General features: G+C 59.0%; 48 protein-coding genes and 2 tRNA genes (1 of these 50 running past the window's edge). 21 read left to right on the top strand and 29 right to left on the bottom strand.

Annotated features, from left to right (window positions below; genetic code table 11):
- From U5O12_RS14045 to U5O12_RS14020, 6 genes are all read right to left on the bottom strand, one after another.
- A protein-coding gene (locus U5O12_RS14045) for a 3-hydroxyacyl-CoA dehydrogenase NAD-binding domain-containing protein (RefSeq protein ID WP_322579242.1) crosses the window boundary here: on the bottom strand, positions 1 to 1869 show its 5' portion. It extends 231 nt beyond the left edge of the window; 1869 of the gene's 2100 nt are visible here — the first part of the coding sequence; its start codon is at positions 1867 to 1869; its stop codon lies off the left edge, out of view.
- Between the two features lie 126 nt (positions 1870 to 1995).
- A complete protein-coding gene (locus tag U5O12_RS14040) occupies positions 1996 to 2691 on the bottom strand; it encodes an ABC transporter ATP-binding protein (RefSeq protein ID WP_322579284.1) in 696 nt (231 codons plus the stop codon).
- A gap of 13 nt (positions 2692 to 2704) precedes the next feature.
- A complete protein-coding gene (locus U5O12_RS14035; protein ID WP_322579241.1) occupies positions 2705 to 3493 on the bottom strand; it encodes an ABC transporter ATP-binding protein in 789 nt (262 codons plus the stop codon).
- Positions 3490 to 4788, bottom strand: coding sequence for a branched-chain amino acid ABC transporter permease (locus tag U5O12_RS14030; RefSeq protein WP_322579240.1), 1299 nt, complete (start codon positions 4786 to 4788; stop codon positions 3490 to 3492). Before U5O12_RS14030 ends, U5O12_RS14035 begins: the two co-directional genes overlap by 4 nt.
- Before the next feature lie 5 nt (positions 4789 to 4793).
- Positions 4794 to 5828 carry a branched-chain amino acid ABC transporter permease gene (locus U5O12_RS14025; protein WP_322579239.1) on the bottom strand — a complete coding sequence of 345 codons (1035 nt, stop codon included), beginning with the start codon at positions 5826 to 5828 and terminating at the stop codon, positions 4794 to 4796.
- Positions 5829 to 5907: 79 nt separating this feature from the next.
- Positions 5908 to 7536: a 3-(methylthio)propionyl-CoA ligase gene (locus tag U5O12_RS14020; protein WP_322579238.1), complete on the bottom strand. Its 1629-nt coding sequence runs from the start codon at positions 7534 to 7536 to the stop codon at positions 5908 to 5910.
- Positions 7537 to 7666: 130 nt separating this feature from the next.
- On the opposite strand from U5O12_RS14020, the gene U5O12_RS14015 reads away from it, so the two are divergent.
- The 6 genes from U5O12_RS14015 to U5O12_RS13990 all read left to right on the top strand — a co-directional run bounded on the left by U5O12_RS14015 (position 7667) and on the right by U5O12_RS13990 (position 12056).
- On the top strand, positions 7667 to 9151 hold the full coding sequence (locus U5O12_RS14015) for a protein adenylyltransferase SelO (protein ID WP_322579237.1): 1485 nt from the start codon (positions 7667 to 7669) through the stop codon (positions 9149 to 9151).
- Between the two features lie 8 nt (positions 9152 to 9159).
- The gene (msrB, locus tag U5O12_RS14010; RefSeq protein WP_322579236.1) at positions 9160 to 9567 is read left to right on the top strand and encodes a peptide-methionine (R)-S-oxide reductase MsrB; all 408 of its coding nucleotides are present in this window, start codon (positions 9160 to 9162) and stop codon (positions 9565 to 9567) included.
- Entirely contained in the window at positions 9564 to 10118 is a 555-nt protein-coding gene (locus U5O12_RS14005; RefSeq protein ID WP_322579235.1) for a septation protein A, read from the top strand. Before msrB ends, U5O12_RS14005 begins: the two co-directional genes overlap by 4 nt.
- Positions 10115 to 10411, top strand: coding sequence for a BolA family protein (locus U5O12_RS14000; RefSeq protein WP_322579234.1), 297 nt, complete (start codon positions 10115 to 10117; stop codon positions 10409 to 10411). The genes U5O12_RS14005 and U5O12_RS14000 overlap by 4 nt, the downstream gene beginning before the upstream one ends.
- 25 nt (positions 10412 to 10436) lie before the next feature.
- Positions 10437 to 11219: a peptidylprolyl isomerase gene (locus U5O12_RS13995; protein ID WP_322579233.1), complete on the top strand. Its 783-nt coding sequence runs from the start codon at positions 10437 to 10439 to the stop codon at positions 11217 to 11219.
- Positions 11220 to 11294: 75 nt separating this feature from the next.
- Positions 11295 to 12056, top strand: a complete 762-nt coding sequence (locus tag U5O12_RS13990) for a FliA/WhiG family RNA polymerase sigma factor (protein ID WP_322579232.1) — start codon at positions 11295 to 11297, stop codon at positions 12054 to 12056.
- Here the strand turns inward: U5O12_RS13990 and U5O12_RS13985 are convergent.
- The gene (locus tag U5O12_RS13985; RefSeq protein WP_322579231.1) at positions 12053 to 12778 is read right to left on the bottom strand and encodes a heparan-alpha-glucosaminide N-acetyltransferase; all 726 of its coding nucleotides are present in this window, start codon (positions 12776 to 12778) and stop codon (positions 12053 to 12055) included. The genes U5O12_RS13990 and U5O12_RS13985 overlap by 4 nt on opposite strands.
- Positions 12775 to 13992, bottom strand: a complete 1218-nt coding sequence (locus tag U5O12_RS13980; protein ID WP_322579230.1) for an MFS transporter — start codon at positions 13990 to 13992, stop codon at positions 12775 to 12777. Before U5O12_RS13980 ends, U5O12_RS13985 begins: the two co-directional genes overlap by 4 nt.
- Before the next feature lie 52 nt (positions 13993 to 14044).
- On the opposite strand from U5O12_RS13980, the gene U5O12_RS13975 reads away from it, so the two are divergent.
- Positions 14045 to 16066, top strand: a complete 2022-nt coding sequence (locus tag U5O12_RS13975; RefSeq protein ID WP_322579229.1) for a U32 family peptidase — start codon at positions 14045 to 14047, stop codon at positions 16064 to 16066.
- Between the two features lie 448 nt (positions 16067 to 16514).
- On the opposite strand, the gene U5O12_RS13970 is transcribed toward U5O12_RS13975, so the two are convergent.
- The 4 genes from U5O12_RS13970 to purL all read right to left on the bottom strand — a co-directional run bounded on the left by U5O12_RS13970 (position 16515) and on the right by purL (position 21921).
- Positions 16515 to 16721, bottom strand: a complete 207-nt coding sequence (locus tag U5O12_RS13970; protein WP_322579228.1) for a hypothetical protein — start codon at positions 16719 to 16721, stop codon at positions 16515 to 16517.
- On the bottom strand, positions 16718 to 17356 hold the full coding sequence (locus tag U5O12_RS13965) for an NAD(P)H-dependent oxidoreductase (RefSeq protein WP_322579227.1): 639 nt from the start codon (positions 17354 to 17356) through the stop codon (positions 16718 to 16720). The genes U5O12_RS13970 and U5O12_RS13965 overlap by 4 nt, the downstream gene beginning before the upstream one ends.
- A gap of 133 nt (positions 17357 to 17489) precedes the next feature.
- Positions 17490 to 17861, bottom strand: coding sequence for a hypothetical protein (locus tag U5O12_RS13960; protein WP_322579226.1), 372 nt, complete (start codon positions 17859 to 17861; stop codon positions 17490 to 17492).
- Between the two features lie 13 nt (positions 17862 to 17874).
- Positions 17875 to 21921, bottom strand: coding sequence for a phosphoribosylformylglycinamidine synthase (purL, locus tag U5O12_RS13955; RefSeq protein WP_322579225.1), 4047 nt, complete (start codon positions 21919 to 21921; stop codon positions 17875 to 17877).
- A 160-nt stretch (positions 21922 to 22081) separates the two neighbouring features.
- Here purL and U5O12_RS13950 point away from each other — a divergent pair, with 160 nt between their 5' ends.
- From U5O12_RS13950 to U5O12_RS13940, 3 genes are read left to right on the top strand one after another with little or no spacing between them, the layout of a single operon-like run.
- Positions 22082 to 22630, top strand: a complete 549-nt coding sequence (locus U5O12_RS13950) for a response regulator (RefSeq protein ID WP_322579224.1) — start codon at positions 22082 to 22084, stop codon at positions 22628 to 22630.
- A 44-nt stretch (positions 22631 to 22674) separates the two neighbouring features.
- On the top strand, positions 22675 to 23484 hold the full coding sequence (gene map / locus U5O12_RS13945) for a type I methionyl aminopeptidase (RefSeq protein WP_322579223.1): 810 nt from the start codon (positions 22675 to 22677) through the stop codon (positions 23482 to 23484).
- Positions 23485 to 23497: 13 nt separating this feature from the next.
- On the top strand, positions 23498 to 26095 hold the full coding sequence (locus U5O12_RS13940; protein ID WP_322579222.1) for a [protein-PII] uridylyltransferase: 2598 nt from the start codon (positions 23498 to 23500) through the stop codon (positions 26093 to 26095).
- On the opposite strand, the gene U5O12_RS13935 is transcribed toward U5O12_RS13940, so the two are convergent.
- The 6 genes from U5O12_RS13935 to smc form a co-directional block, all read right to left on the bottom strand.
- Positions 26085 to 27710 (bottom strand): diguanylate cyclase domain-containing protein, encoded by a 1626-nt coding sequence (locus tag U5O12_RS13935; protein ID WP_322579221.1) that lies wholly within the window; start codon positions 27708 to 27710, stop codon positions 26085 to 26087. The two genes, U5O12_RS13940 and U5O12_RS13935, sit on opposite strands and share 11 nt — an antisense overlap.
- A 150-nt stretch (positions 27711 to 27860) precedes the next feature.
- Entirely contained in the window at positions 27861 to 28400 is a 540-nt protein-coding gene (def, locus tag U5O12_RS13930) for a peptide deformylase (RefSeq protein ID WP_322579220.1), read from the bottom strand.
- Between the two features lie 31 nt (positions 28401 to 28431).
- Positions 28432 to 29484: an amidohydrolase family protein gene (locus U5O12_RS13925; RefSeq protein WP_322579219.1), complete on the bottom strand. Its 1053-nt coding sequence runs from the start codon at positions 29482 to 29484 to the stop codon at positions 28432 to 28434.
- Positions 29481 to 31583: an NAD-dependent DNA ligase LigA gene (gene ligA / locus U5O12_RS13920; RefSeq protein WP_416221492.1), complete on the bottom strand. Its 2103-nt coding sequence runs from the start codon at positions 31581 to 31583 to the stop codon at positions 29481 to 29483. Before ligA ends, U5O12_RS13925 begins: the two co-directional genes overlap by 4 nt.
- 15 nt (positions 31584 to 31598) lie before the next feature.
- The gene (locus U5O12_RS13915) at positions 31599 to 32639 is read right to left on the bottom strand and encodes a cell division protein ZipA C-terminal FtsZ-binding domain-containing protein (protein WP_322579218.1); all 1041 of its coding nucleotides are present in this window, start codon (positions 32637 to 32639) and stop codon (positions 31599 to 31601) included.
- A gap of 42 nt (positions 32640 to 32681) precedes the next feature.
- On the bottom strand, positions 32682 to 36197 hold the full coding sequence (smc, locus tag U5O12_RS13910; protein ID WP_322579217.1) for a chromosome segregation protein SMC: 3516 nt from the start codon (positions 36195 to 36197) through the stop codon (positions 32682 to 32684).
- A 218-nt stretch (positions 36198 to 36415) separates the two neighbouring features.
- On the opposite strand from smc, the gene dapC reads away from it, so the two are divergent.
- The 6 genes from dapC to U5O12_RS13880 all read left to right on the top strand — a co-directional run bounded on the left by dapC (position 36416) and on the right by U5O12_RS13880 (position 44197).
- Complete coding sequence (gene dapC, locus U5O12_RS13905; protein WP_322579216.1) at positions 36416 to 37660, top strand: succinyldiaminopimelate transaminase; 1245 nt, start codon at positions 36416 to 36418, stop codon at positions 37658 to 37660.
- Between the two features lie 35 nt (positions 37661 to 37695).
- Positions 37696 to 38520, top strand: coding sequence for a 2,3,4,5-tetrahydropyridine-2,6-dicarboxylate N-succinyltransferase (gene dapD / locus U5O12_RS13900; RefSeq protein WP_322579215.1), 825 nt, complete (start codon positions 37696 to 37698; stop codon positions 38518 to 38520).
- 30 nt (positions 38521 to 38550) lie between these two features.
- Positions 38551 to 39717 carry a PilT/PilU family type 4a pilus ATPase gene (locus tag U5O12_RS13895; RefSeq protein ID WP_322579214.1) on the top strand — a complete coding sequence of 389 codons (1167 nt, stop codon included), beginning with the start codon at positions 38551 to 38553 and terminating at the stop codon, positions 39715 to 39717.
- Between the two features lie 85 nt (positions 39718 to 39802).
- Complete coding sequence (dapE, locus tag U5O12_RS13890; RefSeq protein ID WP_322579213.1) at positions 39803 to 40993, top strand: succinyl-diaminopimelate desuccinylase; 1191 nt, start codon at positions 39803 to 39805, stop codon at positions 40991 to 40993.
- Entirely contained in the window at positions 40990 to 41880 is an 891-nt protein-coding gene (prmB, locus tag U5O12_RS13885; protein WP_322579212.1) for a 50S ribosomal protein L3 N(5)-glutamine methyltransferase, read from the top strand. The genes dapE and prmB overlap by 4 nt, the downstream gene beginning before the upstream one ends.
- A 373-nt stretch (positions 41881 to 42253) precedes the next feature.
- A complete protein-coding gene (locus U5O12_RS13880) occupies positions 42254 to 44197 on the top strand; it encodes an ABC-F family ATP-binding cassette domain-containing protein (RefSeq protein ID WP_322579211.1) in 1944 nt (647 codons plus the stop codon).
- Between the two features lie 84 nt (positions 44198 to 44281).
- Here U5O12_RS13880 and U5O12_RS13875 read toward each other — a convergent pair.
- From U5O12_RS13875 to U5O12_RS13845, 7 genes are all read right to left on the bottom strand, one after another.
- A tRNA-Lys gene (locus U5O12_RS13875) sits at positions 44282 to 44357 on the bottom strand.
- Positions 44358 to 44375: 18 nt separating this feature from the next.
- Positions 44376 to 44451 (bottom strand) — tRNA-Lys (locus U5O12_RS13870).
- Between the two features lie 45 nt (positions 44452 to 44496).
- Positions 44497 to 45291, bottom strand: coding sequence for a tRNA threonylcarbamoyladenosine dehydratase (locus tag U5O12_RS13865; protein ID WP_322579210.1), 795 nt, complete (start codon positions 45289 to 45291; stop codon positions 44497 to 44499).
- 26 nt (positions 45292 to 45317) lie between these two features.
- Positions 45318 to 46112 carry a tol-pal system protein YbgF gene (ybgF, locus tag U5O12_RS13860; protein WP_322579209.1) on the bottom strand — a complete coding sequence of 265 codons (795 nt, stop codon included), beginning with the start codon at positions 46110 to 46112 and terminating at the stop codon, positions 45318 to 45320.
- Positions 46113 to 46115: 3 nt separating this feature from the next.
- Entirely contained in the window at positions 46116 to 46655 is a 540-nt protein-coding gene (pal, locus tag U5O12_RS13855) for a peptidoglycan-associated lipoprotein Pal (protein WP_322579208.1), read from the bottom strand.
- Between the two features lie 25 nt (positions 46656 to 46680).
- On the bottom strand, positions 46681 to 47946 hold the full coding sequence (tolB, locus tag U5O12_RS13850) for a Tol-Pal system beta propeller repeat protein TolB (protein ID WP_322579207.1): 1266 nt from the start codon (positions 47944 to 47946) through the stop codon (positions 46681 to 46683).
- A 7-nt stretch (positions 47947 to 47953) separates the two neighbouring features.
- Complete coding sequence (locus tag U5O12_RS13845; protein ID WP_322579206.1) at positions 47954 to 48832, bottom strand: glycosyltransferase family 2 protein; 879 nt, start codon at positions 48830 to 48832, stop codon at positions 47954 to 47956.
- Between the two features lie 84 nt (positions 48833 to 48916).
- On the opposite strand from U5O12_RS13845, the gene U5O12_RS13840 reads away from it, so the two are divergent.
- Entirely contained in the window at positions 48917 to 49708 is a 792-nt protein-coding gene (locus tag U5O12_RS13840; RefSeq protein ID WP_322579205.1) for a glycosyltransferase family 2 protein, read from the top strand.
- On the top strand, positions 49695 to 51428 hold the full coding sequence (gene msbA, locus U5O12_RS13835; protein WP_322579204.1) for a lipid A export permease/ATP-binding protein MsbA: 1734 nt from the start codon (positions 49695 to 49697) through the stop codon (positions 51426 to 51428). Before U5O12_RS13840 ends, msbA begins: the two co-directional genes overlap by 14 nt.
- Before the next feature lie 28 nt (positions 51429 to 51456).
- On the opposite strand, the gene U5O12_RS13830 is transcribed toward msbA, so the two are convergent.
- The 4 genes from U5O12_RS13830 to U5O12_RS13815 all read right to left on the bottom strand — a co-directional run bounded on the left by U5O12_RS13830 (position 51457) and on the right by U5O12_RS13815 (position 55193).
- Positions 51457 to 52620, bottom strand: a complete 1164-nt coding sequence (locus U5O12_RS13830) for a glycosyltransferase family 4 protein (RefSeq protein WP_322579203.1) — start codon at positions 52618 to 52620, stop codon at positions 51457 to 51459.
- A complete protein-coding gene (locus U5O12_RS13825; protein ID WP_322579202.1) occupies positions 52617 to 53387 on the bottom strand; it encodes a polysaccharide deacetylase family protein in 771 nt (256 codons plus the stop codon). Before U5O12_RS13825 ends, U5O12_RS13830 begins: the two co-directional genes overlap by 4 nt.
- 80 nt (positions 53388 to 53467) lie before the next feature.
- Positions 53468 to 54109 (bottom strand): CatB-related O-acetyltransferase, encoded by a 642-nt coding sequence (locus U5O12_RS13820; protein ID WP_322579201.1) that lies wholly within the window; start codon positions 54107 to 54109, stop codon positions 53468 to 53470.
- Entirely contained in the window at positions 54096 to 55193 is a 1098-nt protein-coding gene (locus tag U5O12_RS13815; protein ID WP_322579282.1) for an O-antigen ligase family protein, read from the bottom strand. Before U5O12_RS13815 ends, U5O12_RS13820 begins: the two co-directional genes overlap by 14 nt.
- A 355-nt stretch (positions 55194 to 55548) precedes the next feature.
- On the opposite strand from U5O12_RS13815, the gene U5O12_RS13810 reads away from it, so the two are divergent.
- The 3 genes from U5O12_RS13810 to U5O12_RS13800 are packed head-to-tail and all read left to right on the top strand — an operon-like array spanning position 55549 to position 57604.
- Positions 55549 to 56118, top strand: coding sequence for a glycosyltransferase family 4 protein (locus U5O12_RS13810; protein WP_322579200.1), 570 nt, complete (start codon positions 55549 to 55551; stop codon positions 56116 to 56118).
- Positions 56109 to 56615: a glycosyltransferase gene (locus U5O12_RS13805; protein ID WP_322579199.1), complete on the top strand. Its 507-nt coding sequence runs from the start codon at positions 56109 to 56111 to the stop codon at positions 56613 to 56615. Before U5O12_RS13810 ends, U5O12_RS13805 begins: the two co-directional genes overlap by 10 nt.
- A 29-nt stretch (positions 56616 to 56644) precedes the next feature.
- Positions 56645 to 57604, top strand: coding sequence for a glycosyltransferase (locus U5O12_RS13800; RefSeq protein WP_322579198.1), 960 nt, complete (start codon positions 56645 to 56647; stop codon positions 57602 to 57604).
- The last annotated feature ends 67 nt before the right edge of the window (positions 57605 to 57671 follow it).

Genomic DNA, 57671 nt, shown 5'->3' with positions numbered 1-57671 from the left:
AATATGCGCGGCTTCGTTCACCAGGCTGAACACCAGACGCTGCACGATTTCTTCGTCCGAAATCTTGCGTGGCGTGATGCCCAGGCTCTTGCGGTGTTCTTCAATCATGGCCACCACCTCGGCATTGGGAATGGCATCGCGTTTGCCGGGCACGTAGTCGTACCAGCCAGCACCGGTTTTCTGGCCGAAGCGGCCTTTTTCGCACAGCAAATCGGCGGTCTTGCTGTATTTCATGTTGGGTTGTTCGGTGTAGCGGCGCTTGCGGATAGCCCAGCCAATGTCGTTGCCGGCCAAGTCGCCCATGCGGAATGGGCCCATAGCCATGCCGAATTTCTCCATGGCCTTGTCCACCTGCTCAGGCGTGCAGCCTTCGTCCAGCAAGAAGCCGCCTTGGCGACCGTATTGCTCAATCATGCGGTTGCCGATGAAGCCGTCGCACACGCCCGAGACCACCGCAGTCTTTTTGATCTTCTTAGCCACAGACATCACGGTGGCCATCACGTCCTTGGCGGTCTTGGCGCCACGTACCACTTCCAGCAACTTCATCACGTTGGCCGGGCTGAAGAAGTGCAGGCCCACCACGTCTTCAGGACGCTGGGTGAATGCGGCAATCTTGTTCACGTCGAGCGTGGAGGTGTTGGAGGCCAAAATGGCTCCGGGCTTCATGACGCGATCCAGTTCCTTGAATACGGCTTCCTTAACGCCAATTTCTTCAAATACGGCTTCGATCACCATGTCCGCGCCGCCCAGCTCGTCGTAGCTCAACGTGGTGGACAGGAGGCTCATGCGTTGCTCGTACTTGTCTTGCTTGAGCTTCTTCTTGGCCACCTGGGCTTCGTAGTTCTTGCGGATAGTGGCGATGCCGCGGTCCAGCGCTTCTTGTTTCATTTCCAGCATCTTGACGGGTATGCCAGCGTTCAGGAAGTTCATGGCGATGCCGCCACCCATGGTGCCAGCGCCAATGACCGCTACCGAATTGATAGCGCGTTGCGCAGTATCGGCGGGCACGTCTGCTATTTTTGATGCTGCACGCTCGGCAAGGAACAGGTGGCGCAGGGATTTGCTCTCGGCAGTGAACATGAGGTTGATAAACGCCTCGCGCTCAACTTTCATACCTTCGTCAAACTTCTTTTTGGTGGCGGCTTCCACCACGTCCACACACTTGGCAGGTGCAGGGAAGTTTTTGCTCATGCCCTTGACCATGTTGCGCGCGAACTGGAAATAGGCGTCGCCCAGCGGGTGTTTGCATTTCAGGTCGCGCACCAGAGGCAAGGGGCGCACGTCGGCTTTTTCACGCGCAAAGGCCATGGCCTCTTCCAGCACGCTCTCTGCCGATGCTGACAGCTTGTCGAACAGCTTTTGGCCAGGGGCCATGGCCAGCAAGTCACTTTTGACGGTTTCTCCGCTCACAATCATGTTCAGTGCGGGCTCCACACCCAGCACGCGCGGCAGGCGCTGCGTGCCACCGGCGCCGGGCAGCAGGCCCAGCTTCACTTCAGGCAGCGCCACGCTAGTACCGGGGGCGGCAACGCGATAGTGGCAGCCCAGAGCCAACTCAAGCCCACCACCCATTGCCACCGTGTGGATGGCAGCCACTACCGGCTTGTTGGACGCCTCCAGCACACCAATCACGCTGATCAAATTGGGCTCTTGCAATGCGGTTGGTTTGCCGAACTCTTTGATATCAGCCCCGCCCGAGAAGGCATTGCCAGCACCTGTGATCACGATCGCTTTGACCGCTGCGTCGGCATTGGCTTGGGCCATGCCGTCGGCGATGCCTTGGCGGGTGGACAAACCCAAACCGTTGACGGGTGGGTTGTTCAGCGTGATGACGGCGATATCGCCGTGGACTTGGTACTGGGCAGTCATGCTTTCATTCCTTGAAAAGGTGGAGCCAGAGAAAATAGAACGATCGTTCTTTTTTTCGGATTGTAGGTGCTTTGGATTCCATTCCAAATGCCTTTGTCCCTCGTGGGACAAACCAAGGGTTATCCCTTAGATTTCCAACCATTCCTTGCGGGTGTCTGCGTCTTCGCGCAAGGCCTGGGGTGTTCCATCAAACACGATGCTGCCGTGCCCCATCACCAAGCATCGGTCGGAAATGGACATCGCAATGGTGAGCTTTTGTTCAATCAACAGCACGGAGATGCCCCGGTTGCGCAACAATTGCAGGTACTCGGCCACCAGCTCCACGATCTTGGGCGCCAGGCCCTCGGTCGGCTCGTCGATGATGATGAGGTCAGGGTCGCCCATGAGCGTGCGGCACAGCGTCAGCATTTGCTGCTCACCACCCGAGAGCACTCCGGCCTCGGTGTGTTCACGTTCCTTGAGGCGCGGGAACATGCGGTACATGTCGTCAAAACTCCAGCGCGCCTGCTTGTTGTTGCGCTTTTGGCCCAACAGCAGGTTCTGATGCACCGTGAGTTTGGGAAAAACATCGCGATTCTCAGGCACATACCCAAGCCCCAAGTGGGCAACTTCAAACGCTTCCTTGCCGCGGGTTTCCTGCCCGCGCCACCGCACCGAACCCTCACACGCCACCAGGCCCATGATGGCCTTAGCCGTGGTGGAGCGACCCGAGCCGTTGCGGCCCAGCAAAGCCACAATTTCCCCCTCACCTATCGCCATGTTCACCCCATGCAGCACATGGCTCTTGCCGTAATAGGCATGCAGGTCCGTGATCTTCAGCATCTCGGAACCCATCTCAGTGTCCTCCCACCTGTGCGTCGGCCACGGCAGACCCCAGGTAGGCCTCCTGTACGCGTGGATTGGCACGTACGGCCGAAGGCGTGTCAAACGCAATCACCTCGCCATACACCACCACGGCAATTTTGTCAGCCAGGCCAAACACCACCCCCATGTCATGCTCAACGGTCAGCAGGGTCTTGCCCACGGTCACCTCTTTGATCAGATCGACGAAACGCCCCGTCTCGCTCTTGCTCATGCCAGCGGTTGGCTCGTCCAGCAGGATCACATTGGCACCGCCGCCGATGGTCACGCCTATTTCGAGCGCGCGCTGCTCGGCGTAGGTCAAGTTCATGGCGAGCACATCGCGTTTCCTGTCCAACTTGATCATGGCCATCAGCTCTTCAGCACGCTGGTTGGCGTCGTGCAGGTTCACCAAAAATTTGAGGAACGTGTACTTGTAGCCCAAGCTCCAAAGTACGCCACAGCGCAGGTTCTCAAACACGCTGAGCTTGGGGAAGATGTTGGTGATTTGGAAGCTGCGTGACAGGCCCAGGCGGTTGATCTCGAAGGGCTTTTTGTCGTTGATGCGCTGGCCAAACAACAGCACGTCACCGCTACTGGCCCCAAAACGCCCACTGATCAAGTTAAACAATGTGGATTTGCCAGCACCATTCGGTCCAATGATGGCAACGCGCTCGCCAGCCTGCACGGTCAGGTTGACTCCTCGGATGATTTCCGATTTGCCGAAACTCTTGCGCAGGTCGCGCAGCTCCAGCGCCGGGGTTGGCTGGGGGGTTGCGTTCACGCTGCGTCCCTCCGCTGAATCTCGTGTTCGATCTCATCCTGGATCTGGCTCCAGTCACGGCCGAACTGGCGACGCACCAACTCGAACAAGGTTGAGCCGGTCAGCAAAAGCAGGAGCGAACCGCCCCAGCTGTTGATACTGGTTGCGTTGAGTGCGACGCCCAAAAAGCGCAGTTCCGAACCCAAGGCCGCATTGAGCTGCTGGTGGTAAACCATCTCGACCATGGCGCCAGCACCGGCCAGTGCCAGCAGCGCGGTACCCGCCAGGCCCAGGTAACCGACCCACAGCCGCCCCAGCTTTCCGAACGTGGCCACCCGCAGGTTCATCATGATCAGGCTGGCAAGTCCGCCAGGGGCGTACATCACCATGAACAAAAAGATCAGCCCCAGATACAACAACCAGGCCTTGGTGAACTCACTCAGCAACACAAAAGCCAACACCATGAGCACGGCACCCAAAATGGGCCCAAAAAAGAAGGTGGCGCCGCCCAGAAAGGTAAACAGCAAATAGGCACCAGAACGCGCAGCCCCCACCACCTCAGCCGTGACGATTTCAAAGTTCAGCGCCGCCAGGCCGCCCGATAATCCGGCAAAAAAGCCGGCAATGATGAAGGCCGTGTAGCGGATGCGCTGCGGGTTGTAGCCAATGAACTCCACCCGCTCGGGGTTGTCACGCACGGCGTTGAGCATGCGGCCCAGCGGCGTGCCGGTGAAGGCAAACATGGCAGCTACCGCCACAAAGGTGTAGGCGGCAATCAGGTAGTAGACCTGTACCGCGGGCGCAAAGCTAATGCCGAAGAAGGGCTGCCCCACCACGCGGTTGGCCGAAATCCCCGCCTCACCGCCAAAGAACTCGGAAAACATCAGCGACATGGCAAAAACAAGTTCTGCCATGCCCAGGGTAATCATGGCAAAGGTGGTGCCCGATTTGCGGGTGGTGACATAACCCAGCAGTGCGGCAAAGCCCATGCCGGCCAAGCCGCCCACAAGAGGTATCACGCTCACCGGAATGGGCCAAGTGCCTGCACCTACCGCATTGAGGGCGTGGATGGCCATGTACGAGCCCAGGCCGGTATAGACCGCATGCCCGAAGCTGAGCATGCCCCCCTGCCCCAGCAATATGTTGTACGACAGACAGGCAATGATGGCGATGCCCATTTGCGATAGCATGGTGATGGACAGGCCGCTGGTGAACACCCGGGGTGACACCAGCAGCAGCAGGGCAAAAAGTCCCCAGACCGCGATGCGGCCCAGCGGGAGAGAACGGAGTGCGCGATGGCGTGTGTCGGCTTGCATGTGATTCAGCCCTCCCGCGTGCCAAGCAATCCCTTGGGCCTGAATATCAGGATCAAGACCAAAAACAGGTAGGGCAAGATAGGCGCAACCTGGGCAATGGTGAGTTTGGCGACCGAGTTGTTGCGCAGCGCGTCACCCACCTGAACGCCCAGATGCGGCAACACATCGAGCAGCGCGTAGTCAAACGCCACCGCAAAGGTTTGGATCACGCCGATGAGCAGCGAAGCCAGAAAGGCACCAGAGAGTGACCCCATGCCGCCCACCACCACCACCACAAAAATAACCGACCCCACCGTGGCGGCCATGGCGGGCTCGGTCACGAAGGTGCTGCCACCAATGACCCCCGCCAGGCCCGCCAGGCCGGTGCCCACGCCAAACACCAGCATGAACACCCGGGGCACGTTGTGACCCAAGGACTCCACCATCTCGGGATGGGTCAACGCGGCCTGGATGACCAGGCCGATGCGGGTCCGCGTGAGCATGAGCCATAGCGCCAGCAGCATCAGCAGCGCAATGACCATCATGAAGCCACGCGTCATAGGGAACGGCGAGCAAACCACACGCACGGCTGCATCCACAACGTTGCACATCCCGGCCGGCGCGGCGCCCCATACCAGTTGCAAACCATCCACCGCATGGTTGACCAATGTGAAAGCAGGGCCCTGCAATGAGGCCGGTGGCTTGAACTCCAGAGCCGTGCGACCCCAGATGAGCTGCACCAGTTCCAGCAGGATGTAGGAGAGGCCAAAGGTAACCAGCAGCTCTGGCACATGGCCAAACTTGTGGACCTTGCGCAGCGCCAGACGCTCAAAAGCGGCGCCCAGGATACCGACGCCCAGGGGGGCAAGCACCAGCGCAGGCCAGAAGCCAACCCAATTAGAGACGGTGTAGCCCAGGTACGCGCCCACCATGTAAAAACTGGCATGCGCAAAGTTGAGCACACCCATCATGCTGAGGATCAGCGTCAAACCGGCACTGAGCATGAAGAGCAAGAGCCCGTAGCTCAAGCCGTTCAGCATGGAAATGATGAAAAACTCCATCCGGCAAACACCCTTTCATCGCCTTCCCCGGATCTGGGGAACGCGATGATCGCATGACTACCGCCCGGCCCCGCCGGGGTCAGAGCGTAGGCAAGCGGTAGTCCTTGAGAAGTTCTCGCAGCTTGCTCTTCTGCATCTTGCCCGTGCCGCCCAGCGGAATGGCATCTACAAACACCACATCATCTGGCACCTGCCACTTGGCGGTTTTGCCTTCGTAAAAGGCCAGCAGCTCCTCACGCGAGACCTCACTGCCTGGTTTCTTGACCACCGCAATGATGGGGCGTTCATCCCATTTGGGATGCTTCATGCCGATGCAAGCCGCCATCGCCACGGCCGGGTGGGCCATGGCGATGTTTTCCACATCAATCGAGCTGATCCACTCGCCACCAGACTTGATCACGTCCTTGCTGCGGTCCGTGATTTGCATATAGCCGTCGGGGTCAATCGTGGCCACGTCGCCTGTGGGAAACCAGCCGTCCACCAACGGCGAGCGCCCCTCTCCTTTGAAGTAGTCGCTGATGATCCACGGACCTTTGACCAGCAGGTCGCCATAGGCCTTGCCGTCCCAGGGCAATTCCTTGCCCGCGTCGTCAACGATCTTCATGTCCACACCATAGATACCGCGGCCCTGCTTGAGGCGCACCTTCATCTTGTCTTCGGGCGACAGGGGCAGGTGCTTGTTTTTGAGCGTGCATACCGTACCCAGAGGCGACATTTCGGTCATGCCCCATGCGTGCAGCACTTCCACACCGTAGACGTCGTTGAACGCCGCAATCATGGCTGGCGGGCAGGCCGAACCACCAATCACCGTACGCTTGAGGGTAGAGAACTTGAGGTTGGCGGCCTGCATGTGGCCCAGCATCATTTGCCACACCGTGGGCACGCCGGCCGCAAAGCTGACCTTCTCAGACTCGATCAGCTCGAAAATGGACTTGCCATCCATCGCTGGACCGGGGAACACCAGCTTGGCGCCCGTCATGGCGGCAGAGTAAGGCAGCCCCCAGGCATTGACGTGGAACATGGGCACCACGGGCAGCACGCTGTCGCGCGCGCTCATGTTCAGTGCATCGGGCAGCGCCCCCGAGAACGCATGCAGGATGGTGGAGCGGTGGCTGTAGAGCGCCGCCTTGGGGTTGCCAGTGGTGCCACTGGTGTAGCACATGCTCGATGCCGAATTCTCGTCAAACTCGGGCCAGGTGTATTGCTCGGGTTGGCTGCCCATCCAGGCTTCGTAGCTCTGCAAACCGGGGATGCCGGTGTCGGCAGGCAGCTTGTCGGCATCGCACAAGGCAATCCAGTGCTTCACCGTGGTGCAGCGGCTGTGCACGGCCTTGATGATGGGCAGAAAGGTCATGTCAAAACACAGCACCTGGTCTTCTGCGTGGTTGGCAATCCAGGCAATCTGGTCTGGGTGCAGGCGCGGGTTCAGGGTATGCAGCACGCGGCCCGACCCGCTTACGCCAAAGTACAGCTCCAGGTGGCGATAGCCGTTCCAGGCCAGCGTGGCCACGCGATCGCTGAAAGCCAAGTCCATCTGGTCCAATGCATTAGCCACTTTGCGTGCACGTGCTGCCACTTCCTTGTACGTGGTGCGGTGAATATCCCCCTCCACGCGTCGCGATACCACTTCGCCTTCGCCATGGTGGCGCTCCGCAAAATCGATGAGGGTAGAAATCAGCAATTGCTGGCTTTGCATCAAACCTAACATGGGGTCACCTCTGGAATTATTCGAATGTTCGCCACGCGCCACGACGGCTGTCGCCAACGCGTCGCCGCATGGTAATCCCAGCAAGCCCCTGAAAAAGGCCTGCATTAGTCATATGCGGGACAATTCAGCCATGCCTATTCCGTCACATCAGGGTGACCCGCTGGATGTGGGACTGCCTTGGGTCAATCGCTTTGCCACGCTGGGCGATGACTTTTATACTGCCCTCTCCCCCACCCCTTTGCCCGCCCCCTACTGGGTGGGCCGCAGCGCGGGTGCCGCACAGGCTTGGGGGCTGGATCCGCAATGGCTGCAATCGGACGATGCCCTACAAGCCTTCACCGGTAACCGCACGCTGGCAGGCGGTCTTTCCTTGGCCAGTGTCTACAGCGGCCACCAGTTCGGCCAATGGGCAGGTCAACTGGGCGATGGCCGTGCGATTCTGTTGGGCGAGACACCGGGTTGGGAAGTCCAGCTCAAGGGCGCGGGACTGACACCGTTTTCCCGCATGGGCGACGGGCGCGCGGTTCTGCGCAGCAGCATCCGCGAATTTTTGGGCAGCGAGGCGATGCACGGCCTGGGCATCCCGACCTCTCGGGCACTCTGCGTCACGGGTTCTGACGTGCCGGTGCGCCGCGAAGAAATCGAGACTGCCGCTGTGGTAACGCGGCTGGCGCCCAGCTTCATCCGCTTTGGCCACTTCGAACACTTCTGCCACCACGGGCACCACGACCAGCTCAAGGTGCTGGTCGACTTTGTCATTGACCACCACTATCCTGCCTGCCGCACCGATGCGCGCTGGGGTGGCAACCCTTACGTGTCGCTGCTGGCCGCAGTGACCGAGCGCACCGCGCAGATGGTGGCGCAGTGGCAGGCCGTGGGCTTTTGCCACGGCGTGATGAACACGGACAACATGAGCATCCTGGGGCTGACCATCGACTACGGCCCCTTCCAGTTCATGGACGCCTACGACCCCGGCCACATCTGCAACCACTCGGACCACCAGGGCCGCTACGCCTTTTACAAACAGCCCAATGTGGCGTACTGGAACCTGTTTTGCCTGGGCCAGGCCCTTATACCGCTGATTGCCGAACAAGAGCAGGCGATTGCGGCGCTGGAGACCTTCAAGGCCATCTACCCGCTGGCATTTGCCCGGCGCATGGCGGCCAAGCTCGGTTTTGCCGATCTGCAGGAGGCGCACCGCCCCCTGACCGAAGATATTCTGAAGCTGCTGGCGGCCGACAAGGTGGTCTTCACCATCTTCTGGCGCCGCCTGAGCCACTGGGCGCGTGCGCAGCGTGCGGACGACGATTCGGTACGCGATCTGTTCCTCGATCGGGCCGGGTTCGATGCCTGGTTGCTATCATATTCGGAGCTTCTTGCGCAGACAGAACAAGGGCTGGCGGCCGATTTGATGCTTAAAACCAACCCCAGGTACGTACTGCGGAACCACTTGGGCGAAGAAGCCATCCAAGCCGCCAAGCGCAAAGATTTCACCGTGGTGGCCAACCTGTTGCAAGTTTTGGAGCGCCCGTTCGACGAACACCCTGAGCATGCCGCCTGGGCGGATTTTCCGCCGGATTGGGCATCTCACATCGCCATCAGCTGTAGTTCATAAGGATGCATATGACCTTTCCTATTCAGAAAACCGATGCCGAATGGCAAGCCGTGCTGGCCGAGAAAGGCGCCGAGCCCGTGGCCTTTCAGGTCACCCGCCACGCCGCGACCGAGCGCCCCTTCACCGGCAAGTACGAGCGCCAGTGGGCCGACGGCAGCTACCACTGCATCTGCTGCGGTAATACGCTGTTCAGCTCCGACACCAAGTTCGACGCCCACTGCGGCTGGCCCAGCTTCTCGCTGGCGGTGCCCGGTGCCATCACCGAAATCACTGACCGCAGCCACGGCATGGTGCGCGTGGAAACGGTGTGCAGCCAGTGCGGCGCGCACCTGGGCCATGTGTTCGAAGACGGCCCCACAGACACCGGCTTGCGCTACTGCATGAACTCTGCCTCGCTACACTTCACGCCTGCATGAAAACCTTTCTCGATTTTTTCCCCATCCTGCTGTTCGTCGGCGCGTACAAGTTTTATGACATCTATGTCGCCACAGCGGTGCTGATGGGCGCCACCGTACTGCAAATGGCGGTGATTTATGCCATGGACCGCAAGCTCCAAGTCATGCACAAAATCACGCTGGTGCTGATTTTGGGCTTTGGTGCCATGACCCTCGCCTTGCATGACGACCGCTTTATCAAGTGGAAACCTACAGTGCTTTACACAGTGATGGGCATTGCTCTTGCCGTAGCGGTATGGGGCATGAAAAAAAACTTCCTCAAGCTGCTGCTGGGTAGCCAGCTGGAACTTCCCGATCCCATCTGGCACAAGCTGAATGTGGCGTGGATTATTTACACCCTGTTCATGGCAGCGATAAATGCCTATGTCGTGATGTACTTCAGCACTGAAACGTGGGTGAACTTCAAGCTTTGGGGCTATGTGTTCCCGCTGGTGTTCATCGTTGGCCAAGGCTTTTACATATCACCCTATCTCAAGGGTGACGAAGCGTCCCAGGACAAACCCGCACCATGACCGCCACGCCCACCGCAGCCCACCTGCAGGCGCGCCTGCAAGACAAGCTGGCCCCCACCCGCTTGGAAGTGCTGGACGAGAGCTACCAACACGCAGGCCATGCTGGCGCCAACGACACGGGCGTCGGCACCCATTTTCGGGTGCGCATCGCTTCACATTTGTTTACAGGTAAGAGCCGCGTAGCGCGCCATCGCCTTGTGTATGATGCGCTGCAAGATTTCATTGATCAGGGCCTGCACGCCCTGGCCATTGAGGCCGAAGACTCGCCCTCTGGCAGCACCACTTCCAATTGATACAAGCATCCCTGAAGGAACCGGTATGAAGAAGCACATTTTGTCCGCCCTGGCCGCTGCCGCGCTGTTGAGCGCCGCCTCGGTCTCCATGGCGCAGAACATCGCCATCGTGAACGGCAAGGCCGTTCCCAAAGCCCGCGTGGATGCCTTGGCCGAACAAGTGAAGCGCTCTGGCCGTCCCGTGACGCCCGAGATGCAGGGCCAGCTGAAGGAAGAAATCATCGCGCGCGAAATTTTTGTGCAGGAAGCCCAGGCTCGCGGTCTGGACGCTACCGACGACTACAAAAACCAGCTCGATCTGACCCGCCAATCCATCCTGATCCGCGAGTTGTTCTCTGACTTCCAGAAGAAGAACCCCGTGACAGACGAAGAAATCAAGGCTGAATACGATAAGTTTGCTGCTGCCAACGCTGGCAAGGAATACCGTGCCCGTCACATCTTGGTGGAAAAGGAAGACCAGGCCAAGGCCATCATTGCCCGCTTGAAGAAAGGCGCCAAGTTTGAAGACATCGCCAAAAAAGAATCCAAAGACCCAGGCTCCGGTGCCAATGGTGGTGACCTGGATTGGGCCAACCCCAGCAACTACGTGAAAGAGTTTTCCGACGCACTGGTGGCACTTGCCAAGGGCAAAACCACCGAAACGCCGGTGAAGTCGCAGTTTGGTTACCACATCATTCGCCTGGAAGACATCCGCGAAAGCCAGCTGCCCAAGCTGGACGAAGTGAAGCCACAGATTGCACAACAGCTGCAACAGCAAAAGATGAGCAAGTTCCAGGAAGACCTGCGCGCCAAAGCCAAGGTGGAATAACTAAGCTTTCAATACTTAGTGCTTGAAGGTAAAAGCGCGGCTTAGGCCGCGCTTTTTCGTTGCACCGCAGTTTTCATGAGCCGTAAACCCGATCTCAGCCACCCGGATAACCAGCAATTGGTGCGCCAGCACAGCCCATTGGTTGGCAAAATTGCGCGTTCCTTGGCCCACGGCATGCCGCCCAATGTCATGAATGAAGATTTGGTGCAGGACGGCATGCTGGGCTTGATCGACGCCATCATCCGCACCACCCGGGAGACATCGGGCGCCGAATTTGAGCACTATCTGGCCCAACGCGCCCGCGGTGCCATGCTCGACGGCCTACGGGCCCTGGATCCCGCCACACGCCAAGTACGCCGCAGCATGCGCAAGGTGGAGCACACCCTGCAGCAGTTGGGCCACCAACTGGGTCGCGCCCCGGCCGAGGGTGAAGTTGCCAAGGCCATGGACATGGCTCTTGAAGATTACCGGCAATTGCTGCAACAGGCGCACGGCTACTTGCTAGTTTCCTTGGATGATTTGACTGAACACGCCGACATGCGCGGCTACCTGGAGCAATGTGCCGGAAGCGACACGGACCCGCTGGTGCTCCTGGAGCGCGCTGTGTTTCGCAGAGCCTTGGCAACCAGCCTGCGCGCACTCAGTGCCCAAATGCAGGAATTGCTCAACCTGTATTACGTGGAAGAACAAAAGATGCACGAAATTGGCACGCGCATGGGACTGAGCGAATCACGCGTCTCCCAGCTCCACGCCAGTGCCATCGCTGGTTTGCGGGCCCGGCTGCTGGATGCAGAACAAAGCCAGCAGCTGCTGCAGCCGCGGCGCGTACCGCGTTAGGCCAACAGCCAGATCAGCGCTAGCAGCACTGGCTGGTGCAGCATGTAGTAACTCAAGCTCCAAGTTCCCAGCCATGCCAAAGGGCGCAAGGCGGGGAAAGGCATCCAGCGTGGGGCTGTAGCCTGTTGGCGCAACCACCATTGGGTGGCGGCCACGCCCCACCACATGACGCCCAGCCAAGGCACCAGCGGAACGTAGTCTTCAGTAATAGGCTTGGCGCTGATGAAGCCCAGCCAGTTGAGGGCTCTTTCATTGAAGAAAGTGGCTATCCAGCCAGCATCCATTGCGCGAGCAGCTATGTATTTCATAGCAACCATCAACCCGCCAAGCCACCAGAGCCAATGTCCCCAATGCGCCGTGAGGCGCACCACAATCAACATCACCGCCATGCCGTGCAGCACCCCAAAGTAAATGTAGCTGTTGGGAAACATCAGGGCAGAACCCGCGGTGACCAGCAACGCACACCCGGCAATCTGGGCCCACCGCCGCCAGAAGTGCGACCAGCTTTGCCCGTGTTGCAAGGCAAAGGCCTGTCCGGCCCCGGCACAAAACAGAAACATGCCCAGGATCAGTGTGCGTTGCCACGTCCAGAGAGGGTCCCCATAAAAATCCTGCCGGATCAGGCCTGCGTTGTTCAAATCAAAGCAGAGGTGGTAAGCCGTCATCCACACCATGGCCAACCCGCGCAGCACATCCACCGCCGGGTAGCGTTGCGACGTCATGGATGCGCCCTGCGGTAATGGGCCGCCCCCCAAAGGCTCAACACCACCCCAAAGACGGCACACACCAATACGCCCAAGGCCAGGCCGAGTCCTCCCATGCTGCTGATAGACAGCGCAAAACAAGGCGGGCCCAAGGTCGATCCGAGGTTTCCCATTTGTGCTACGGCGCCGTTGGCGCGGGCCTGCTGGGCTGGCTCCTTGTTCAAGAACGGGATCAACGCAAACGAACTCCCCCCAGAGAGCCCAGCTGCAAACATGAGAACCAGGGCCACCGGAGCCACCCACCAGCCTGCCCACAGCCCCAGCCCCCAAACCATGCCGCTCAGGCCCACCGAAACGAAAGCCCAGCGCGCCAAACGCAAAGGCGAGATCCAGTACTGCGCAATCCATCCGGAGCAAAACGTACCCGCAACCCCCATCAACGGTAAGCTGGCGGCGAGCCAGGCACGATCCGCCCCACCCTGCTGGGGCAAAAAGGTCAGCAGCGCAACGGCCATGCCGGTGTACCCAAGAAAACACAGGCCCGGTAGCGCAGTGGTCCAGCAGGTGTAGATATGCACGTGTTGGCGAAGCAAGGCCTTCAGGTGCATGGGAAGCTGGTGCCAGCCGATTGCATCTGAGGTGCGTTTTCTTGGTGCATCAGGCGCCAGCAGGAGAGCCACCGCCAGCGCAGCTATGGCCAAACCCAGCGCATGGACATGAAACAAAGCCGCAAGCCCAAAGTTGTCAATAAAAGGCAGCCCCGCAGCGCCAGTGATGGCAAATGCCACCCCGACAAAGGTGCTCCACAGTCCCATGGCAATGGCCCGGTGTTGAGGTGCCGCACTGGCCGCCATAAGCGTAGGGGCAGCTACCACCACAGCGAGGTGGGAGGCCCCCTCCAGCGCCCGGCTAACCCAAAACCAGGGCAAGGGCAAAAGAAACGACTGGGAAAATGCCAGAACTGCACCCAAGCCCAAGCCACCCACCAGCAAGCGCCGGTAACCCACCCGCGGTGCGAGCAAGCCCATGGTGACCCCGAGCAGCAAACCCACCATGCCCACAGTAGACAACACCCACCCCATACTGGCTGCACTGGCCGCGTAGTGGTTTTGCAATTCAACAAAAGCTACCGCAATCTTGGCAAACTGCATGGCTGCCAAAATGCCGCTGAACCATAGCACCGCAACACGAGGCCAATGGGTGGAAGGAGGTGTAGTCGAGACTGGGGCCATGGGAAGCGCCGCAGTGTACCGCTTGGGGTGAGACGCTGGGATAATCGCAGCCATGTCTTTGCAAGATTTCCAACTCGAACTGCTGGCGCCTGCCCGCACGGCTGACATCGGTATCGAAGCCGTGAACCACGGTGCCGATGCGGTCTACATCGGCGGCCCCGGCTTTGGCGCCCGGTCGAGTGCCGACAACAGCCTCGCCGACATCGCACGCTTGGTGCAGCATGCGCACCGCTTCAACAGCCGCATCTTCGTCACCATGAACACCATCCTGCGGGATGACGAGCTGGAGCCTGCACGCACGCAGGCTTGGCAGCTGTATGAAGCCGGTGTGGATGCGCTGATCGTGCAAGACATGGGGCTGCTTGCCATCGACATGCCGCCTTTGCAGCTCCATGCCAGTACGCAAACAGACATCCGCACGCCTGAGAAAGCACGCTTCTTGCAGGACGTAGGGCTCTCACAAATCGTCCTGGCGCGTGAGCTCACCACCAAGCAGATCGCCGCTATTCGCGCTGCCACCGATCCGGAAAAGTGCACCCTGGAATTCTTCATCCACGGGGCACTCTGCGTAGCCTACAGCGGCCAGTGCTATATCAGCGCCGCCCACACCGGGCGCAGTGCCAACCGGGGGGAATGCAGCCAAGCCTGTCGCCTGCCCTACCAGGTGGTGGATGACAAGGGCCGTTTTGTGGCGCATGACAAGCATGTGCTGTCCATGAAGGACAACAACCAGAGCGAGAACCTGGCCGCCTTGGTGGACGCGGGTATTCGCAGCTTCAAGATCGAAGGGCGCTACAAGGACATGGGCTATGTGAAAAACATCACCGCCCACTACCGCAAGCTGCTGGACCAGCTGATCGAAGACCGCCAGTTCTCGGACCAACCCTTGGCCCGAAGCAGCAGCGGCACCACCACCTTCACCTTCGAGCCCGACCCCAACCAGAACTTCAACCGCGAGTTCACCGACTACTTTGTGCAGGGCCGCCGAATCGACATCGGGGCTTTCGACACCCCAAAAAACCCTGGCCAGCCCATTGGCTACGTCACCAAGGTCAATGCCGACAGCGTGGAGTTGGAGCTGACGGACCGCAGCAAGGCCCTCAGCAATGGCGACGGCCTGTGCTACTACGACCTGCAAAAAGAACTGGAGGGCTTGGCCATCAACCGCGCCGAACCCATCAACGCGCCCAAGGGCCTGTGGCGCGTGTTCCCCAAGGACCCCCTGCCCGGCTTCAAAGACCTGCGCAAAGGCGTGGAGGTAAACCGCAACCGCGATGTGAACTGGACCCGCACGCTCGACAAGAAAAGCAGCGACCGCCGCATTGGCATCTGGGCCGTGTTGGCTGAAACACCGGACGGCATTGCGCTCACCCTGACCGACGAAGACGGCTTCACCGCCACCGCCCGCACCACCTTGCCCTTGGAGCGGGCCAAGGATGCGGCCACAGTGATGGATACGCTCAAGGACAGTGTCAGCAAAATGGGCACTACCATTTTTGCGGCGCTGGATGTGCAAGTGCAGTTCACCCAGCCCTGGTTTGTGCCGGCCTCAGTACTCAACCCGCTACGCCGCGAGGCCGTGGAGGCGCTGGAGCGCGCCCGTGCTGCCGGCTTCCAGCGCCTGCTGCCCGCCACGCCGGTGGAGCCCCCCGTGGCCTACCCGGAAGACACGCTGAGCTACCTGGCCAACGTCTTCAACCAGGCCGCGCATGGTTTTTATGCCAAGCACGGCGTCAAAGTCATTGCCCCGGCTTACGAGGCAGTGGAAGAGTTGGGCGAGGTGAGCCTGATGATCACCAAACATTGCGTGCGCTTCAGCTTGAGCCTCTGCCCCAAGCAGGCCAAGGGCGTGACCGGCGTGCAGGGTCAGGTGAAAGCCGAGCCGCTACAGCTCATCAACGGCAAAGAAAAACTCACCCTGCGTTTTGACTGCAAACCCTGCGAGATGCATGTGGTTGGCAAGATGAAGACCAGTGTGGCCAACCAGAGCCGCAAGGAACTGCTGGAGGCTGCGCAAGGGGTGCCCATGACGTTTCACAAGACCCGGCCAGCTCGGCAGGAGTTTGGGCACTGATTTTTTTGGGCTGTGTTGTGGTTTTTCGTTCGTTGCACCGCTTTTTTTGACACCCACTCCCCCAGCCCCTCGCCCCGTCGGCGAGGGGAGCCCTAACAGCCATATTTTTTGAGGGCGCTCCGGCTACCGGGGCGCAGAAGTAGCGCTGCCAATGAGTGGGTGCGCTACGGCCCTGGCCAACGGTTGTAGTCAATGCCAACAAGGTGGCGCGGAGCCACTGGCGGACACAGCCGCCAGCCGTGCCGCACAAACATCTCCGAGGTATTCACAACCGCAGGCGTGGGCCGTGGCGCGAGCTGACAGTGGCAACCTCCCGCTTGTAGCCCGCATCCGGCGTACAAAAGCAAGATATGGCTGTTAAAAGCTCCCCTCGCCGACGGGGCGAGGGGCTGGGGGAGTGGGTGTTTAAAAAAGCGGTCTAACCCCAGCAAACACCGAGCAAAAGAACTCAGGGCTCAGTAGACAACAAGCGCCAAGCCAACCGCAACCCCAACCAGGCATTCCCAATGGCAAACACCCCGATAACCAAGCTGGCCAGCGGGGTGAGTGGGTAGGTTTGCACGATCCACATCAACGCTGTGGACAGTGCATTGAGCACCACCATGAGCCAGAACGCAGGCTTGCGTGGCTGGAACAGGCGGCGCCAGCGGATCACGCGACTTCCGTGATGAACTGATCGCGGGGGCGGCGCACCTTCTTCAGGTTTTGGAGCCAGTCGCCTTCGTCGGCGCGGTAGCCCAGAGGCAGAATCGCCACGCTGCGCAGGCCACGGGCTTGCAATCCCAAGATCTCGTCTAGCGCCTTAGGGTCAAAGCCTTCCATGGGCGTCGCATCCACCTGTTCTTCGGCTGCTGCAATCAGGGCGGTACCTAGGCCAATGTAGGCTTGGCGTGCGGCGTGCTGGTAATTCACCTCGGCATCGCGCTGGGGATACATGCCCAGCAGCATCTGGCGGTAGTTTTCCCAGCCTTCGTTCTTGAAACCACGCTCGGTGTTCACCAAGTCAAACATGGTGTTGATACGCTCGACGGTGTAGTTGTCCCAGGCGGCAAACACCAACAGGTGCGAGGCGTCAGTAATCTGTTCCTGGTTCCATGCGATGGGCTTGATTTGTTCACGCACCGCTTTGTTGGTCACCACAAACACCTCAAAAGGCTGCAAGCCGCTGGAGGTGGCAGTCAGGCGAATGGCTTCCAGAATGCGCTCCACCTTGTCTTGCGGCACCACTTTGCTGGGGTTGAACTTCTTGGTGGCGTAGCGCCATTGCAGTTTGCTGATCAGATCGGACATAGTGCGTCACACGGTTTGGTTACTAAGGGCATAGAGTTTGGGGGGCTTTGCCCAATTGCAAGACCGGACACCGCAATTCACGGAGTCCACCACCCCGCATTCCCGAGCGCCGCACCCCAGCGCCCGAAAAGTGCTAACAATCTGCTTTGCTGAGAATCAGCCCGCCATACACCATGCTGCCCACCGCCAAGGCAGGCAGGTTGTACAGCCAACGCTCGCGGCGCGCAGCCCCAGAGGCAAGTGCCAGAAATTCTGCCACACCCAAGCCCAAACGCTGCGCCAAAAGGTAAGACACCAACAAGCCCGCCACACCGGCCGCGATGAACCAACCACCCACGCCTGCTTGCAGCAAGTGCGCGTCGCCCCAGAGCCAGTCCCAGGCAAACATCACACCGCCCAACACCATGGCAAGCGCCCACCAGGAGATAGTGGTGTAAGCCCCCAAACCCGCTACCGCTGCGGCCGGAACCAGGTAGGAAAAGCGTCGGATGGCGGCCAGTTCCACGCGTGGCCTGTGGTCAACCTACCCAACGGCGCGCGTTGTGCCAGAGCTGCATCCACGGGCTGAATTCGCTCTTGTCCAAGCTGGTCCAGCTCATCTGCACGTTGCGGAACACGCGCTCCGGGTGCGGCATCATGGCCGTGAAGCGGCCGTCGGCCGTGGTCACCGCCGTCAAGCCGCCGGGGCTGCCGTTGGGGTTGTACGGATAGGCTTCTGTGGCCGCGCCGTTGTTGTCCACATAGCGCATGGCGGCGATGGCCTTGTCGGCGTTGCCGCGGTACTTGAAGTTGGCATAGCCTTCGCCGTGGGCCACCGCGATGGGCAGACGCATGCCAGCCAAGTCCTTGAAGAACAGGCTGGGCGACTCCAGCACTTCCACCAACGACAGACGAGCCTCGAAACGCTCGCTCTGGTTGGTGGTGAAACGCGGCCAGTCTTGCGCGCCGGGAATGATGTCGGCCAGTTCGGCAAACATCTGGCAACCGTTGCAAACGCCCAGGCCGAAGGTGTCCTGGCGGGCAAAGAAGGCCTTGAACTGGTCGGACAGGCCGTCGTTGAAGGTGATGCTGCGGGCCCAGCCAATGCCGGCCCCCAGGGTGTCGCCGTAGCTAAAGCCACCGCACGCCACCACGCCCTGAAAGTCGGCCAGCTTGGCGCGGCCGGTCTGCAGGTCAGTCATGTGCACATCAAAAGCCTCAAAGCCCGCTTCGGTGAAGGCGTAGGCCATTTCCACATGCGAGTTGACACCCTGCTCGCGCAGCACCGCCACCTTGGGTCGGTTTTTCAACACCGCAGGCGCTACGTTTTTAGTAGCTGCTCGCGCAGATTCCACGAGGGCTAGCGCGCTCTTTGGCAGGTAAACGTGCAGGCCGGGGTCGTTCTCGGCACCGGCGGCGGCGTGCTCTGCGTCGGCACACACGGGGTTGTCGCGCTGCTGGGCGATCTTCCAGCTCACGGCGTCCCAGACCTGGTGCAGGTCGGAGAGCTTGGCGGTGAAGATGCTCTTGGCATCGCGCCAGATTTGCAACTCGCCCTTGCCGGCGTTGGACACGGAAGCCCCCGCGGTAGCGGCATCCGTAGCGGGCCGTGTCTTGCCGATGAAGTGGCTGAACTTGGAGAGGCCATGCTCGCGCAGGGTGGCCATGACGTCCGAGCGCTCAGCGGTGCGCACCTGCAAGACCACGCCCAGTTCTTCGCTGAACAAGGCCTTGAGTGTGGCTTCTTCGCGGCGGGCACCCACCTGCCCTGCCCAGTTTTTGCTGTCGCCCACGTCCATGCGGCTGTCAGAAATGCCGTCACCCTCGGTGACCAGCATGTCCACATTGAGTGCAACACCCACGCGGCCGGCAAAAGCCATCTCAGACACGGTGGCCAACAAGCCGCCATCGCCACGGTCGTGGTATGCCAGCACCTGGCCTTTGGCACGCAATGCGTTCACGGCGTTCACCAGATTCACCAGGTCCTTGGCGTCATCGAGATCGGGCACGGTGTCGCCGACTTGGTCCAGGGTTTGCGCAAGGATGCTGGCGGCCATGCGGTGTTGGCCTTTGCCAAGGTCCACCAGCACCAGCGTGGTGTCCTCAGTGGCATTCAGCTGAGGCGTCAGCGTGCCGCGAACGTCTTGCAGCGTGGCGAATCCGCTCACGATCAGGGACACGGGGGACGTGACCTTTTTGTCGGCTCCAGCATCCTTCCACTGCGTGCGCATGGACAGGCTGTCCTTGCCCACAGGGATGGAAATGCCCAGCGCCGGGCACAGTTCCATGCCCACGGCCTTGACCGTCGCATACAGCGCAGCGTCTTCGCCCGCTTCGCCACAGGCTGCCATCCAGTTAGCAGACAGCTTGACGCGTGGCAGCTCGATGGGGGCGGCCAACAGGTTGGTAATCGCTTCTGCAACGGCCATACGGCCCGATGCGGGCGCGTTCAGCGCCGCCAGCGGTGTGCGTTCGCCCATGGACATGGCTTCACCGGCAAAGCCCTTGAAGTCGGCCAGGGTCACAGCGCAATCGGCTACGGGCACTTGCCAGGGGCCGACCATCTGGTCCCGGTGTGTCAGGCCACCCACGGTGCGGTCGCCAATGGTGATCAGGAAGCGCTTGGAGGCCACCGTGGGATGGGCCAGCACGTCGATCACCGCTTTTTGCAGGTCCACGCCGGTCAGGTCCAGCGGCTTGAACTGGCGAGCTACCGTCTTGACATCGCGGTGCATCTTGGGCGGCTTTCCCAAGAGCACGTTCATGGGCATGTCCACCGGAGACTCGGCACCCTCGTCCACCAGCTGCAGCTGGCGCTCTTCCGTTGCCACGCCAATGACGGCAAACGGGCAACGCTCACGCTCGCACAGCGCCTGGAACTGCTCCAGCGACTCGGGGGCGATGGCCAGCACATAGCGCTCCTGGCTCTCGTTGCACCAGATTTCCTTGGGTGCCATGCCAGACTCTTCGAGCTTCACGGCGCGCAAATCGAACCGCGCGCCACGGCCGGCGTCGTTGGTCAGCTCGGGGAATGCGTTGGACAAACCGCCTGCGCCCACATCGTGGATCGCGAGGATGGGGTTGTGCTCACCCTGCATCCAGCACTGGTTAATCACCTCTTGCGCGCGCCGCTCGATTTCGGGGTTGCCGCGCTGCACCGAGTCAAAGTCCAGCTCGGCGGCGTTGGCGCCGGTGGCCATGGAGCTGGCCGCGCTGCCGCCCATGCCGATGCGCATGCCCGGGCCACCCAGCTGGATCAGCAGGCTGCCAGCGGGGAACTCAATCTTCTGGGTCTGGCCCGCATCGATGACACCCAGACCGCCCGCGATCATGATGGGCTTGTGGTAACCGCGTGCCACGGTGTCCACATCGCTGACCACGGTCTGCTCGTATTCGCGGAAGTAACCCAGCAAGTTCGGCCGGCCGAATTCGTTGTTGAAGGCTGCGCCGCCCAGCGGGCCCTCAACCATGATCTGCAAAGGGCTGGCAATGTGCTCCGGCTTGCCAAATTCACCGCCCCAGAGTTTGGACACGGTAAATCCGGTCAGGCCGGCCTTGGGCTTGGAGCCGCGGCCTGTAGCGCCCTCGTCCCGGATTTCACCGCCTGCGCCGGTGGAGGCGCCGGGGAACGGGGAGATGGCGGTCGGGTGGTTGTGCGTCTCCACCTTCATCAGGATGTGATTCGTCTCGCTACGCTTTTCATAGCTGGCCGCGCTGATTGCACGGGGGCTAGATGCCGATTTGGCTACAAAGCGCTCTACCTGCACACCTTCCATCACGGAGGCGTTGTCCGAGTAGGCCACCAGCATGTACTGCGGGTTCAATTGGTGCGTGTTGCGGATCATGCCGAACATGCTCTTGTCCTGCGCCACGCCGTCGATAGTGAACTGGGCGTTGAAGATCTTGTGGCGGCAGTGCTCGCTGTTGGCCTGCGCAAACATCATCAGCTCCACATCGGTGGGGTTGCGGCCCAGCGTAGTGAATGCGTTGACCAGATAATCGATTTCATCAGCCGCCAGGGCCAAGCCGAACTGCGTGTTGGCCTTGACCAAAGCGTCTTTGCCGCCACCCAGCACGTCCACGTGGTCCATGGGCGCGGGCTGCAGCGCGTTGAACAGCTCTTGTGCCTGGGCCCGGTCCAGCATGGCGCTCTCGGTCATGCGGTCATGCAGCAGCGCGGCAATATTTTGCAGCTCGTCAGCACTCAGCGCGGTCTTGGACAACAGGCCGCTCTTGAGAGTGAGGCGGTATTCCACCAAGCGCTCTACCCGCTTCACGGCCAAGCCGCAGTTGTGGGCAATGTCAGTCGCTTTGGAGGCCCAGGGGCTCACGGTGCCAAAACGGGGACTCACCACAATCGTGGGGCCCTCCGAAGGACCGGTGTACGGATCACCGTGGGTCAACAATGCGGCCAGCTTGTCGGCCAAGGCCTTTTCCAGACCGGTCTCAGTGGCCACCAAATGGACAAAACGGGCAGAAATGCCCGAAATTTTGTCGTGGATGCCCTGCAGTTGCGGCAAAAGCTGTTGGACGCGGAAGTTGCTCAGGGCGTTGCCGCCTTCGAAAGAGGTCAGGTGCAGGGTCACAGTGGTGGCCTAGGAAAGATGAAGCGTCGCCCGGAGGGGCTGGATGGGTGAGCGGCGATTTTAACTGGCTGTGCGGCAGGCCACTGCGCACCAAAAAGCCTTGGCTGCGCGCACAATTTACGCGGGGCGCAAGCCCGCATCGCCAACCGGAGAAAAGTCAGTGGCGCTTCTAAACAAATTTCGCAGTCTTTTTCAGGCACCTACGGCTCCCGCCGCACCTCTGCCCATCGTCGACCCCACCGGTCAGCTGCCAGAGCGGCGCGTGCGCCCGCGGCTTAACGCCCGGCCCGACCTGCGCATTGTGGTGATTGACGACTCTGCCACCGTCTGCGCGGCCTTGCGCAAGATTCTCCAAAGCATCGGGCTGAACGTGCGTATTGCCGGGGATGCTGAAAACGGCCTGGCCATGGTGATGTCCGATCCGCCAGACCTGATTTTTCTGGACATCGTGCTGCCGCAGATGAATGGCTTTTCTGCCCTGCGGGTGCTGCGCCGCAACGCGCTGACACGCGCCATCCCGGTCATCATGATCAGTGGCAATGAGCAGGCCACGGAGCAGTTTTTTGGCAGCGCCATTGGCGCAGACGACTTCATGAAGAAGCCGTTCTCGCGGCTGGAAGTGTTTGAGCGCATCGAACGCCTGCTGGACGAACAGCATGTGCCACGGCGAAAAACCCCCATGACCATGCCTGCGCCGCTGGCGACGTAGGCCGCAGCCGGACACAGGCGGGCGGTCTGGGATAATCTGTCCCCATGACTATCACCTACAAAGACGCCGACGGCATTGCCGGCATGCGCGTGGCGGGCAAGCTGGCCTCCGAAGTGCTCGATTACCTGACGCCATTTGTCAAACCCGGCATCACCACCAATGAGCTGGACAAACTGGCCCACGACTTCATCACCCAGGTGCAAGGCGCCATTCCCGCCCCGCTCAATTACACCGGCGGCGGCAATGTGCCCTACCCCAAGTCCATCTGCACCTCGGTCAACCACCAGGTCTGCCACGGCATCCCCAACGACAAGCAGCTCAAAAAGGGCGACATCGTCAACATCGACGTGACCGTCATCAAGGATGGCTGGCACGGTGACACCAGCCGCATGTTCATGGTGGGCGAAGTCTCCATTGCGGCCAAGCGCCTGTGCGCCATCACTTACGACGCCATGTGGCACGGCATCAAAATGGTCAAACCCGGCATCCACCTGGGTGACATTGGCCACGCGATCCAGAAATTTGCCGAGGGCCAAGGTTTCAGCGTGGTGCGCGAGTTCTGCGGCCATGGCATTGGCCGCATCTTCCACGAAGAGCCGCAGGTGCTGCACTACGGCCGCCCCGGCACGCTGGAAAAACTGGTGGAAGGCATGACCTTCACCATCGAGCCCATGATCAATGCTGGTGGCAAGGACATCAAGGATGGCCCCGAGAAAGACGGGTGGAGCATCGTCACCAAGGACCGTTCGCTCTCCGCCCAGTGGGAGCACACCGTGCTGGTGACGCCCACTGGCTACGAGGTGCTGACGCTCTCCAGTGGCAGCCCGGCCACTCCGGCTTTTGTGACTGCCTGAGTTTCCAACATCCATGACCGAGCTGCAGGCCTTGCGCGCCGAGTACCGCGCGCACAAAGCGCAGTTGCTGCAGACCATTGCAGCCCCCCAATCGACTGGCCGCGCGGTGCGCAAGGTGCTGCAAAGCATGTCCCAGCTCACCGACCGCGTGCTGGAGCGCCTGTGGCAGCACGCGGGGCTTGACAATCCCTTTGCCCTGCTGGCCGTGGGCGGTTTTGGCCGCGGTGAGTTGTTCCCGCATTCCGATGTGGATGTGCTGGTGTTGCTTCCCGATGGCCAGTCGCCTGAGTTCGACCCTGCGCTGCAGAAGAAGATCGAAGCCTTCATTGGCAGTTGTTGGGACGTTGGGCTGGAAATTGGCTCCAGCGTGCGCACCCTGTCTGACTGTCTGGCAGAGGCCAACAAAGACGTGACAGTGCAAACTGCACTTCTGGAATGCCGTTTGATTGCTGGCAACGAAGCTCTGGTGGCCCAGTTTCAGCAAGCTTTTTTTGCCGCCATGGATCCCAAGGCCTTTTATGTGGCCAAAACCTTGGAGCTGCGCCAACGCCACACCAAGTTTGAAGATACGCCCTACTCCCTGGAGCCCAACTGCAAGGAGTCGCCCGGCGGCCTGCGCGACCTGCAAGTGATTTTGTGGGTCGCCAAAGCAGCGGGGTATGGCAATGACTGGGCGGCATTGGCTGCCAGTGGCTTGGCTACCGATTTCGAAATCAAACAAATTCAGCGCAATGAGACCCTGCTGCTACTGATCCGCGCACGCCTGCACCTGATCGCCAACCGCCGTGAAGACCGTCTGATTTTTGACATGCAAACCGCGGTGGCAGAGTCGTTTGGTTATGTCACCTTGGCGCCCGAGGTCGGCAAACGCAATATGGTGCGTGCCAGTGAAGCGCTGATGAAGCGTTACTACTGGGCTGCCAAGGCGGTGACCCAACTCAACCAGATCTTGTTGATGAACATTGAGGAGCGGCTCAACCCCTCCACCCACGCGCCACGCCGCATCAATGACCATTTCAACGACAAGGCTGGCATGATCGAGGTGGCCAGTGACGACTTGTACCGCCGCCATCCACACGCCATTCTGGAAACCTTCCTCATCTACCAGACCACGGTCGGGGTCAAAGGCTTGTCGGCCCGCACCTTGCGCGCACTCTACAACGCACGTGACCTGATGGACGCCAAGTTCCGCAGCGACCCTGTGAACCGCGCCACCTTCTTGCAGATCCTGCAATCCCCGGAGGGCATTACCCATGCCATGCGGCTGATGAACCAGACCTCGGTGCTGGGGCGCTACCTCTGGGTGTTCCGCAAGATCGTGGGCCAGATGCAGCATGACCTGTTTCACGTCTATACCGTGGACCAGCACATCCTGATGGTGCTGCGCAACGCGCGGCGCTTTTTCATGGTGGAGCATGCGCACGAATACCCGTTCTGCTCGCAGCTGGCTTCGGGCTGGGACAAGCCCTGGATTTTGTACGTGGCCGCGCTCTTCCACGACATTGCCAAAGGCCGCGGGGGCGACCATTCGGAGCTGGGCATTTTGGAAGCCCGGCGCTTCTGCAAGCAGCACGGTATCGCCGCTGAGGATGCCCAACTCATCGAGTTTTTGGTGGGCGAACATCTGACCATGAGCCGGATCGCGCAGAAGTCTGATTTGTCCGACCCGGAGGTCATTTCAGGCTTCGCCAAGCGCGTGGGCAACGAGCGTTACCTGACGGCTCTCTACCTGCTGACGGTGGCCGATATCCGCGGCACCAGCCCCAAAGTGTGGAACGCTTGGAAGGGCAAGCTGCTGGAAGACCTCTACAAATACACCGCGCGGGCGCTGGGTGGGCGCGCCCCGGATGCCGACGCCGAAGTGGAGCTGCGCAAGCGCGAAGCGCTGGTGATGGTGGCCCTGTACGCCATGCCGTTTGAGGCACACAAGCCACTGTGGGACACACTGGACGTGAGCTACTTCATGCGCCATGACGCAGCAGACATCGCCTGGCACACCAAGCAATTGTCCCGCCACGTCGGCACCGATCAGCCCGTCGTCCGAGCCCGTCGCTCCCCCGTGGGTGAAGGCCTGCAGGTGCTGGTGTACACGCAAGACCAACCCGACTTGTTCGCCCGCATCTGCGGCTACTTTGACCAAGGCGGCTTCAGTATTCTGGATGCGCGCATCCACACCACCCAACAAGGCTACGCGCTGGACACATTTCAGATCGTCACCTCAGCGGACATGGACGAGCACTACCGGGAAACCACCAGCCTGCTCGAAACCGGCCTGGCCCAGGCCATTGCCGAAGCCGGCCCCCTCCCCGCACCCAGCCGCGGCAGGGTGTCCCGTCGCGTTAAAAGCTTTCCGATTGCGCCTCGCGTGTCGCTCAAACCTGATGAAAAAGCCCAGCGTTGGCTGCTGAATATCTCTGCCAGCGACCGCCTGGGCCTGCTCTACAGCGTAGCCCGCGTGCTCGCTCGTCACAACATTGTGGTGCAGCTCGCCAAGGTGGCGACGCTGGGTGAGCGGGTGGAAGATACCTTCCTGATCCACGGCTCGCAGCTTCAGCACAACCGCGCCCAGATCGATATCGAAACCGAGTTGCTGGACGTTCTCAAAGCCTAGGTACTTCGGGCGTGCCGTATACGCAGGCGCGCATCCGACCATTGTTTTTTGCAGCGTACAGCGCCTTGTCCGCTTGGGCAAACAGTGCGGCTACGCCCTCTGCATGCAACTCAGACCAGCTGGCAATACCAATGCTGACGGTTACTACCGGCGCTGTGGGCGAGCTTTCATGCACCAGCGCCAAGGCGGCCAAGGCTCTCATCAATTTGTCGGCCATGGCGCGCGCACCAGCCACATCGGTGTCGGGCAGCAGCAATGCAAACTCCTCGCCTCCTACCCGCGCAGGCAAATCCTGCTTTCGGCAAGAGGCGCGCAGCAACGCACCCAGCTGGCGCAGCACCGAATCCCCCTCCGGGTGCCCGTAGCGGTCGTTGTAAAGTTTGAAGTGGTCAACATCCACCAACAGCAAGGAAAATGGTTCGGCGCGACGCCCCAACCTCACCAACTCATGGTCCAAGCGTTCGTCAAACTGCCGGCGGTTCGCAATCCCAGTCAAGGCGTCGGTGCTGGATAACGTCTCCAGGACCTCCACTTGCTGTCGCAGAACCGCCAACAATCCATTGATGCCGTGGGTTAAAGCGCCGATTTCATCCGGGCGGTCATAGACCAGCGTCTGGCCCCAATGGCGGGTGGCGCTAATCTGGGCCAGGTCCGCCCGCAGGCGTGCAATCGGGCGCACCAGCCACCAATGCACGGTGAGCAGCAGCACCAGTCCCGTGGCCAGCGCAACGACTGCCAGTTGCACCAAAACATCTTGGATAACGCGCTGGCCTTGTGCCATCAATTTGCGATCCATCTGAATACGCACCCAGGAGAGTGGTTTTCCGTTCAGGTCTTGCAACAGGTACTGCATGGCGATGGCATCGGCAGCGAACTGCACCTGCAATGCGTTATCGGGCAAATACTGGAAGGCCGGCAACTGCCAGGTCATCCCAGGGGGAACGGGCGCAAGATTGGCGCCCAGTTGCTCCAGGGTGAAAGTGGCTCCTGCGTATTGCGCCATTGTTTCAAGTGTGCGGGCATCCAGTTCACGGGCCATCACCACGGCCCCCATCGAGGGGCCCTTGCCATTGCTTTGCACGATGTTGGTCCAGCAGACCGCACTCAGTGTGTAGGCCACGCGCTCCAGCCCACATTCGGTTCGGCCAAGTTCCGTGGGGGAATTGGCCCACCGCTGACGCAAGGGTTCAGCAAGGTCTTCGGCCCGCGGCTGCGCGCCACCACTGAAGGGCCGGGCACCAAAACCTGCCACGCGATGTTGTCTATCCATCAGCAAAATGGCATGCAGATTGGAGCTTTGCATGGCCTCAGGTCCGATATTGCTGCGCTCGAACACCGGATCTGGGCGCTGCATGTGGTGGTACAGCTCATCCCAAAAAGCCCAGTCGCGGTTCAAACTGCTGACGCCCGCCATTTGCTGATCAAACACCCTGACCACACGCTTGGCACTGTCTTGGGCGAAGTCGCGCTCCATGCGGTCAAAAGTAGGCAACAAACTGCTGCGCATCAACAGCAGACCCAGGCTGCCCATGGAACCAAACACGAGGGCGAAAACGATCACGATCCGAGGACCAATGCCCAAGCCAGCCAACCGGGTGCGATCAGGCTCGCTCATTGGGGGAACCAAACGTCTGTCATGGTGCGGCCAGCTTACCGCTGAATGCCTTAACGCGCCACCCAACAGCCCAAGAATTAGAGTTTTTTAACGCTCTAGAGCCCATGGAATATGCGCAATCAGCTATACATTCAATAGCAAACAAGCGGATCAATCGTCTTCTGCAGCCGCTATTCCGGGAAACAGCACCTCGGTGTACCCAAACTGGCTGAAGTCGCGCATGCGCATGGGATAGAGCTTGCCCCAGAGGTGGTCACACTCGTGCTGCACCACGCGGGCATGGAAGCCCTCTACCGTACGGTCAATGGGGTCGCCGTATTGGTCAAATCCGGTGTAACGAATCTGCAACCAGCGCGGCACCAGGCCCCTTAAACCCGGCACCGACAAACAGCCTTCCCAATCACTCGCTTCAGCTTCACCCAGCGGTGTGATGATGGGGTTGCACAACACCGTGGGCGGCACGATGGGGCGATCCGGGTAGCGTGGGTTGCGCTCGTTGGAGCCAAAGATCACGACTTGCAGGTCCACACCGATCTGCGGCGCCGCAAGCCCGGCACCGTTGGCCGCCCGCATGGTGTCCAGCAAGTCAGTGATCAGCAGGTGCAGCGCATCGCTGTCAAAGTCTGTCACCGGCTGCGCGGTGCGCAGCAAGCGCGGATCACCCATTCTCAAGATTTCACGTACGGTCACGGTTGTTTCCTCGGTCTGGCTGTGAGAGTCATCAGGACTGGATAGCCGGAACGGCACGCCAAGGCTCACCCGTCACCAAGCGCCAAGCATTGCCATAGGCAATTTGGTGGCGGCTGCGCTCACTCAGCGCATCCAGAATCAGGCTCCGCAGGCGCTGGATGTTGCGGGTGTATTCCTGCTCTACAGGCGGACGGTAGTCACTAGCGGCCAGAAACCGGTCGGCATGTTGCTCCAGCAATGCCTGCCAACGCGGGTCGAGTCGGCCCTCGCGAAACAAGGTCGAATCCCGCTCTCCCGACGGCTGGTAGATATGCTCTGGCGCTGGTACGGCAAGATCCCAATGCAGGCCCGGGTAGCGTTCGATCAGGGCACGCACATAGTCGGGGGAATAGCCCGTTGCACGCTGACCGTAGCGCACCATGCCCGCGTGGCACCAGATAAGGCGGGCCTTGGGATAGCGGGCGAGCATGGATTCGAGCACCGGCAGGAGGCGGTCCTCGATTTCATAGTGAAGCTGAAATGCCACGCCGGTGTCTTCGCTGAGCTGGAACAGGGAATGGCCCGCAGGTCCATCCAGCGCAATGGTGATATCGCGAAATGTCTGGCCAGCTGCAACCTGTTCGGGCGAGGGGTAATGGCGAAACTCGTGCTCACCCATCAAGAAATACCGGCCACTTTGCAATTCCTTGCGGACCCCGGACAAAAATGCCTGGGGATCATTCCACCACCTTGGAAATTCTCCGCTGTTGCTGGTGGGGATGAAGTACTCGGGATAGTCCCGGTGCAGGTCCAGCGCGGATTGGCTGTTGGCCGCGTTGGCCGGTGCAAACGCAATCTGCGCCACGTCCAGTGCGTCCATGCGCTCGATCAGGTAAGCAATATTGGTACGACCGGCGACATAGGTAGCTTCGATATCGATCAGGGGCAGGCGTTGCCGGTCCAATATGCGCTGGATACGCCCACGCCAGCCGAGGATGGATGCCTCACGCCCTGCACCTTGTGCCAGCGACACGCCAGGCCAAGCCAACGTCACATTTGCGAGCGCGACGCCCGCTGCCGCCAGCAAGTAGCGACGGCGGTTCATGGCTTGGGTGCATCCCCATCGCAGGAGACCAACGCCAACATGGCCAGCTCATCCAGCACCGGCACACCCAGTTCCTGCGCCTTATCCAGCTTGCTGCCGGCCTCTGCGCCAGCCACCACATAGCTGGTTTTCTTGCTGACTGACCCGGCCACCTTGGCGCCAGCGGCTTCCAGCAGGTCTTTGGCCTGGTCGCGGCTCAGCGTGGGGAAGGTGCCGGTCAGCACAAAGGTCTTGCCGGCCAGCGGCTTGGGCGCTTGGGCCGCGGCTTCGCCCTCCTCCCACGTCACGCCGCATGCGCGCAACTGTTCCACCACCTCGCGGTTGTGCGGTTGGGCAAAGAAGGTATGCAGGCTTTTCGCGACGATGGGGCCAACGTCGTTCACCGCCAGCAGTTGTTCTTCGCTCGCGTCCATGATGGCGTCGAGTGTGCCGAAGTGGCGCGCGAGGTCCTTCGCCGTCGCCTCTCCGATGTGGCGGATGCCCAGGCCGAACAGGAAACGCGGCAGCGTGGTCTGTTTGGACTTTTCCAGCGCGTCGACAATATTCTGGGCTGACTTCTCAGCCATGCGCTCCAGCGCGGCCAAGGTGCTCAGGCCCAGTTTGTAGAGGTCGGGCAGCGTGCGGATGGTGTTGCTCTCCACCAGCTGGTCCACCAGTTTTTCACCCAAGCCTTCCACCTCCACCGCGCGGCGCTGGGCATAGTGCAGGATGGCCTGCTTGCGCTGGGCCGGGCAGAACAGGCCGCCGCTGCAGCGGTGGTTCATCTCGGTCTTTTCGCGCACCACTTGGCTGCCGCAGATGGGACAGGTGCGTGGCATGCGGAAGTTGGGCACATACGCAGGCCGCACGGTAGCCACCACCCCCACGACTTCGGGAATCACATCACCCGCGCGGCGCACGATCACACGGTCGCCCACACGCGCCTTCTTGCGCCGCAGCTCAAACAGGTTATGCAGCGTCGCATTGCTGACCGTGGTGCCGCCCACAAACACCGGCTCCAGACGCGCCACCGGCGTCAGCTTGCCAGTGCGGCCCACCTGCACGTCGATGCCCAACACCGTGGTGATCTGCTCCTGCGCCGGATACTTGTGCGCCACGGCCCAGCGGGGCTCGCGCGTCACAAAACCCAGCTGGCGCTGCAGTGCCAGGCTGTTGACCTTGTAGACCACCCCGTCAATGTCGTACGGCAACTGGTCGCGCGCGGCACCGATGCGCTGGTGATACGCTACCAATTCAGGAGCACCTTGCGCAGTATCCACCTGGGCTGCGACCGGAAAACCCCATGTTTTGAGGGTTTGCAGCATGGCGTAATGGGTAGAGAACGCCGGACCACCCTGCTCCGCTGGCGTCACCTCGCCCAGGCCGTAGGCAAAGAAGCTCAGCGGGCGCTGCGCCGCGATGCCGGGGTCCAGCTGGCGCACAGCACCGGCCGCCGCGTTGCGCGGGTTCACAAAGGTCTTTTCACCCTTATCGCGCTGCTTCTCGTTCATGGCCTCGAAGTCGTCGCGCCGAATATAGACCTCGCCGCGCACTTCCAGCACAGGGGGCACGCCATCGCCTTGGAGCCTGAGGGGAATCTGGCCAATCGTGCGGATGTTCTGCGTCACGTCTTCTCCGTATTCGCCATCCCCGCGTGTTGCCGCTTGCACCAGCACGCCCTGCTCGTAGCGCAGGCTCATCGCCAGGCCGTCGAACTTGAGTTCGGTCACGTAATCCACGGGCGCATCGGCGTCCGTCAACTCCAGCTCCTTGCGCACGCGGGCGTCAAAGGCTTCAGCGCCGGTGGACTCGGTATCCGTCTCTGTGCGGATGCTGAGCATGGGCACCACATGGCGCACGGTGGCAAACGCATCCAACGGCTTGCCGCCCACACGCTGGGTGGGCGAATCGGGTGTCAGCCATTCGGGGTGCGCCGCCTCCAGCGCCTGCAACTCGCGGAACAGGCGGTCGTACTCCGCATCGGGAATTTGCGGCTCGTCCAGCACATAGTACTGGTGCGCGTGGTGGTGCAGCTGGGCGCGCAGCGCCAGCAGGCGGTCGTGGTCTGATGGAGGGGCCGGCATAGCCGACTCAGAAGAAAACAAGTCCAGCGTAGCCATGGGATGCGGGGCGTTTTAGCTGAAGAGGCGGCGTGCCAGCGGCGAACCGGCGGCCAAGTCACGCTGCTCCAGCGTGTCGTAGAGGGTTTGCAACTCGGTACCGATCACGTCCATGGTCTGCGCTGCCAGCGGCTGGCCGTTGTCGTCAGTGACCACGCCTTCCATGGCCTGCGCCAGCGCTGCGGCGGACTCACGCATGCGCTCAAACGCATGTTCAGCCCGGTCCACCTGCGCCACATCCAGATGCAGGCTGATGTCGCGGATGGCCGATTGGGCAGGGTCGTCAGCCAGCGCGGCCTGCGAGTCAAAGCCCAGCACCAGCATCGGTGGCAAGCCTTCTTGCGACGCGGGCAGCACCATGCGCCCTGGAATCACACCAGGCACAAAGCCCAGGCGCGCGGCGTTTTGGTGGATGTAGCCCGGGCTCCACGACGCATTGCGCGCGCGGATGGTGAAGCCCAGCTGCGCATCGTGCGCACTGGCAAATTGGTCCAGCTCACGGGCGCGGGCCACTTCGTCCAACATCTCGGGAAAATCGGGCGTGGCGTTGATGGCGTCGGCAAAGGCCTGGGTCTTGACTACGAATTCGGAGTACTCGATCTCATTGAGCGCGCCAGAGCGGTTGGCCAATTGCACACCGGCCTGGAAGCCTCCATAACGCTGACCAGGCATGGGAGCTTCCCACACCAAGGTGTGCAGGTTGTAGCCTTCAACGGAGAAAGGCTTGGTGCCTGCACGACGCGTGCTGGGCAAGGCCGCCAATGCCGCTTCACCTGACACCGCAGGCACGCTGGGGTCCAGCGCCACGGTGGCAATCACGTCGATAAGAGAGTCCATCACCGGCCGACGAGGGAGCTGAGGCAGTGAGAAGGCAGGCGTGTCGAGTCCGCTGTCGGACAAGGTGGGCTCTTGATCCGCCGGGCTGGGCGTATCTTGCGTTGGCTCCGGTTGCGCCTGGCGCGGAGCATTGCGCCGTGAGGTCCAGGCACTGTGGGCCACCACGCCGGCGAGCACGATGCCGCCTGCGATGGCCAGTCCGAGTTGTAAGTTGCTCATCGTTCCAATTGTGTGGGGTTTGCGGGAGATGCTCTCCGCAGGTCAGGCCAGTTCAGCCAGGGAGACGGCGGACTCCATGTCCACGGCCACGATACGGGAAACGCCCTGCTCCTGCATAGTCACACCAATCAGTTGTTGGGCCATTTCCATGGCAATCTTGTTGTGGCTAATGAACAGGAACTGCGTGCCTTTGCTCATGCTGGAAACCAGTTTGGCATAACGTTCAGTGTTGGCATCGTCCAGCGGCGCATCCACCTCGTCCAACAAACAGAACGGTGCAGGGTTCAGCTGGAAGATAGCAAACACCAGGGCAATCGCGGTCAGTGCTTTTTCGCCGCCCGACAGCAGGTGGATGGTCTGGTTCTTTTTGCCGGGTGGCTGGGCAATGACCTGCACACCCGAATCCAGAATTTCATCACCGGTGATGACCAAGCGCGCGTTTCCGCCTCCAAACAGCTCTGGGAACATGCGACCAAAGTGCATATTCACCTGATCGAAGGTGCCAGACAGCAGCTCGCGCGTTTCCACGTCGATCTTGCGGATCGCGTCTTCCAGCGTATTCATGGCCTGGGTCAGGTCTACGTTCTGCATGTCCAGGAACTGCTTTCGCTCGCGCGCCGCAGCGAGCTCATCCAAGGCGGCCAAGTTGACGGCTCCCAGGGCGGCAATCTCGCGGTGCAGGCGGTCAATGTCCCCTTGCATACCAAACAGGCGCACATTGCCGTCTTTGATGCTTTGCTCGATGGCTTCCAGATCAGCCTGGGCATCGGCCAGCTGGGTTTCATATTGCTCAAAGCCCAGGCGCGCAGCCTGCTCCTTGAGCTGGAATTCAGTGATGCGCTGGCGCAGCGGCTCCAATTCCCGCTCCAGCTGCATGCGACGTTCATCACTGGCACGCAGCTTGGCGGTCAGGTCGTCGTACTCGCTGCGCTTGGCGCCCAGTGCCTGCTCGCGTTCAAACTTCAGGGCTAGTGCATTCTGAAGACCGGCTTGCGCGGCCGCATCGGTCAGTCGTGCCATTTCTTCTTGCGCACGCTGCTCCTCAGAGAGGATGTTTTGTGTTTGTTGCGCTGCGGTTTCAATGGCACGCGAGAGTTCTGCGTTGCGGGCTTGCAAGCTGCGCTGGGCAAACACCGCCTCTTGGGCCTGGCGCTCCAGGCTGCGCTGCTGGTCACGGCACTGGGCCAGCTTGCGCTGGCCCTCGATCACGCGTTCTTCGAGTTGGGCATGGCGCTCCTGGCTATCAGCCAGCTGCATGTCCAGCGATTCGAAGCGGCCTTCCGCTTCCACACGGCGCTCCTGCAGGTCGTCCAGCTGGGCTTCCACTTCGGCCATATCGGCTTCGATCTGCGCGCTGCGGGCCCGGGTTTGCTCCAGAATTTGGGTCAGGCGCAGGGTCTCCACCTGCAGCTCGTGGGCCCGGCTTTGGGTTTCTGCAGCCTCGCGGCGCACTCCAACCAGACGCTGCGCGCTCTCGGCATAGGCGCTCTCGGCGCGGCTCAGGGCCACGCGGGACTCGTCAGCAATCAGCTGTTGCGCACGCAGTTGTTTTTCGAGATTTTCGATTTCCTGAGCACGGGCCAACAGCCCCGCCTGTTCGCTGTCCTGTGCATAAAAACTCACACTGTGCGCCGTGACGACATGGCCCGACTTCACATAAATGCTCTCGCCAGCCTGCAGCTTGTCGCGCTGGGCCAGTGCGTCTTCAAAGCTGCTGGCCGTAAAGCAGCCTTGCAACCAGTCGGTCAGCACCGCTTTTTGACCCGCTTCGTTCACGCGCAGCAGGTCGGACAGGCGGGGCAAGGCACTGGCGCGCTCGGGCGCAGAAGCCAAAGGTGGGGTGTAGAACGCCAGCTTGGCTGGCGGAGCATCCACCGCAAACGCACGCAGCATTTCCAGTCGCGACACTTCCAGCGCACCCAAGCGTTCGCGCAGCGCGCCTTCGAGCGCATTTTCCCAGCCTTGTTCGATGTGGATGCGGGTCCACAGCCCCTGCAAATGACCCAGGCCGTGTTTAGCCAGCCACGGCTGCAGCTTCCCGTCAGTCTTGACCTTTTCCTGCAATGCTTTCAGAGCTTCCAGTCGGGCAGAGAAATCGGCCTGCCTGGCTGATTCATCGTTCACAGCCTGCTGCTGTGTGCGGCGGGCCTCGTCCAGCTGTGGTACCGATTCCTGCAGGTCCTGCAAGCGGGCATCGGCAATTTGGTTGGCCTCTTGTGCAGCTTCCAATTGCTCCTGCAGGTTCACCAAGCGTGCCTCGTCCGGGGCGGACAGCGCGTTGCGGTCGGCCATCAGGCGGTCACGGCGCGTGCTGAGCTGGCGACTTTGCTCTTCAATATTGCGCTGCTCGGCCGCAAGCACCTGGATCTGCTGCTGCACCTGCATCACGCTACCGCGCTGGTCGTTGGCCTGGCTTTGGGCCTTGGCCACAGCCTCCTCCATGTCGGGCAGCTGCATCGCCTGCTCTTCAACCTGAGCAGCCAACAATTCGGTTTGCTCTTCGCCCAAGGCGGCCAGTTCGGCCAATCGTTCCATCTCGGCCTGCGCGTCGTCGCGACGCACGGCCCATTCCGCAATCTGGTCTTTCAGCGTCACCAGGCGCTGCTCCACACGCTGGCGGCCTTCGACCACAAAGCGGATTTCGGCTTCCAGACGGCCCACATCGGTGCTGGCTTCGTACAACAAGCCCTGGGCCTGGTTCACCTGGTCGCCCGCCGCGTAGTGGGCTTGGCGCACGGTTTCCAGATCGGCTTCGATGTGGCGCAGATCGGCCATGCGGGATTCGAGCGCGTTGACCGCTGCCAGTCCTTCCGACTGGACCTTGGCCTGGTCGGCCAGGGCTTCGGCGCGCTTCAAAAACCACTGCTGGTGCTGTTTGAGCGTGACTTCGGACTGGAGCGCGTTGTACTTGGCAGCCACCTCAGCCTGCTTTTCGAGCTTTTCGAGGTTGGCGTTGAGTTCGCGCAGGATGTCGTCCACGCGGGTCAGGTTTTCGCGCGTGTCCGACAGCCGGTTTTCGGTCTCGCGGCGGCGTTCCTTGTACTTGGACACACCGGCGGCTTCTTCCAGGAACAGGCGCAGCTCTTCGGGCTTGGACTCGATGATGCGGCTAATCGTGCCCTGGCCAATGATGGCGTAGGCGCGTGGACCCAGGCCGGTGCCCAGGAACACGTCCTGCACGTCGCGGCGGCGCACGGGCTGGTTGTTGATGAAGTAGCTGCTGGTGCCGTCGCGCGTCAGCACGCGTTTGACGGCAATCTCGCCAAACTGGCCCCACTGGCCGCCGGCGCGGTGGTCGGCGTTGTCAAACACCAGCTCCACGCTGGCGCGGCTGGCGGGCTTGCGGGTGGTGGTGCCGTTAAAAATCACGTCCTGCATGGACTCGCCACGCAATTCCGACGCCTTGCTCTCGCCCAGCACCCAGCGCACCGCATCCATGATGTTGGATTTGCCGCAACCATTGGGCCCAACCACCCCCACCAGTTGCCCAGGCAACAGGAAGTTGGTGGGCTCTGCAAAGGACTTGAAGCCGGATAACTTGATGGAATTAAGGCGCACGGATCGGTGGTATCTGCTCTAAGCAGTTGATTTCATTAGAAATTGTCAGCCCAAGGTGGCTTCGAAACAGGCTCCGATGATACTGTGTAGCAGGCGCCCTGCACTGCGTGTACCCACACGCAAACGTTACAGCATGAAAACACTGGCCATCCCCGCCAGTGGCCGACAGGACGTACTGAGGCCGGAACAAGCGGGGACTCGGGGGATAATGCCGCCCCATGAACCCGAATTTGTCGCGCCTGCAGGCCTACCCCTTCGAACGCCTGCGCCAGCTGTTCTCCACCGTCACGCCCAACTCCGCCTACCGCCCCATCAGCTTAGGCATTGGCGAGCCCCGCCACCCCACGCCCGACCTGATCAAAGACGCCTACTGCGACGCTATTCGTAGTAGCGATGGCGGCCTGTCGGTCTACCCGGCCACCACAGGTGACGCCAAGCTGCGCAACGCGATGGTCCGCTGGCTGGAGCGCCGCTACGGGCTGCAGATAGATGCGGCCACCCAGGTGCTGCCCATCAACGGCTCACGCGAGGCCCTGTTTGCCTTTGCCCAGACCGTGGTGAACCCCGAGAAGGCCGACGAAAGCGGTCCGGCTGAGCGCGCCGAAGCACGCGGGCCCGTGCTGGTGGTGTGCCCGAATCCGTTCTACCAAATCTACGAAGGTGCGGCCCTGCTCTGCGGCGCCCAGCCTTACTTTGTGGCCTCGGACCCGGCGCGCAATTTTGCGCAGGACTGGGACAGTGTGCCGGCCGACGTGTGGGCGCGCACCCAGCTGCTGTATGTGTGCTCGCCCGGCAATCCGGCCGGCGCAGTGATGCCACTGTCGGAATGGGAAAAGCTGTTTGCGCTGAGCGACCAGTACGGCTTTGTGATCGCGTCCGACGAGTGCTACAGCGAAATCTACTTCCGTGACGAGCCGCCGCTAGGCGGGCTGGAAGCGGCGGCCAAGCTGGGTCGCAGCGACTTCAAAAACCTGGTGTCTTTCACCAGCCTGTCCAAGCGCAGCAATGTGCCGGGCATGCGCAGTGGCTTTTGCGCGGGGGACGCCAAGCTCATCAAACAGTTTTTGCTCTACCGCACCTACCATGGCAGTGCCATGAGCATGGTGGTGCAAACCGCAAGCGCCGCGGCCTGGGACGACGAGGCCCACGTGGTGGACAACCGCGCGCAGTACCGCGACAAGTTTGCCCAGGTCACCCCCATGCTGGCCGAGGTGATGGACGTGGCCTTGCCCGATGCGGGCTTTTATTTGTGGGCCAAGGTCGAGGGCAGCGACACCGATTTCGCGCGCGACCTGCTCGCTCTTTACAATGTGACGGTCTTGCCCGGAAGCTACTTGGCCCGCGAGGCCCATGGCAGCAACCCTGGCGCGCAGCGCATCCGCATGGCGCTGGTGGCCGAAGCTGCAGAGTGCGTGGAAGCCGCAGAGCGCATCGTCCAGTTTGTGAAATCCCGAGTTTCCTGAGTCTTTCAACCCCTTTTCCCCTTCTCAAGAGCCCTATGAGCCAACAACTGCAAACCGTTATCGAAGCCGCGTGGGAAGACCGCGCCAACATCTCTGTAGCCTCCGCCCCCGCTGAAGTGCGCGATGCCGTGGAGCATGTGCTCAACGAACTCGACGCCGGCCGCCTGCGCGTAGCGACCCGTGAGGCTGTGGGCCAGTGGACCACGCACCAGTGGATCAAGAAGGCCGTGCTGCTCTCCTTCCGCCTGAAGGACAACGAAGTGATCCAGTCCGGCGACCTGGGCTTTTACGACAAGGTACCGACCAAGTTTGCAGGCATGAGCGCCGAAGCCCTCAAAGCCACCGGTGTGCGCGTGGTGCCCCCGGCCGTGGCACGCCGTGGCAGCTTCCAGGGCAAGGGTGTGATCCTGATGCCGTCGTACTGCAACATCGGCTCCTATGTGGACGAAGGCACCATGGTCGACACCTGGGCCACCGTGGGCTCCTGCGCGCAGATCGGCAAGCACGTGCACCTTTCGGGCGGCGTGGGCATTGGCGGCGTGCTGGAACCCATGCAAGCCGGTCCCACCATCATTGAAGACAACTGCTTTGTGGGCGCGCGCTCCGAAGTGGTCGAAGGCGTGATCGTGGAAGAAAACTCGGTCATCTCCATGGGCGTGTACATCGGCCAGAGCACGCCGATCTATGACCGCGCCACCGACACCGTGAGCTACGGCCGCATCCCGGCAGGTTCTGTGGTGGTGAGCGGCAGCCTGCCCAAGGGCGACGGTAAATACAGCATGTATGCCGCCATCATCGTCAAAAAGGTGGATGCCAAGACTCGCTCCACCACCAGCCTGAATGACTTGCTGCGCGACTAAACCGTAGACCTGTTCCAAGAAAGGTACGCCATGGCCACCACCACGCCCCAACCATCGGGAACGATGGAACGCATTCTTCGCCTGATGAGCGACAAGAAAGCGTCGGATGTGTATTTGTCTGCGCACGCCCCTGCGCTGATCAAAATCAATGGCCAGTGCGTCCCTATCAACAGCCAGGTCCTGCCATCGGATGCGCCCAAAAATCTGCTGGCCGAGGTACTCTCGCCCGAGCAAATAGCGCTGCTGGAAACAGAAGGTGAGCTGAATGTGGGCTTCCCGATGGCCGGCGTAGGCCGTTTCCGCGTCAGTGCCATGCGCCAGCGCGGCTCCATCGCCGCAGTGATCCGTTTCATCGCGGTAGACATTCCCAGTTTGGCGAACCTGCAGTTGCCCCCCATCTTGGGTGACTTGATCATGGAAAAGCGCGGCCTGCTGCTGATGGTGGGCGCAACTGGCGCGGGCAAGAGCACCACGCTGGCGTCCATGATGGACTACCGCAACGAAAATGTCTCGGGCCACATTCTGACCATCGAGGACCCCGTGGAATTCCTGTTCAAGAACAAGAAGTCCATTGTCAATCAGCGCGAGATCGGCACCGACACGCAGAACCTGCAGGTGGCGCTGAAAAACGCGCTGCGCCAGGCGCCCGATGTGATCCTGATTGGCGAAATTCGCGACCGCGAAACCATGTCAGCGGCCATTGCCTACGCGCAGTCGGGCCACCTGTGCCTGGCCACCATGCACGCCAACAACAGCTACCAGGCGCTTAACCGGATTTTGAGTTTCTACCCCGTCGAAGTGCGCTCCACCATGCTGGGTGATCTGGCTGCGGCCTTGCGTGCTGTCGTATCGCAACGCTTGCTGCGCACCACGACAGGCATGCGCACGCCGGCGGCCGAGGTGTTGCTCAACACCAAGCTGATTGCCGAATTGATTGAAAAAGGTGACTTCTCGGGCGTGCGAGAAGCCATGGAGAAGTCCATGGCAGAAGGTTCACAAACCTTTGAACAAGACATAGCACGGCTGATTGTGGAAGGCTCGGTCGACCGCAAGGAAGGCCTGGCCCACTCCGACTCGCCCACCAACCTGTTGTGGCGCCTGCAAAACGATTTCACCAAAGCCGCCAAACCTGCGGCTGCGGCGGAAGAGGAGGAGGAAGCCTCCTTCACCGAAATTACTCTGGATGTGAAGCACTGATGAGCGTAGCGCCGAACCGTTTCAAGCAAACTCGCCACCCCTGGGGGGGCTGCGCCGCCAACGTAGTGGCCAGCGTGGGGGCCCCATGAGCACAACGTTGCAGCTCACCGAGCAGCTGCTCTCCATGGCGTCAGTCACGCCGAACGACGGCGGTTGCCAAGCCTTGATTGCCAAGCGCTTGGCTCCTCTGGGCTTTGTCTGCGAGACCATAGAAAGTGGCCCGGACGATTTTCGTGTTACTAATTTATGGGCAAAAAGGGCTGCGGGCCTTATAGATATTGCGCAAACAGCTACCAAATCAATAGCAAATAAGACATTGGTTTTTGCCGGTCACACCGATGTAGTGCCCACGGGCCCTTTGGCACAGTGGGACAGCGCACCCTTTGTGCCAACCTACCGCGATGGAAAACTGTTTGCCCGCGGCGCCAGCGACATGAAGACTTCGCTAGCGGCGTTTGTGGTGGCCATTGAGGAGTTCTTGGCGGCCAACCCCGATCCACAACTCAACATCGCCCTGCTGCTGACCAGTGATGAGGAAGGCCCGGCCAACGACGGTACCGTGGTGGTCTGCAACACGTTGAAAGCGCGTGGCGAGGTGATGGACTTTTGCATCGTGGGCGAGCCCACCTCGGTGGAGCGCACCGGCGACATGATCAAGAACGGCCGGCGCGGCACCATGAGCGGCAAGCTCACGGTCAAGGGCGTGCAAGGGCACATTGCCTACCCGCACCTGGCCAAGAACCCCATCCACCTGGTCGCGCCCGCGCTGGCCGAGCTGGTGGGCATCGAGTGGGACCGCGGCAATGACTTCTTCCCGCCTACGACCTGGCAGGTCAGCAACATGCACGGCGGCACGGGCGCGAGCAATGTGATTCCGGGCCATGTGGTGATCGACTTCAACTTCCGCTTCTCCACCGAGTCCACACCCGAGTCGCTGCAAAAGCGGCTGGCCAGCGTGCTGGAAAAGCACGAGCTGGAATACGACCTGGCCTGGACCGTGGGCGGCCTGCCCTTCCTGACCACGCCCGGCACGCTGGTGGATGCGGTGCGCGACGCCATCCGCTCCGAAACCGGCCTTGAGACCCAGCTCTCGACCACCGGCGGCACCAGTGACGGGCGCTTTATCGCCCAGGTCTGCCCCCAGGTGATTGAAATGGGCCTGCCCAACGCGACCATCCACAAGATCAACGAGTTCGTGGCCATTGCCGACATTGAGCCGCTGAAGAACATCTACCGCCAGGTACTGGTCAACCTGAACCGTCAGGCGCAGGCATGACCTTGTCGGAATTGGTGGCCCAGGCCACCCAGCAGCTCAGCGACGCCCAGGTGTCCTTCGGCCACGGCACCACCAATGCGCGTGACGAGGCCGCCTGGCTGGTGCTGCATGCGTTGGGTCTGCCGCTGGATACGCCCTTGGATGCAGAGAATTCAGAGTCAAATCGACCTGTAGCCCCCGAGGAATATGCGCGAGCAGCTACGCTTTTAGGAGCACGCATCAGCACGCGCAAACCTGCGGCCTACCTGACCAACGAGGCCTGGCTGCAAGGCGTGCCGTTTTACGTGGACGAGCGCGTCATCGTGCCGCGTTCGCTGATTGCCGAGTTGCTGGTGGACGGTGGCATCGACTACTGGCTGAAGGAAAGCACGCGCCGTGTGCTGGACCTGTGCACCGGCAACGGCAGCCTGGGCATCTTGGCGGCCATGGTCTACCCTGAGGTGGAAGTCACCGGTGCCGACATTTCGGCCGATGCGCTGGCTGTGGCCCGCATCAATGTGAACAAGCATGAGATGCAGAACCGCGTGCACCTCGTCGAATCCGACGGCTTGGCCGCCCTGCCCGGCCCGTTCGACCTGATTCTGTGCAACCCACCGTATGTGAATGCGCAAAGCATGGCAACGTTGCCTGCCGAGTACTTGGCCGAACCCTTTATCGCGCTGGACGGCAACCAATCCGGCGGTAGTGGCGATGGCATGGATTTCATCCGCACCCTGCTGAAACAGGCGCCTGCAGTGATGGCGCCCGATGCGGTGCTAGTGCTGGAAATTGGCAATGAACGGTCTTTCTTTGAAGCCGCGTTTCCCGATCTGGAAGTGGTGTGGCTGGAGACCAGTGCCGGAGAAGACCAAGTGTTGTTGGTGTCCAAGGAGGCTTTGTTGCTTTAGCCCTCTGCTTGCCCAGCCTTTGTACTGGGCTCGCAACAGGCCAGGGGCGGTGAACTCCGTTCGTGTCCCCCGGCCTAAGGCCTCCTCCTTTACCTCACTGCGTTCCCCGCCCCTACCCTGCTGCTACGAACGTGTTTTTATCCTGGCGCAGATAAAGGCCACCTTTGCCGAGGATGGTGGGTAGGGTGTCCGGGCGCAGGCGCTGTTCGCATTGCCACAGAGTGGGCCAGTCAACAGAGGCCTTAACGAACTAACGAAGGCGAACCTCAGATGTTCGCCCGCGAGATGTGCCGGAGAACGGATACCCCGTCCAACAGCCCTCGTCACCCCCAGGCAAGAAAAGCCTGAATGAATTGATAACTGAGTCCCGAATATGATTACCTTGAAAAACGTCACCTTGCGCCGCAGCGCCAAGGTTCTGCTGGAGGGCGCCACCGTCACCCTCAACCCCGGCGAAAAAGTCGGTCTGGTGGGCCGCAATGGCGCAGGCAAGTCCTCCTTGTTTGCCCTGCTCAACGGCAACCTGCACGAAGACGCTGGCGAGTACTACATCCCCACCCAGTGGCGCATGGGCCAGGTGGCCCAGGACATGCCCGAAACCGAGATGGGTGCCACCGACTTCGTGGTCGAGGGCGACACCCAGCTGGGTGCCGCACGTGCCGAAGTGGCCGCTGCTGAGGCCACCGACGACTATGACCGTATGGCCCATGCCTACACCGGCCTGCAGGATGCGGGCGAATACGATGCCGCCGCGCGCGCGCAAGCCCTGATATTGGGTCTGGGCTTCAAGACCACCGAGCTGGACAAACCCGTGAACAGTTTCTCGGGTGGCTGGCGTATGCGCCTGCAACTGGCGCGCGCGTTGATGTGCCCCAGCGACCTGCTGCTACTGGACGAACCTACCAACCACTTGGACTTGGACGCGCTGGTATGGCTAGAAGCATGGCTCAAGAAGTACGAAGGCACCATGGTTGTGATCAGCCACGATCGCGAATTTCTGGATGCGGTGACCAATGTGACATTGCACATCGACATGGGCAAGCTGGTGCGCTACGGCGGCAACTACAGCAAGTTTGAAGACATGCGCGCCGAGCAAATGGAGCTGCAACAAACCGCCTTTTCCAAGCAGCAGGACAAGATCGCACACCTGCAGAAGTTCATCGCCCGCTTCAAGGCCAAGGCCAGCAAGGCCAAGCAAGCCCAGAGCCGCGTGAAGGCGCTGGACCGCATGGAGAAGATTGCACCGCTGATGGCCGAGGCCGAATTCACCTTCGAATTCAAGGAGCCAGCCAACCTACCCAACCCCATGCTGTCCATGCAGGACGTGAGCTTTGGCTACCCACCGCCTGAAGAAGCCCCCAAAGGCACGCCGCCCACCACCATCGTGCACAACGTCAGCAAATCGGTGCTGGCCGGGCAGCGCATTGGCATTTTGGGTGCCAACGGCCAGGGTAAATCAACGCTGGTCAAAACCGTGGCGCGCGACCTGGCACCGCTGGGCGGCGAAGTCACCGAAGGCAAGGGCCTGAACATCGGCTACTTTGCGCAGCAAGAGCTGGACGTGCTGCGACCAGACGAATCACCGCTGGAACACATGATCCGCTTGGTGCGAGAAATGACCGCAGCTGGCAAGATTGCCGGCCAGCAGACGCGCGAACAAGACCTGCGCAGCTTCCTGGGCACCTTCAACTTCAGCGGCGACATGGTCAAGCAGGCCGTGGGCAGCATGAGTGGGGGCGAAAAGGCCCGTTTGGTACTGTGCATGATTGTGTGGCAACGCCCCAACCTCTTGTTGCTCGATGAGCCGACCAACCACCTGGACTTGGCGACACGCGAAGCATTGGCTATGGCGCTCAATGAATTCGAAGGGACCGTGATGCTGGTCAGCCACGACCGTGCGCTGCTGCGCAGCGTGTGCGACGAGTTCTGGATGGTGTCGCGCGGTGGCGTGGAGCCGTTTGATGGTGATCTGGACGATTACCAGCGCTACCTGCTGGACGAAGCCAAGCGTCAGCGTGAGCTGGCCAAGGAAGAAGCCAAGTCCGCAGCAGCCACGCCCGTTGTCGCAGCCCCTGTGGTGGCTGTCAAAACAGGCCCCACGCCCGAAGCTCTGCGCAAATGGAAGAAAGAACTGGCCCAAGTGGAGGAGCGCATGGCGACGCTCAATACCGAAGGTGCTGAGCTGGAGGGCAAACTCTCTACCAATCCACACCCGTCCGTGATTGCCGAAACCGGCAAGCGCTTGAAGGCGGTGAACAGCGAACTGCAGACACTGGAAGAACAGTGGCTGCAATTGACCGCGCAGATAGAGGGCTGAGAAAGGCGGCGGCCTTTCTGCGTCACACCAACAAAGAAAAAGCCCACTGTTTTGCAACAGTGGGCTTTTCTATTCCACATGAAGTGGTGGGAACTGAGAGATTCGAACTCTCGACCTACGGATTAAGAGTCCGCTGCTCTACCAGCTGAGCTAAATTCCCTTCAACCGTCAAAAAACTTGGTGGGACCAGCGGGGGTCGAACCCACGACAAACGGATTAAAAGTCCGCTGCTCTACCAACTGAGCTATGGTCCCCACGAAAACTTGCAGCTCAGTTGCACGATCCCGCGAAGCCTCAAATTATAGCGTGTTTTTTTCTGTCTTCGGCTCTCGGCGCGATATTTTGTCAATGAGCCAACCCGACGCACACATACCAAAGGTAGCAGTCACCGTGACCAAAGAACCATAGCCATGGCAATTGAGGCTGCCATCAGATTCCACGGCACAGGAGGCATCAGGTCCGGCCACCGCTTCTTTGCTGAACACGCAAGCGACACGCATGTTCTTGCCATTCTTGGGGGCCGCATGCTCCTTGCGCAAGCGATATCGAAGCTGAGCCAACAACGGGTCATGCGTGGTCTGACTGAGATCGGCAATCTCTACCGCATGTGCCATGCGCTTGCCCCCTGCGGCACCCACAGTGATAAATGGTGTTTTTGTATCAATAGACCACGCTGCCATTGCGACCTTGGCGCGTACTTGGTCGCAAGCATCTAATACAGCATCTATACCAGTGGGGACCAACGAATGCCAGTTGTCTGCATCTACAAAAGCATCCACACAACGGACATCACACGCCGGATTGATCAGGGCAATACGATCCCGCATCGCCTCGATTTTTGACATGCCAAACGTTGAAGACAGAGCATGCAATTGGCGATTGATATTGGACTCTGAGACATGGTCCATATCGATGAGGGTCAGCCGCCCTACTCCACTGCGTGCCAGAGCTTCTGCCGCCCAAGAACCAACACCACCAATGCCCACGACCACGACGTGGGCTAGTCGCACCCGGTCTGCCGGCCCAACGCCCAACAAGCGATCCAAGCCAGAGAATCGACGTGTCAGGTCTGCAGACTCCAATCCGTCAACCATGTAGCAACCCCAGGCAAGCCACCTACTTACTTGAGACGCCCAAGGCGTTCTTTTGCGGCAGCAGCAGCCTCGGTTCCTGGGTGCTTGGCCAGCAACTCCTCCAGAGTCTTGCGTGCACCTTTCACATCTTTCACCTCGAGCTGACAATTGGCAATCGCCAATAGCGCTTCCGGCACCCGCAAGTGATCAGGCGTTTGCTGAACCAGCACCCGGAAATTGGCTTGTGCCTCTTTGTAGTCTTTGGTTGCGTACTGCGCGTTACCCAGCCAAAACAATGCAGAAGGCCGATAGCCACTCGCTCCATATCGATTGAGGAAATCCACAAATCCCGTTTGGGCACCAGCGAAATCGCCTTTGCGAAATACCGCCAGAGCGGACTCGAAATCACGCTTTTCAGCTGGTTCAACAGCAAACTCTCGACCATCCACGCTAATGCGCACGGGCTCCAGTTTGCGAAGGCGCTCGTCTAAAGACTGCCCCGTGTCTTTTTGATTGCGTTGAATATCAGCGACGTCACGGGCGAGCTGCTCATTCTGCCCACGCAATTTGGCCATCTCTACCCGGCTGGCTTCCAGCTGGTTTTGCAGGTCGAGCAAGGCGCGACGCAACTGCGAAGTTTCTTCCGAAGCGCGCTTGCTTTCATCCGACAGCTTCTGCTCAGACTCCTGCTTGAGCTGATCGATGCGCTGGCGCAGGTCAAGAATAGCCCGACGAGCTTCTTCATCGTCAAAAAGGCCTGCGTGCGACTGCGCCGCCCCGACTAACAAAGTGAGCAATAAAAACCACTGCCGAACTTTTGCGGCCAAACGCAGTGTGTACATGACTTAACGGTAGCTGATTTCAGTACGACGATTTTTCTCCAGTGCGGCCTCGGAATTACCCAAAACCGCCGGTTTCTCTTTGCCAAAACTCACAGCTTCCAACTGGCTGTCTGCTACGCCTTGCAACACCAAGGCCTTGCGCACAGCCTCAGCGCGTTTTTGTCCGAGTGCCAGGTTGTACTCACGACCACCACGTTCATCGGTGTGCCCTTCCAATGTCACCTTGCGAGCCGTGTTCGATTTCAAAAACTTGGCGTGCGCTTCAATGACTGACTGGAACTCAGCACGAATTGCAAAACTGTCGTAATCGAAATACACAGTACGTGTGGTGGATTTCATAAAGGCATCTTGATTGGCCTTATCCAAATCCACGGTCGCTACACCACTCTGCGCGACGCCACTACCGCCGGCTTTACCCGCATCGCTAGAAGTGCCTACTGTGGAACCGGACTTGTCCTCTACAGGGACGTTGTCCAGCTTGACAGACGAACCACAGGCGGTAAGAGCCATTGCAACGACCAGGGAAAATACGATGCGCTTCATTCAAAACTCCTTGTTAAATTTCAGATTATTTTTGGAAGGGACCCCAGTCGGGCTCCCGGATATCACCATTCTGACCCGCCAAACGCGCTTTGATTCTTCCGTCCAAAGTACTGGTCATCAAAGCTTCACGCCCTTGTTGCAAGGTGGCATAAATGACCAGTTTGCCATTTGGCGAAAAACTGGGATTCTCGTCCGCGGTAGTGTCTGTGATAGCGCTCGCAGAGCCCGTCGCTATTTCCATCACATGAAGTTTGAACGCACCATTGACCCGCGACACATACGCCAGCCACTTCCCATCCGGGCTTACGGCAGGAGAAATGTTGTAGGTGCCGGAGAAAGTCACGCGCTCAGGGCTCCCGCCACTCACGGGCATTTTGTAAATTTGCGGCGAGCCCCCCCTGTCACTAACAAAATAAATGGTTCTACCATCCGCCGTAAAAACAGGCTCAGTATCGATAGCATTGGACTGGGCCAATCTGCGGGGCTCGCCACCATTCGAATCCATCAGATACAACTGGGATCCGCCATCGCGGCTCAGTGTCAACGCCAAAGTACGTCCATCCGGCGACCACGCTGGAGCGCTGTTGGAACCTTTGAAATTGGCGACCAATCGACGGCGACCGGTAGATACATCGTGTACGTAAACCACCGGCTTACGCGACTCAAACGACACGTAAGCAAGTTGATTTCCATTGGGCGCCCAAGAAGGCGAAATCACAGGCTCAGGACTATTCAGCGCGCTTTGGGCGTTCTCACCATCCGCGTCTGCAACCCACAAGTTGTAGTTGCTGCCTACTTTGGTGACATAGGCCAAGCGAGTGGAGAACGCGCCTTTGTCCCCAGTAAGTTTTTCATATACGAAATCGGCGATTCGATGGGCTGCGAGACGCAAGTCACCAGCCACCACAGCATGGCTCTGAGCCCCCAAATCTTGTGCGCGCACGGCGTCCCACAAACGGAACCTAACGTCAAATCGCCCGTCGGCCAAACGGGTAACACTGCCCGTCACAAAAGCATCGGCTCCTTTTTGACGCCAAGCAGACACATCAGGTCGAGAAATCTCATCCCAAGTACCAGAAACGCTTTCCGTGCCACGAAACTGGCCACTGCGCTCCAGATCCGCCATAACGATGGCAGACAACTTTTGAGGCGAAGACTCTTCACCCTTAAAACTGGGAATCGCTACGGGAATTTGGGTTAGGCCGACGCCAGACACCTCAACGCGAAACTGTGCCGACGTCTGCAGGCTTACCAAACACACGACGAACGCCAACAGAATTTTTTTCATCATGTCCCGATTATCCCCAACTACGGACCACCACATCAGGTGCACCGATGCTTTCCTGGTAACCAATGGTAGACCTGACCTGTTTGGTTGCTTGACGCTGCCGAACCTTATCGGCGTTCACGCCTTCTTGGGCGCGGCTGGCTTCGGGATGCCAAAGGTGAAATACTTCCGTGGCACAAAATCCGTTCTTGCGAGCCAAGCCTGCATTGTGCAAACGCAGTACGAAATCTGCGTCCTCATGCCCCCAGCCGACAAAACTCTCGTCAAATCCATTGACCCTGAGGTAATCGGACCTCCAGACGGCCATATTGCAACTGCGTATACCTTTCCACACAAACTCGGGTTGTAGGCGATAGCGAAAGTCAGGTAAGCGAACTAGACCGGAAAGCTTGCCGATATCGCCTTGCAGCCACTTGCGCACCCAGTAAGCCGCAGAGCGGGCGGCAATAGAATCCGAGTGTTCAAGCAGTTGCCGTGTGAAGCTTTGACTCAGCAACACTCGACTCCCGTTTACAAAGCAGTCCTTCTGCATCAGCGCGCGATGGCGAGCAATAAAATCTGTTGGTGGAACGCAATCACCATCCAACAAAACCAGATACGCTCCTTTTGACACCGCCACGCCCAAATTACGAACCTGAGCCGCAGTGAATCCCACGTCTGGGTGCCAAACGTGCTTTGCGACAAGCCCGGACGATTCACACCACACAGCGATCTGGTCTCTATGTGCCTGCGTAGATCCATCGTCTGCAACAATTAATTCAAAGCCACGGTCGGTTTGGTGCTTAAGCCCCTCCACGACCAATGCCAACGCATCACTGCGGTTGTAGGTGGTTACAACCACCGATATCAGATCAAAAGAAGGCATTTTCGAATAGACTAGGCCGCTCACGCGGAGGGTGTTGACACCACTTTCGCTTGCTGTAGAGCAAGCTCTGCAGAGAAAGTTCACAACACGGACGAATGTTATCACCCCATGCCATTGATTTCGGTTTACATCATTGCCTTCAACGAAGCAGAGAAAGTGCGAGCCGCAATTGAGAGTGTTAGCTGGGCGGATGAAATTATCGTTGTAGATTCTTGGAGCACTGACGGCACTGCCGAGCTGGCAACCCAACTGGGTGCAAAGGTGGTTCAGGTGAAGTTCCAAGGCTTTGGAGACTTGCGCAACCATGCCATTGCAGCCTGTTCGCACGAATGGATTTTCAGTCTTGATGCGGATGAGCGCTGTACACCAGAGGCAGCACAGGAGATACGCGAATTGATTGTGAGCGCAAACGCATTGGACGCATACCACACGCCTCGACGCAACTTCTTCATGGGCCGCTGGATCAAGCATTCTGGCTGGTACCCCAACTACCGACAGCCCCAGCTATTCCGCAAGGGAGCAATGAGCTACGACCAAAAGCCGGTGCATGAAGGCTATGTGCTGCATACCGACAAGCCATTGGGTCACATGCGCTCAGAAATCTGGCAATTCCCGTTCAAGAACATGGCCGAGGTCATGCACAAGGCCAATCGCTACTCCAGCCTGGGTGCTGAAAAAATCAAGGGCAAGAAGATCTCGATGTGGTCGGCTCTTTTGCATGCAAAGTGGGCATTCTGGAAGCACTATCTTTTCAAACTGGGCTTTCTAGATGGCTGGGCCGGCTTTGTCATTGCGGTTGGAAACTTTGAGGGCACTTTCTATCGTTATGTGAAAGCACTTGAAATACAAAAAGGCGTGGTTTGGCAAGCCCCTATCCACATAGAACATGACCAAAGCTGATAGGGCGCTATACCGTCGGTTGCTGGGGTACCTGCAACCATACTGGAAAGTGTTTTTTATTGCAGTGTTCTGCATGGTGTGCACTGCTGCGACTGAGCCGGTGTTCCCGGCAATCATGAAGTATTTGCTAGACAGTGGGTTCAAAACCAATGACGCTCGCACTACATGGTTTATTCCTGTGAGTATTGTTCTGCTATTTTTGGTCCGCGGGGCACTATCTTTTGTGACCAACTATCTCATGACGTGGGTATCAACCCACTTGGTCGTAAATTTACGCAGAGCCATGTTCGATAAACTCGTTCACGCACCTATTCAAGTTTTCCATTCCCAACCTGCCTCAGAGTGGATATCGCGTCTGCTGTACGACGTAGACAACATCAATCAAGCGGCCACAAACGTATTGGTCACCGCCATCCGGGAGTCTTTGACCGCCTTGGCGCTACTCGGCTACCTGCTTTACCTAGACTGGAAACTCACCGTAATCACGCTCACATTCGGCCCGGCTATCGCAGTCCTCATACAGAGTTTTGGTCGCCGAATTCGCAATGCAAGTAGGGCCAGCCTGGAGTCCCTGCGCGCAATAGCCCACACGGTTGAAGAGACGACGGCGGCAAGCAAGGTTATCAAGATCTACGCGGGACAGACACAGCAGCAGGAGCGCTTTCGGGCAGTAACGGAGAGCTTTCGTCGCAGCATGATGAAGGAGGCGGTCCCCGCATCAGCCCTGACACCGATTACACACATAACAGCATCTTTGGCCATCGCCTTCATTGTTTTTATGGCACTCAGCAGATCTGCAGGGCAAAGTGCCGACTCCGCTGGTGGCTTCGTGTCCTTCATCACAGCAATGTTGCTGCTTATTTCTCCGATCAAGCAATTAACCACCATCAGTCCCATTTTGCAGCGTGGTTTGGCTGCGTGTGAGAGTGTGTTTGGTCTATTGGATCGGCCAGATGAACCTGACCACGGCACGATTCATCTGGAACACTGCAAAGGCAGTGTCGCATTCAACAATGTGAATTTTCGCTACCCAGGAAGCGAAAAGAATGCGCTCAAAGACATAAGCTTTCGAGCGGAACCCGGCCAAACTATTGCTTTGGTCGGTGCCTCCGGTGGGGGCAAGAGCACCCTCGCAACATTGATACCTCGCTTTTATGGCTTGGAATCCGGTGAAATCACCGTAGACGGATTTGACATCAGCACACTCACGCTCACCAGCTTGCGCAAGCACATTGCCTTGGTTAGCCAGGAGATTGTTCTTCTCAACGATACCGTAGCTGCCAATATAGCTTTCGGCCAATCACGCAATGCGACTGCGGCGGACATTCGCGAGGCAGCAATTGCGGCCAACGCCTGGAGCTTCATAACACAGCTACCCGAGGGCCTGAATACCCGAATCGGTGAGAATGGGGCTTCGCTGTCAGGTGGCCAGCGCCAACGCCTCGCAATCGCACGTGCAATTTTGAAAAATGCCCCGATCTTGATTTTGGATGAGGCCACCTCTGCGTTGGACACAGAGTCCGAGCGTTTGGTACAGGAAGCTTTATCCACTCTCATGCGAAACAGAACTACGCTGGTTATCGCGCATCGACTGAGCACCATTGAACGTGCGGACCAAATTCTGGTTCTGGATAATGGCCGGATAGTCGAATCTGGCAACCATAACTTCCTGATGCAGGCCAATGGCTACTATGCCAGCCTTCGCAATATGCAGGTTTGATCGTCATGAGGGGACATTCAACAGGTCTTTAGCGCTTCGCCTCCAAGGCGTTCCTGTATATCGTTTCCTGCTGCCGCCCCAACGCATCCCAGCCAAACTGAAAGGCGAAATGCCTTCCCGCAGCCGCCAATTGAAGTCGCAGCGCGTCATCGCCGTACAGACGTTCCACGCATTTTGCAATCTCATTGGCGTTGCGAGGATCTTGCAACATCAATACATCGGTTTGGTCTTTCAGGCTCGCCGAAATGCCGCAATAGGCTGGACCGCTTACGATGACCGGTAGTCCATGGGCGAGCGCCTCCAGCGTCACCATGGAAAAACTATCTTCAGTCGTAGGGTGTACTTGGGCATCGGCAACCCTGTAATAGGTCTCCACAGAACTCACGCTGCCAACAAAGCGCACGCGTTGTGCAACGCACAACTGCCGGGCAAGTTCAGAGAACTCCGCAATATGCGCAGAGTTACCTATAACTAACAACACAACGTTCGAAGGCAACATCTGCAATGCCCGCAACAAAGGAGTCAGCCCTTTTTTTGCGTAATCATTTGCCACAAATAACAACACAAACGCGTCATTTGAAAGTTTGAGATCGCTGCGTAGCTCTGCTTTCTCTGCATTACTTGAGGGCAAAGGAAATCGAACACCAGGAGGCAGTATCGATACCCGTCCTTGCAAGAATGGATACGCCAGCTCGAGCTCGGAACGCAATGACTCGCTGCACGCGATAACAGCCTTTCCTGGAATTTGTTGGAAGCGAACGCGTTCCATCAGCAAATAGGCCCACAGTCGTGGGCTGGTGGCGATCTGCAAGTAACGAACGTAACGCCGCAGGCCCTCCCGGCCATAAAAGAGTCCAACCTTGACCGGCCGTACGTGTACCGTCTGGACTAAGCCGTGCCAAGTATTTTCATGCGAATGAACGATGTCAAAGCCTCGCCTAGTGGCCCACCACGTGCGCACGCTAAAGCACAACAGATCAATCCAACTCGGTTTTCTCACACACTGCGGCAGCAGGTGGTAGATCACTCCGGGATAGTCATGATCAAGATGCTGCGTAAAAACATGCACCTCGTGTCTTGCCGCAAGCGTTTCCACCAACGATATAGAGTAATTTTCGGCCCCCCCAGCACGAGAGAAAAAACCACGACTAAGAACTGCAATTTTCAGGCGCCGCGAAGACTGCATATTCATCGCCGCCGATCCTCATAACTGGTCGCTATCTTCAAAAGAAATTGCCAAGGCTGCGTTGCCTGGGCCACCATTGCCCGTGGAAGCAAAAAGTGGTCGGCATTGGCATGAACACGTCCACGGTGCGTGGTGGTCGCCGTCACATAACCTGCGTCTTGAACAAGGCCACGGTCACGTTCAGAGTAACGCCCATACGGATAACAAAAATGCTGGACTTCCACACCAAAGCGATCCTCCAGTTCTTGTTTGGCTCCGGCTATTTCTTGACTAGCGGCAACCGGATCAATAACCGTGAGATCCGCATGATGTCTGGTATGTGAGCCGATTTCCATACCCGACTTCAACCATTCACGCCAGTCTGCAACATCCATCAATTTCTTTTGCGCGATACCTTTGTCTGCGTCCCAGTCATTGTGCCCCCCCATCATCGCACTGATCGCATAACAGGTCGCAGTAAAACCTTCGCGGCATAGCGCCGGCATGGCGTTTGTCAGATTATTGAGATAACCGTCATCAAAAGTCAGGCCCACTACCTTGCCTTTTTTTTCACCGCGCAGGTATGGCATCAAATCGCCCAACGACAGCCCCTTGTAACCAAGAAGTCGAAGAATTTTCATTTGGCGTGCAAACGCAGCAGGAGAGACAACCAATCCGCGCAAAGGCGTACCACTGGGCGGTGGCACGTCTATCTGGTGATACATCAAAATGGGAATCGCAGATTGCAAAAAAAATTTGCCCCGAGAGGGCAACCTCAGTTGGTTGGAGAACACGCACATCAGTGCGTTAGCCGTGATCCTGCGCTGTGAAACCCAATAAATATTGCCGCCCCTGACTTGGTCAGAGGTTTATGTCAGCTTACCAACGGTTTGGCTGACATACGTTTATCAGCATATGCCATCAACCCATCGACATCTCCGCTACACAACAATGTTGACTGAGCCGCGATTTCATCAATAGACCAATCCCACCAAGCGATACTCAGCAATGCCATGCGGGTCGGTTCATCAAAACGCCATTTGATGTGCCGCGCGGGATTCCCCGCGACAACTGAATAGGGCTCGACATCACGGGTCACGACCGCTCCAGCCGCCACCACTGCACCATGGCCAATAGAGACGCCGGAAAGCACCGTGCTATTTGAGCATAGCCATACATCGTTTCCAATAACCACATCCCCTCGACTAAAGCCGTATTGAGGGATGGGAGCGCGCTCAGCCAACATGGTGGGAAAAGGATACGTCGTCAGCCATTCAAGGTGATGGTGACCGCCTAGAAATATATCTACATTGGTCGCAATCGAACAGAAGGCACCGATCTTCAGCGTAGTGCCCTCATTCCAATCGTGGACCTTTGGCAACCCATAGCTTCCAATCCCCATGCTGTATTTTCCCGGATAGTAAAGACCAAAGCGTGCTTGCCCACGGTAGATACCGGGGACTTTTCGCAATTTACGTTCCGCCTGCCGGAAAAGAAAGCGCTTAATAAGCTTCATAAGGAGAGGTCCGATTTCGCTCTGCCGCGCTGTACAAAGCCCAGCAGCTCATCAATAAGCCTAAGCCAAGGTTGTGGGTCATGAAAAGCTCACTTAAACCAAACACCATCGAAAAGCCTAGAAACAACAAGCGATAGGGGTCATGTCTCGCCTTGCAAAATAGCCAGAAAGTGGTTACCAGTAAAGACGACAACAGCAGTCCGCCACCGATCCCCATGACCTGGAACCAGTCGCTGTGAAACCCGGGGATGATCAAAACTCCCGGGGCAGGCACTCCCAAGTTGGGGTGGCTTTCATATAACTGCCTCAAAGAGACGTATCCCGCGCCCAATAGAGGATGCTCGCCCCAAGTTACCAAAGCAACACGAGCCAGTTCAAGACGCACGCCAATAGACGTGGCGGTAAAAACAGGCTCATTGAAGTACTGAAACACCTCTTGGTACATCACCAAGAATCGATCATAAATGGAACTATAGAGGTAGCAGCCCACACCCAAGGCGAGGGCAAGGGCCAAAACCACAAATAGTCCATTGCGCCAATTCAGGGACTTCAGCACAAGCAAGACTATCAATACGGGAAGTGCCAGGAGTGCTCCGCGAGAGCCGCTCAGCCATGTGGCGATCAACCCGAATAAAGCAGCCCAGAGCAGAAAGGCCCGAGATACCTTAGATAGAGATTCGTCCAAAAAAAAATGGATAACGGACAAAGCAGAAAGCCAAATCGCGTATTGGCCAAACCTGTTTTCATACACACCGCCCCACGCCCTGTCGCGGCCCGCCCAGAACACTTCACCAAGTGCGATCACCCCATAGGCAAACGCCGCAATTCCCGCAATTACCGATAGCTGGCGATGGTTGATGCCCACAAGTCGCGCCCCCATGAACAGCAGTCCACACCACACGACGGTCGAAAGCGGCGTCACATCGACAGGATGGTATTGATGCCACAACTGCGCAAACATCCAACCAAAAACGAACGGGGTAAATGGAGCGGCCCATTTGAGCACTTCTTGCAATAGCGGTTTTAAGGTCGATATCCGATGGGCTTGCCACAATAGCAGCAAGCAAATAGGCGCTACCAGCACGCTCAAGTAGCGTGGCCCGCCCCCAAACGGAAACCATTTGCTTCCCATAATGGGATAACAAAGCAGTATGCATAACGCGAGTTTCCGCCAGGATAATGGGCTGGATGTAGAAACGCTCAAATAGATCTCCTGAACTCACATAAGCGTGGGATTCGCCAAGAACACGTTTTCGTGTACCTGAACACAGTAGCAGGCCCCTTACCACGTGGAGCAAGTTTTATCGTGTTTGGCTTTGGTGCAGCGTGGTGCCCCGAATCCCTTCAGGATTCGACCTGATAATGGACTTTTTATTCTACCTACCCATGTAGTTCCCGGGCCTGGCCATGCGTGTTTTCTTCTACCCATTTCGATATCAATGACATCCCTGTTCGGTCTGAACCTCATTTTTCACTCCATTCAGCCTAAAGGTGGCATGGAGCGACACGTGCTTGACCTGATCAGCTATGCGTCTGAACAAGGTCTCCCGGTACGCGCAGTGACTCGTCACCTCAATTGGCCAGCCCCCCTGCCCCGCCATGTGGAGTTCGTCGTAGTCCCAGATCGAACACCTTTTGCGCGTCTCAATACATTGATCTTTGAGTCATCTGCCTTGGCAAAATGCCGGCCTGAATGGCCCACGATAGGTATTTCGCGTGTCCCTGGGGTCGAGATGAGCATTGTCGGGGGGACCCACAAAGCCCACTTGCTTGACCGCAAACGTGGATACACCGGACTCCTGGACCTCAGAACTATTGCCCGCGAGCGCACCATGTACCAACAAGCGCAAGTCATCGTGGCACATTCGGCCAAAGTAGCCAACGAGATCTCGCATCACTACGGTATCGACCCCCACAAGGTATCAACCTTCTATCCACCTGTTGACACGGCTGCGTTTTCGCTGTGCGCACGCAATCAACGCGATGCCATGAGAAAAAAATGGGCATAGCTTCCGAGGACTTTTTGCTGCTGTTCCCTTCCAACAATCATGCGCTGAAAGGTGCAGATCTGATTCTTGAAGCGCTCCGGGATTTTGATCCGCGAATTAAATTGGTGGTAGCAGGAAAAACACATCTCAACGCATCCAACGTCATTAACCTGGGTTTTTGTCAGAACATGCCTACGCTGTATGGTGCGGCAGACGCAGTCATTCTCGCTTCACAATACGAAGCGTTTGGTCTAGTGGGGCCGGAGGCAGTTCTTTGTGGCACACCAGCACTTTTTGCGAATACCGTAGGCGCAGCGGAAGTCCTTTCTGATGACGCATGTATTCGTTTCGAACGTACAGTACCGTCATTACGCTCTGCATTGACCAAAGCACTCGGAAAATTCGAAAAAGGCACTCTGGCACTGCAAGACCCCAGTAGCCACATTCGCTACCCTTACTCGCCATCACAACATTTCGACGTCGTGTTTAAACTGCTAGCGACAACTAAACGCCGATGAGTGCCTCACCTTCCCAACCTCTCGTAACGATGCTGCTGATTTGTTTCAATCAGGAAAACAGCATCGATGCAGCCATTGACGGTGCGCTGGCGCAAGACTACCCCAATCTGGAGATCGTCATATCCGACGACGCTTCAGCGGACAATACCTACCTTCGAATATGCGACAGAGTGAAGGATTACGAAGGGCCACACACCATCAAAGTACTACGGAATCCCAAAAATATGGGAATTGGTGGAAACCTTGACCAGGCGGTAAGACAGTCTCATGGGGCGCTAATCTTCATAGCTGCCGGTGATGATGTTTCGCTACCACACCGCATAAGTACGGTGGTCACCCACTGGCTGGAGAATGACTGCAAACCGAATCTGATCGCGGCGTACCTGAACGATATTGATGCATCAGACCAATTTCACGGCGTCATACGCATCAGCGATTTGTCCATTTACGAATCCCTGGAAGACTGGTCGCGTCGAGGTCCTCCCCATGTGATTGGCGCCGCCCAAGCTTGGACCCGTCGTCTCTTCGATGAATTTGGAGGCATTCCGAATGGTGTAGTGGGCGAAGACATGGTGATGGCTTTTCGCGCCATTGCTTCCGGTAGCGCAGTCACACTGCCTATCCCATTGGTGAACTATCGGCGCGGAGGCATCACCAGCCAGCGCAAGTCACTCAGCGCAGCTGACGTTATCAAAGGACTGAGGCGCAAGCTCGGCAGTAGTCAGACAGAATTGCGCTGCCTGCTGAAGGAAGCCCATGAGGCAGGGGCCAGTCAATACACACTATCGTTTATTGCGCACAAGCTCGATAAAGAAGTCTTCATCGAACGCATATTTCGGGCGCGCAATACATCCGCCAAACTACGCGTTTGCTACCTGCACAGTCAGCAAGCTGTTGACTTCCGGATTCGCATTTTCGTATATGCAGCTGCACCTTGGTTGTTGGCACCATTTTTCTGCATAAAACGTATGCGTTATCGCAAACTTTGATTCGGATCGGCTGTACAGCAACACACAATAAAGCCGCTGTGTACGCCTGAGGCTCACAAAAGCACGA

Origin of the sequence: Rhodoferax sp., assembly GCF_034519335.1 — a bacterium.
In the GTDB taxonomy this organism is placed as follows: Bacteria; Pseudomonadota; Gammaproteobacteria; order Burkholderiales; family Burkholderiaceae_C; genus Allorhodoferax.
This window is presented reverse-complemented; position numbering and strand designations above follow the sequence as displayed.

Excerpts from the sequence above, each read along its gene's own strand:
- U5O12_RS14040 (WP_322579284.1), bottom strand. The coding sequence starts at position 2,691 with ATGCTGAAGATCACGGACCTGCATGCCTATTACGGCAAGAGCCATGTG.
- U5O12_RS14030 (WP_322579240.1), bottom strand. The coding sequence starts at position 4,788 with ATGCAAGCCGACACACGCCATCGCGCACTCCGTTCTCTCCCGCTGGGC.
- U5O12_RS14025 (WP_322579239.1), bottom strand. The coding sequence starts at position 5,828 with ATGGAGTTTTTCATCATTTCCATGCTGAACGGCTTGAGCTACGGGCTC.
- U5O12_RS14020 (WP_322579238.1), bottom strand. The coding sequence starts at position 7,536 with ATGTTAGGTTTGATGCAAAGCCAGCAATTGCTGATTTCTACCCTCATC.
- U5O12_RS14015 (WP_322579237.1), top strand. The coding sequence starts at position 7,667 with ATGCCTATTCCGTCACATCAGGGTGACCCGCTGGATGTGGGACTGCCT.
- msrB (WP_322579236.1), top strand. The coding sequence starts at position 9,160 with ATGACCTTTCCTATTCAGAAAACCGATGCCGAATGGCAAGCCGTGCTG.
- U5O12_RS14005 (WP_322579235.1), top strand. The coding sequence starts at position 9,564 with ATGAAAACCTTTCTCGATTTTTTCCCCATCCTGCTGTTCGTCGGCGCG.
- U5O12_RS14000 (WP_322579234.1), top strand. The coding sequence starts at position 10,115 with ATGACCGCCACGCCCACCGCAGCCCACCTGCAGGCGCGCCTGCAAGAC.
- U5O12_RS13995 (WP_322579233.1), top strand. The coding sequence starts at position 10,437 with ATGAAGAAGCACATTTTGTCCGCCCTGGCCGCTGCCGCGCTGTTGAGC.
- U5O12_RS13990 (WP_322579232.1), top strand. The coding sequence starts at position 11,295 with ATGAGCCGTAAACCCGATCTCAGCCACCCGGATAACCAGCAATTGGTG.
- U5O12_RS13985 (WP_322579231.1), bottom strand. The coding sequence starts at position 12,778 with ATGACGTCGCAACGCTACCCGGCGGTGGATGTGCTGCGCGGGTTGGCC.
- U5O12_RS13980 (WP_322579230.1), bottom strand. The coding sequence starts at position 13,992 with ATGGCCCCAGTCTCGACTACACCTCCTTCCACCCATTGGCCTCGTGTT.
- U5O12_RS13975 (WP_322579229.1), top strand. The coding sequence starts at position 14,045 with ATGTCTTTGCAAGATTTCCAACTCGAACTGCTGGCGCCTGCCCGCACG.
- U5O12_RS13965 (WP_322579227.1), bottom strand. The coding sequence starts at position 17,356 with ATGTCCGATCTGATCAGCAAACTGCAATGGCGCTACGCCACCAAGAAG.
- map (WP_322579223.1), top strand. The coding sequence starts at position 22,675 with ATGACTATCACCTACAAAGACGCCGACGGCATTGCCGGCATGCGCGTG.
- U5O12_RS13940 (WP_322579222.1), top strand. The coding sequence starts at position 23,498 with ATGACCGAGCTGCAGGCCTTGCGCGCCGAGTACCGCGCGCACAAAGCG.
- U5O12_RS13935 (WP_322579221.1), bottom strand. The coding sequence starts at position 27,710 with ATGAGCGAGCCTGATCGCACCCGGTTGGCTGGCTTGGGCATTGGTCCT.
- U5O12_RS13925 (WP_322579219.1), bottom strand. The coding sequence starts at position 29,484 with ATGAACCGCCGTCGCTACTTGCTGGCGGCAGCGGGCGTCGCGCTCGCA.
- ligA (WP_416221492.1), bottom strand. The coding sequence starts at position 31,583 with ATGGCTACGCTGGACTTGTTTTCTTCTGAGTCGGCTATGCCGGCCCCT.
- U5O12_RS13915 (WP_322579218.1), bottom strand. The coding sequence starts at position 32,639 with ATGAGCAACTTACAACTCGGACTGGCCATCGCAGGCGGCATCGTGCTC.
- dapC (WP_322579216.1), top strand. The coding sequence starts at position 36,416 with ATGAACCCGAATTTGTCGCGCCTGCAGGCCTACCCCTTCGAACGCCTG.
- dapD (WP_322579215.1), top strand. The coding sequence starts at position 37,696 with ATGAGCCAACAACTGCAAACCGTTATCGAAGCCGCGTGGGAAGACCGC.
- U5O12_RS13895 (WP_322579214.1), top strand. The coding sequence starts at position 38,551 with ATGGCCACCACCACGCCCCAACCATCGGGAACGATGGAACGCATTCTT.
- dapE (WP_322579213.1), top strand. The coding sequence starts at position 39,803 with ATGAGCACAACGTTGCAGCTCACCGAGCAGCTGCTCTCCATGGCGTCA.
- prmB (WP_322579212.1), top strand. The coding sequence starts at position 40,990 with ATGACCTTGTCGGAATTGGTGGCCCAGGCCACCCAGCAGCTCAGCGAC.
- U5O12_RS13880 (WP_322579211.1), top strand. The coding sequence starts at position 42,254 with ATGATTACCTTGAAAAACGTCACCTTGCGCCGCAGCGCCAAGGTTCTG.
- U5O12_RS13865 (WP_322579210.1), bottom strand. The coding sequence starts at position 45,291 with ATGGTTGACGGATTGGAGTCTGCAGACCTGACACGTCGATTCTCTGGC.
- ybgF (WP_322579209.1), bottom strand. The coding sequence starts at position 46,112 with ATGTACACACTGCGTTTGGCCGCAAAAGTTCGGCAGTGGTTTTTATTG.
- pal (WP_322579208.1), bottom strand. The coding sequence starts at position 46,655 with ATGAAGCGCATCGTATTTTCCCTGGTCGTTGCAATGGCTCTTACCGCC.
- tolB (WP_322579207.1), bottom strand. The coding sequence starts at position 47,946 with ATGATGAAAAAAATTCTGTTGGCGTTCGTCGTGTGTTTGGTAAGCCTG.
- U5O12_RS13840 (WP_322579205.1), top strand. The coding sequence starts at position 48,917 with ATGCCATTGATTTCGGTTTACATCATTGCCTTCAACGAAGCAGAGAAA.
- msbA (WP_322579204.1), top strand. The coding sequence starts at position 49,695 with ATGACCAAAGCTGATAGGGCGCTATACCGTCGGTTGCTGGGGTACCTG.
- U5O12_RS13830 (WP_322579203.1), bottom strand. The coding sequence starts at position 52,620 with ATGAATATGCAGTCTTCGCGGCGCCTGAAAATTGCAGTTCTTAGTCGT.
- U5O12_RS13820 (WP_322579201.1), bottom strand. The coding sequence starts at position 54,109 with ATGAAGCTTATTAAGCGCTTTCTTTTCCGGCAGGCGGAACGTAAATTG.
- U5O12_RS13810 (WP_322579200.1), top strand. The coding sequence starts at position 55,549 with ATGACATCCCTGTTCGGTCTGAACCTCATTTTTCACTCCATTCAGCCT.
- U5O12_RS13805 (WP_322579199.1), top strand. The coding sequence starts at position 56,109 with ATGGGCATAGCTTCCGAGGACTTTTTGCTGCTGTTCCCTTCCAACAAT.
- U5O12_RS13800 (WP_322579198.1), top strand. The coding sequence starts at position 56,645 with ATGCTGCTGATTTGTTTCAATCAGGAAAACAGCATCGATGCAGCCATT.